Origin of the sequence: Enterobacter cloacae complex sp. P12RS, assembly GCF_014895875.1 — a bacterium.
Lineage (GTDB): Bacteria > Pseudomonadota > Gammaproteobacteria > Enterobacterales > Enterobacteriaceae > Enterobacter > Enterobacter bugandensis.
This window is the reverse complement of the sequence record NZ_JADBQO010000024.1, coordinates 1-57,671: the sequence shown is the minus strand read 5'-3', so window position 1 is coordinate 57,671 and position 57,671 is coordinate 1. Positions and strand designations below refer to the sequence as shown.

Sequence of the window (57,671 nt, the reverse complement as noted above, 5' to 3'; positions counted from 1 at the left end):
CAGCAGCGCTTTCTTCATGTTGCGGGTGCCGATAACCCACGCCGCGATGCGGTTGATGGAGGCGTCAAAGAAGTCGAGCCCGATGTGCACGCGGTCAAACAGATCGTGGCGGATGATTTCGCTGGCAATCGCCTGGGTTTCGTCGTCCAGCAGGACCACGTGGTCGCTGTCCCAGCGCACCGGACGGCTGACGTGCAGTAGCAGGCGCGGCACGTAGAGCATGGCGGCGGAAATTTTGTCGGAGATGACTTCCGTAGGGTGGAAGTGGCCAGCATCCAGGCACAGCGCGGTCTGGCGGCTGGTGGCGTAGCCCATGTAGAACTCGTTCGAGCCCACGGTGTAGCTTTCTGCGCCAATGCCGAACAGCTTGCTCTCCACCGCGTCGATATGGTGCGACGGGTCCAGCTTCTCGCTGATGGCTTCATCCAGCGCGGCCAGCAGGCGCTGGCGTGGCGCCAGACGGTCAACGGTGATGTCCTTCATGCCATCCGGGATCCAGATATTCATCACCGACGGCGTGCCAAGCTGTTCGCCGAAATACGCCGAGACGCGGCGGCTGGCCTTCACGTGGTCGATCCAGAACTGCCGGATTTCGTCGTTGGCGTGTGCAAGGGTAAACCCGTCCGCGCTCAGCGGGTGCGAGAAGCAGGACGGGTTAAAATCCAGTCCCAGCCGGTTGGCCTTTGCCCACTCCACCCAATTCTTAAAGTGTTCCGGTTTGATTTCGTTACGCGCGACCGGCGCGTCGGATTCGAGATAAATCGCGTGCAGGTTAAGGCGTTTTGGCCCCGGGATCAGGCTCAGCGCCAGCTCCAGATCCGCACGCAGTTCGGTGGCGTTACGCGCTTTGCCCGGGTAGTTACCCGTTGCCTGAATGCCACCCGTCAGGGAACCGCCCGGATTCTCGAAACCGGCGACGTCATCACCCTGCCAGCAGTGCATGGAGACGGGCAGACGGTCGAGCTGGCGCAGCGCCTCTTCGACATCCACGCCGACGGCGGCGAAACGCTGTTTAGCCAGGTCCCAGGCTTGTTCAAGTTGAGTGGTCATGCGCAAAGCTCCTTAGTCAGTCGTTTTTGCTGAAACTGCGCCCGGTAGCGGGCAATGTCATGGCAGGGATTGGGGGTGAAGGTGGTCAGGCTGTTATTCGCCGTCACCACCGAACGGAAATCGTCGACGTTTGATAGTTCGTCCAGCGTCATCAACTGAATGCCAATGTTGCCGAGCGTGGAAGCCTCTACGGGGCCTGCCACCACGGTAATGCCGCAGGCATCGGCGCAGAGCTGATTCAGCAGCTGGTTCTGGCAGCCGCCGCCCACGATGTGTAGCTGGCTGAACGGTTTACCGCGAAGGCTCGCCAGCTCGCTCAGGATGTCGGCATAGAGCAGGGCGAGGCTGTCAAAAATACAGCGCGCCAGCTCGGCGGGGCGGGAAGGTACCGGCTGCCCCGCGTCAAAACAGGCGGCCTGGATTTCGGCGCTCATGTGCACCGGGTTAATAAAGCGGTCGTCGTTCGGGTTAATCAGGAAGGTGCAGGCCTTCAGCTTTTCGGTTTCCGCGATAAGCGCGGGCAGGTCGGTGACGTTCTGCTCTTTCAGCACCCGCTGGAGCAGCCACAGGCCCATGATGTTCTTCAGCACGCGGTAGCGTCCTTCGGCACCGCCTTCGTTGGTGATATTGGCGGCCAGCGCGGCGTCGCTGGTGTTAGGCGTTTTGCTCTCAAAACCCATCAGCGACCAGGTGCCGGAGGAGAGATAGGCCGCGTCTTTGCTGGCGAGCGGCGAGGCAATGACCGCGCTTGCGGTGTCGTGACTGGCGACGGCGACAACGGGAATTTCATTCCCCTGCGGGCAAATCCACTGGCCGATGACATTGCCTGGATGGGTTGGCGCGCCGAACCAGGACGGCGAGGCGCCCGTCCATGCCAGCAGGTGTTCATCCCAGTTATCGGTGTTGATATTGACCAGCTGCGTGGTGGTGGCGTTGGTGTATTCCCAGTTCATGTTGCCGGTCAGACGATAGCTTAAGTAGTCCGGGATCAGCAGCGCATGCGCCACCTTTTCAACCAGCTCTGGCTGTTGCTCCACCAGCGCGCGCAGCTGGTACAGCGTGTTAAACGGCAGAAACTGAATGCCGCTGCGACCATAGATATTCTCTTTGCCAAGCTGCGCGATGGCGTGCGCCATCAGCCCATCGGTGCGGCTGTCGCGGTAGGAGACGGGCAGGCCAACGCGTTCGCCGTGACTGTCCAGCAGCACGTAATCCACGCCCCAGGTATCAATGCCGATACTGTCGATGCGGATACCGTCTTCGCAGACGTTGTGAAGTCCGGTGCGGATCTCCGCTTCCAGCGCATCGATATCCCAGGTCACAAAACTGTCCTGTTTTTGCAGACAATTGGCGAAACGGTGCATTTCGCGAAGCGTAAGGGTGTGCTGGTCACAGTCCCAGGTGGCGAGCATTACACGGCCGCTGGATGCGCCTAAATCGACAGCCACACAATGGCGAAAAGTCATGGTCGGGTCCTTTCTTAAGTCATTAGCGATGAGTGTAAGAAAGGGAAGAAATAGCCACCTTCTCGCCACTGACAGCCCAAATCTCGCGCTGGCAAGAAAGCAAAGGTGAACGTGAGGGAGTTCACAGTTTCCAGTAATGGCGGGGTTTGCTGGCAGTGTGACGGTGACCGCATTTCCCGATCTTTCCGCCTGTTTCTTGAAAAATCGGCAGCTTTTGCGCGGTTTACTGTCAAAAATTTAAGGTGAGTGTGGAAGGCCTTAATTACTATTTTGAGAACTTTTCTCATTGGTGGGGGCCGTTATGACCGTACTGCACAGCGTCGATTTTTTTCCTTCGGGGGCTTCTCCCGTCGCGATTGAGCCACGGCTTCCTCAGGCTGCGTTCCCGGAGCATCATCATGATTTTCATGAGATTGTGATTGTTGAGCACGGAACGGGCATCCACGTATTCAACGGTCAGCCGTATACCATCAGCGGCGGTACGGTGTGCTTCGTGCGCGACCACGACAGACACCTGTATGAACATACCGACAACCTGTGTCTGACCAACGTGCTCTATCGTTCCCCGGACGCGTTCCAGTTTCTCTCCGGGTTGAATCAGCTGTTGCCGCAGGAGAAGGACGGCCACTACCCGTCGCACTGGCGGGTGAATCAATCCACGTTACAGCAGGTGCGTCAGCTGGTGAGCCAGATGGAGCAGAGCGAGGACGGGCAGGAGACGCACGCGATTGCCACCCGCGAGCTGCTGTTTATGCAGCTGCTGGTGCTGCTGCGCCGCAGCAGCCTGGTGGAAGGGATGGAAAATAATGACGCACGGCTGAACCAGCTTATGGCCTGGCTGGAAGATCATTTCGCTGAAGATGTCTGCTGGGAAACGCTGGCGGACGACTTTTCGCTCTCGTTGCGCACGCTGCATCGTCAGCTCAAGCAGCATACCGGGCTCACGCCGCAGCGTTACCTTAACCGTCTGCGCCTGATCAAAGCGCGTCACCTTTTACGGCATACCGACGAAAGCGTTACGGAAATTGCTTATCGCTGCGGTTTCGGCGACAGTAACCACTTTTCGACGCTATTTCGCCGGGAATTTAGCTGGTCGCCGCGCGATATTCGTCAGGGGAAAGACGCGTTGCTTCAGTAACGCGAGGGCAGTCACCGTTTTCAGGCCGCAAAAAAGCTAATAATGCCCGGTTATTCGCCGTAGAGGTTGTGGTGTGGCCGCTCAGTTGATTCTTCGCAAAGATGATTTTTTTGCCTCCGCGAGTCAGGCCGTCGCGGTGGCCGACCGTTACCCGCAAAATGTCTTTGCCGAGCACACCCATGAGTTCTGCGAGCTGGTGCTGGTGTGGCGCGGCAACGGCCTGCACGTCCTCAACGACCGGCCCTACCGCATCACGCGCGGGGATCTGTTTTACATTCGCGCCGAAGACAAACACGCCTACGCCTCGGTTAACGATCTGGTGTTGCAGAACGTCATCTACTGCCCTGACAGGCTTAAACTGAATGTCGACTGGGCGAGCAACATTCCGGGCATTCTGAATGCCGGAGGCGAACCGCACTGGCGCTTAAGCAGCAGCGGCATGGCTCAGGTGCGCCAGACGATTTCCCAGCTGGAGCAGGAGAGCCAGAAGAGCGACCCGGTGGCAAACCAGATGTCGGAGCTGCTTTTTGCCCAGCTGGTGATGACCCTGAAGCGTCATCGTTACGCCACGGATAATCCCTCCGCCACCACGCAGGAAGCGCTGCTGGATAAGCTGATTGCCCGGCTTGCGGGCAGCCTGAATAAAAGCTTTGTGCTGGAAAAATTCTGCGAGCAGGAGCAGTGCAGCGAGCGCGCGCTGCGCCAGCAGTTCCGCACCCAGACGGGAATGACGATAAACCATTATCTGCGCCAGCTGCGCATCTGCCACGCCCAGTATCTGTTACAGCATACGGAGCTGATGGTCAGTGAAGTGGCGATGCGCTGCGGCTTTGAGGACAGTAACTACTTTTCGGTGGTGTTTAACCGTGAGGTGGGGATGACGCCGGTTCAGTGGCGTCATCGCAGTCGAAAAGCAGCGTAATCAGTTCGCCATGCCGAGGCCGACGATATTGGCCGCAATGATAATCACCACGCAGCCCAGGCTCAGTACGCCAACCGGACGACGTCCGGCGTTGTTCCACTCCTTCAGCACCAGCCCAACCAGCCCACCGCACAGCACGTAGAAGCTCATGTGCAGCATCCAGCTTATGTAGTCGTACTGCGGCGGAATGCTGGCGTGGCCCCAGGCGTAAAAGAAGAACTGCAGATACCACATCAGGCCGCCGAGCGCGGAGAGCAGAACGTTGGTGAAGATAAGCGGTTTTGCCAGCGAGAAATCGTCTTTTACCGACAGGTTCTTCACTTTTGCCAGACGAATGAAGCAGAAACCGAGGTTTACCAGCGCGCCGCCGCCCATGATCACCACATAGCTTGGCAGGGCAACATACAGCGGGTCAACGCCCAGCGCCGCAGCGGCGTCGTGCATCGGTTTGGCGGCGTTCATGGCGAACGACATGCCCGCCGAGAAGACCCCGCACATCACCGCCAGCAGTAGCCCTTTCTTCAGGTTGAACTCTTCGGCCCTGATGCCCATCTTGCGTTCTTTTAGCTGGCCTGCGCGGGTGACGATCCCCACGCCGATCACCGCCACCAGCACGCCCAGCAGCGTCATCCGGCCGCCCTGGGTGTTGATCAGCACGTCGAAATGGCCGTTAAGGATTGGCGTCATCAGCGTGCCCACTATCAGCGTAATGCCAATCGCGATGCCGATACCCATCGACATCCCGAGGTAGCGCATGGTCAGGCCGTAGTTGATGTTGCCGATGCCCCACATCGCGCCGAACAGGAATACCGGCAGCAGGGTGGAGGCGTTGAAGGAGGAGAAGTAGCCCCAGAAATCGGGCAGCAGCATGGCGCTGATTGTCCACGGCAAAATTAGCCAGGACACGGTACCGCCAACGGACCACATGGTTTCCCACGACCAGCCTTTCACCTTTTTGAACGGGGCATAGAAACAGGCTGCACTGGCTGCGCCTATTAAATGCCAGAAGATACCCATCGTAATCGCATGATTCATTTTTACGTCCTCATCGTTTTTATAGCCGGAGGCTTCCCCCCGACTTGATGAGTGTAAAAATTAGGCTGTTCAGGAACCTTCAGAAGGTTGCCGCACTTTTGTTTTGAATGGCAATCAGCACGTTAAGCGCGTGAGCAGACTCACAATTCTTTTATTTCTCAAAAACCGAATAACCTTATAAAAACTACGGCATTGATAATCATTTTCAATATCATTTAATTAACTATAATGAACCAACTGCTTACGCGGCATTAACAGCTGTGCCGCCCGACAATAATGGAGAGGATTATGAGTTATACACTGCCATCCCTGCCGTATGCCTACGACGCACTGGAACCGCATTTCGACAAGCAGACGATGGAAATCCATCACACTAAACACCACCAGACCTACGTGAACAACGCGAATGCAGCGCTGGAAAGCCTGCCAGAGTTCGCTAATCTGCCTGTTGAAGAGTTGATCACCAAGCTGGACCAGCTGCCAGCAGACAAAAAAACCGTACTGCGTAACAACGCGGGCGGTCACGCTAACCACAGCCTGTTCTGGAAAGGCCTGAAAACCGGTACCACCCTGCAGGGCGACCTGAAAGCGGCTATCGAGCGTGACTTCGGTTCCGTAGACAACTTCAAAGCGGAATTCGAAAAAGCCGCTGCAACCCGCTTCGGCTCTGGCTGGGCGTGGCTGGTTCTGAAAGGTGACAAGCTGGCAGTGGTTTCTACTGCTAACCAGGACTCCCCGCTGATGGGTGAAGCGATCTCTGGCGCATCCGGTTTCCCAATCCTGGGTCTGGACGTGTGGGAACACGCTTACTACCTGAAGTTCCAGAACCGTCGCCCTGACTACATCAAAGCGTTCTGGGATGTCGTGAACTGGGACGAAGCAGCAGCGCGTTTCGCCGCTAAAAAATAAGGTTGCATTGACGCCTGTGAGAAGCGAGTCTGATGACTCGCTTTTTTTGTATCTGCGTAATGGAGGCAGCGATGCATTACCCGGTGAACGTGTTTACAGGCAAGGTAAGGGAGTACGACGGCAGCCGCCCGAGCGCCATCGCCAAAGTGCAGGTTGACGGTGAGCTGTCGCTGACCGAGTTCGGGCTTGTGGGCGACCAGCAGGCCGAAAAGAAAATCCACGGCGGGCCCGATCGCGCGCTGTGCCACTATCCGCGCGAGCACTATCAGCACTGGAAAACCGAATTTCCTGAGCAGGCGGACCTCTTCGTCGCGCCCGCGTTTGGCGAAAATCTCTCAACGGAAGGGCTGACGGAAAAGAACGTCTTTATTGGCGATATTTACCGCTGGGGCGATGCCCTGATTCAGGTCACCCAGCCGCGCTCGCCGTGCTTTAAGCTCAACTACCATTTCGGTATTCAGGATATGTCGGCCCAGCTGCAAAACGCGGGTAAAACCGGCTGGCTGTACCGCGTGGTGCTTGCAGGACAAGTATCTGCGGATGCCCCGCTTGAGCTCGCGTCGCGCCTGAGTGAGGTGTCGGTGTACGACGCCTGCGCGATTGCCTGGCATATGCCTTTTGACGATGAACAGTATCATCGCCTGCTGTCGGCGGCGGGGTTGTCTACCAGTTGGACGAGAACGATGCAGAAGCGGCGTATAAGCGGGAAGATCGAGAGTAGTTCGCGGAGATTGTGGGGGAAATAGGTTCCGTAGAAAGTAGGCCGGGTAAGGCGAAGCCGCCACCCGGCACATACCGTTACGAACGCTTATACAGCGGTAGCCACAGCGTTAACCGCAGCCCGCCCAGCGGGCTGTCGTCGGCTTTCACCCAGCCGCGGTGCTGCTGCATGGCGGTTTCTACAATCGCCAGCCCCAGCCCCGTGCCGCCAGACTCGCGGTCGCGCGCTTCGTCGGTGCGGTAGAACGGACGGAAAATCTGCTCGCGATCTTCCGGGCTGACGCCAGGACCGTCGTCATCAACAATGACGGTGATCCCGTCTTTATCCACCGAAAACGCCACTTCAATCTTCGTGTGCGAGTAGCGCAGGGCGTTACGCACGATATTCTCCAGCGCGCTTTCCAGCGCGTTGGGGTTACCGTACAGCGGCCACGGGCCCGGCGGGAAGTTGACGGTGAACGATTTACCCATCTGCTCCGCTTCGAACGCCGCGTTGTCCAGCACCTCGTGCCACAGGTGATTGGCTTTCACCGTTTCGCTCACCAGCGCGTTTTTCTGCTGGTTGCGCGACATCACCAGCAGATCGTTAATCATGCTGTCCAGACGGTGCGCTTCCGTTTCAATACGCTCCAGCTCTTTGCTTTCCCCGCTGCGGCGACGCAGCAGGGCGGTGCCCAGCTGTAAGCGCGTGAGCGGCGTACGCAGCTCGTGTGAGATGTCCGACAGCAGGCGTTGCTGGGCCGTCATCATCCGATCAAGCGCGCTGACCATCTGGTTAAAACTGGTGCCGGCGGCCAGGAACTCCTGCGGCCCGGATTCCAGCTCCGGATGCTGTCTGAGATTGCCTTGTGCCACTTCGTCCGCCGCGTTTTTCAGCTTACGCGCCGGTTTCGCCAGGCTCCACGCCAGCCATAACAGCAGCGGGGAACTGACCAGCATCGTGACGATCAGCAGCAGAAGCGGACGGTCAAACAGCAGGTTGATGAAGTCGGACTGGGAACTGCTCGCAGGGCGAATCAGGTAGAGCTGGTAGTTATCTTCCCCATCCCGTACCGAGAAAGGGCCGACCATCTCTACCCGACCATATTTCTTTTTCTGTGGGTGATCGGCGTTATCCGCCTGGCCAATAAAGTTGCGGATGATCTGCATTTCATTGCGATCGGCGCCAATCACGCGGCCTTCGCTGGTAACCAGCAAAAGACGTTGTCCTGGCGGCGCCCACTTGTCGATAGCGCGAAACAGCCTGCGCCACCACATTAAATCGTTCGGCGGATCGTTTGCCAGCTCCGCTTCCACGTGCTGCTCGATCATCACGCCCTGACGTTGCTCGCTGTCGAGCAGCTCCGTCATCTGGCGTGAGTCGAGTTTTGGCAACATCAAAACGAGCATTAAAACCAGTGCCAGCGTCAGCCAGAAGATGGCGAAGATGCGGGCGGTTAAGCTACCTATCATGAAGCAGAAACCATCAGATAACCGCGACCACGCAGGGTTTTAAACCATGGGTGACCGTCTTTACGCTCCGGCAGCTTGCGGCGCAGGTTAGAGATGTGCATGTCGATGGCGCGGTCAAACGGCGTGAGGCGTTTGCCCAGCACTTCCTGGCTTAAATGTTCACGCGATACCACCTGGCCAAGATGTTGCGCCAGTAGATACAGCAGGGTGAACTCGGTGCCAGTAAGCTCCAGCGTCTGGCCGTCGAAGCTTGCTTCCTGACGTCCCGGGTTCAGGCTCAGGGAGTCCACTTCCAGCGTTGGCGAGCTGTTGTCGGTATTCTGCTGCTGCTCGCTCCAGTGGGAACGGCGCAGGATCGCGCGAATACGGGCCACCAGTTCACGGTCGTTGAACGGCTTCGGTAAATAGTCATCCGCACCCAGCTCAAGGCCGAGAACGCGGTCAAGCTCGCTGCCGCGGGCGGTCAGCATGATAACGGGGGTCTGGTGTGTCTGGCGAAGCTCTTTCAGCGTATCAATACCGTTTTTCTTTGGCATCATTACGTCGAGCAAAAGTAGATCGATGCTGTCGTCAAGGAGACTCAGCGCCTGCTCGCCATCATGGGCAACCAGGACGTTGAAACCTTCCATGTCGAGCAACTCCTTTAAAAGGGATGTGAGCTCTCGGTCATCGTCAACTAACAGGATTTTATTCATTGTTTAAATACCTCCGAGGCAGAAATTACGACATCAAGGCTATCTAATCCATGACTTTACGTTGTTTTACACCCCCTGACGCATGTTTGCAGCCTGAATCGTAGACTGTCTCTCGTTGAATCGCGACACGAAAGATTTTGGGAGCAAGTGATGCGCAAAGTTACCGCTGCCGTCATGGCCTCAACGCTGGCGTTCAGTGCGTTTAGCCAGGCTGCTGTAGCTATCATCGGCGATAACGGTTCCTCGCAAGAGGGCGCAACGCAGCACAGCAGCCAAAGCCATATGTTTGACGGCATAAGTTTAACCGAACATCAGCGTCAACAGATGCGAGATCTGATGCAGAGGGCACGACACGACCAGCCCCCTGTTAATGTTAGCGAAATGGAGACAATGCATCGCCTTGTCACCGCAGAAAATTTTGACGAAAGCGCTGTTCGCGCTCAGGCCGAAAAAATGGCACAGGAACAGGTTGCCCGCCAGGTAGAAATGGCGAAGGTCCGCAACCAGATGTTCCACCTGCTAACGCCCGAGCAGCAAGCGGTTTTGAATGCCAAACATCAGCAGCGTATGGACCAGCTGCGTGAGGTTGCACGGATGCAGCGAAGCTCAGAAGCGACGTTTTTCAGTAGCAATAGCAGTACCCGTAGTAACCAGTAAACCCTGTTTTCCTTGCCATAGACACCATCCCTGTCTTCCCCCACATGATGTGGGGGTTTTTTTTGCCCCGCATTCTGATTTGTTAACCGTTTATTCATCCTTTGCCTCCCCATGCTTCCGTTATACTAGCGGCATGACATGACAGGAGCGTTTATGAATCAATCCTATGGAAGGCTGGTAAGCCGGGCCGCCATTGCGGCGACCGTCATGGCCTCTGGCCTGCTGCTGATCAAAATTTTTGCCTGGTGGTATACCGGCTCGGTCAGTATTCTGGCGGCGCTGGTGGATTCACTGGTCGATATCGCCGCCTCGCTGACCAACCTCCTGGTGGTACGTTACTCGCTGCAGCCGGCGGATGAAGAGCACACGTTTGGGCACGGCAAGGCGGAATCGCTCGCGGCGCTGGCGCAAAGTATGTTCATTTCTGGCTCTGCACTATTCCTGTTTTTGACCGGTATTCAGCATTTGGTTTCACCTTCACCGATGAACAATCCCGGTGTCGGCGTGGTCGTCACGGTCATTGCACTTATAAGCACACTTGTTCTGGTAACGTTCCAGCGCTGGGTCGTTCGCAAAACGCAAAGTCAGGCCGTACGGGCGGATATGCTTCATTATCAATCTGATGTTATGATGAATGGGGCTATTCTTATTGCGCTCGGTCTGGCCTGGTATGGCTGGCATCGAGCCGATGCGTTGTTTGCGTTAGGGATTGGTATCTATATTTTATATAGCGCCCTGCGGATGGGGTATGACGCGGTACAATCACTGCTCGATCGCGCTCTTCCGGACTCAGAACGTAACGAAATTTTTTCTATCGTGACCTCCTGGCCCGGCGTCAGCGGTGCACACGATCTTCGAACGCGGCAGTCAGGGCCGACCCGCTTTATTCAGATTCATATTGAAATGGAAGACAACCTGCCACTGGTACAGGCTCACGTTATTGCTGAGCAGGTCGAGCAGGCGATTTTGCAGCGTTTTCCTGGTTCAGACGTCATCATTCACCAGGATCCCTGCTCGGTTGTACCCGGACATGTTGGGCTTTCGTAATTCGTTGTAAAAAAGTGAGCCAGGCCAGCATTTTGTGTATAAATTACCGCCATTTGGTCTGACCTGAATCAATTCAGCCAGAAGGGATTGATATACTATTTGCAGTATTCGTTGGTCGATAAGTTTCTTCCGGCAACAGATTTCAATTTTGCATTCCTAAGTTCAGAGGTAGTCATGATTAAGAAAATCGGTGTGTTGACAAGCGGCGGTGATGCGCCGGGCATGAACGCGGCAATTCGTGGGGTTGTCCGTGCAGCGCTGACGGAAGGTCTGGAAGTTTTTGGTATCTATGATGGTTACCTGGGTCTGTATGAAGACCGTATGGTTCAGCTCGACCGCTACAGTGTGTCTGACATGATCAACCGTGGCGGTACCTTCCTTGGGTCTGCGCGCTTCCCGGAATTCCGTGACGAACACATCCGTGAAGTGGCTATCGAGAACATGAAAAAGCGTGGTCTGGACGCGCTGGTCGTTATCGGCGGTGACGGCTCGTACATGGGTGCAAAACGTCTGACCGAAATGGGCTTCCCGTGCATCGGCCTGCCGGGCACCATCGACAACGACATCAAAGGCACTGACTACACCATCGGTTACTTCACCGCGCTGGGCACCGTTGTGGAAGCCATTGACCGCCTGCGTGACACCTCTTCTTCTCACCAGCGTATCTCTATCGTTGAAGTGATGGGCCGTTACTGCGGTGACCTGACCCTGGCAGCGGCTATCGCCGGTGGTTGTGAGTTTGTGGTGGTTCCTGAAGTGGAATTCAGCCGCGAAGATCTGGTTGCTGAAATCAAAGCCGGTATCGCGAAAGGTAAGAAACACGCGATTGTGGCTATCACCGAGCACATCTGTGACGTTGACGAGCTGGCGAAGTACATCGAAACCGAAACCAAACGCGAAACCCGCGCGACCGTTCTGGGCCACATCCAGCGCGGCGGTTCCCCTGGCCCGTACGACCGTATTCTGGCGTCCCGTATGGGCGCGTACGCTATCGAGCTGCTGCTGCAGGGCCACGGTGGCCGCTGCGTCGGTATTCAGAACGAACAGCTGGTGCATCATGACATCATCGACGCGATTGAAAACATGAAGCGTCCGTTCAAAGGTGACTGGCTGGACTGCGCGAAAAAACTGTACTGATCCTTCAAGCCCTCTTCTTTCTGAAGAGGGCTTTTATTCCTCCACGTTATAGCCAATCTTTTTTTATTCTTTAATCATCGATTCGCTTTCTGGCACGCTGCATTCATCAAAACACTACACAAGAGAGCTGGGCGATGAATAAATGGGGCGTGGGGTTAACATTATTGCTGGCATCGACCAGCGTGCTGGCAAAGGACATTCAACTTCTCAACGTGTCGTACGACCCGACGCGTGAGCTGTACGATCAATACAACAAAGCCTTCGCGGCGCACTGGAAGCAGGAAACCGGCGATAACGTGGTGGTTCGCCAGTCGCACGGTGGCTCTGGTAAGCAGGCGACATCTGTGATTAACGGTATTGAAGCCGACGTAGTTACCCTGGCGCTGGCCTATGATGTCGACGCTATCGCCGAGCGTGGCCGTATCGACAAAAACTGGATCAAACGCCTGCCGGACAACTCCGCGCCATACACCTCGACCATCGTCTTCCTGGTGCGTAAAGGCAACCCAAAACAGATTAAGGACTGGAACGACCTGATCAAACCGGGCGTTTCTGTGATTACCCCGAACCCGAAAAGCTCCGGCGGGGCACGCTGGAACTACCTGGCGGCCTGGGGCTACGCGCTGCACCACAACAACGGTGACCAGGCTAAAGCACAGGAGTTCGTCAAATCCCTGTACAAAAACGTTGAAGTGCTGGACTCCGGCGCGCGCGGTGCCACTAACACCTTCGTCGAGCGCGGAATTGGCGACGTGCTTATTGCCTGGGAAAACGAAGCCCTGCTGGCGACCCACGAACTGGGTAAAGACAAGTTTGAGATCGTGACTCCGAGCGAATCCATCCTCGCCGAGCCGACCGTTTCCGTGGTCGATAAGGTCGTTGATAAGAAAGGCACCAAAGCGGTGGCGGAAGCCTACCTGAAATATCTCTACTCGCCGGAAGGCCAGGAAATCGCGGCGAAGAACTTCTATCGTCCACGTGATGCGGCTGTCGCGAGGAAATACGACAGCGAATTCCCGAAACTGAAGCTCTTCACCATTGATGATGTGTTCGGCGGCTGGACGAAAGCGCAGAAAGAGCACTTCTCTAATGGCGGCACCTTCGACCAGATTAGCCAGCGTTAACGGTTAGCAAACGACACGGCGACCCGGTGTGAGAAATCCACCGGGTTTTTTATTTGGTCATCATTTTGCGTTACTCTTTTGCCTCTATTGAAAACAGGGAACGCGTTGTGAAAAAAATTATCTTACTGATCCTGATTGTCATCGCCCTTGCCGCAGGCGGCGTGTACTGGATAAAAGCGGGTAATCCGAATGCGTTGCGCCATATCGTCCTCGACCAGTGTCTGCCTAATCAGCTGCAGCACCGTAACCCGGCACCCTGCGCGCAGGTGAAGCCTGATGCGGGCTATGTGGTATTTAAGGACCGCAACGGGCCGCTGCAGTATCTGCTGATGCCAACGTATCGCATCAACGGCACCGAAAGCCCGCTCCTGACCGAGCCTCATACGCCAAACTTCTTCTGGCTGGCGTGGCAGTCGCGCAGCTTTATGACCCTGAAGCGTGGCTCTGAAGTGCCGGACAGCGCTATTTCGCTGACGATTAACTCACCGACCGGACGCACGCAAAACCATTTCCATATCCATATCTCCTGCCTGCGCCCGGACGTGCGCGAGAAGCTCAACGCGGCGCAGGGAGACATCAGCACCCAGTGGCTACCGTTCCCGGGTGGGCTGGAAGGCCATGAGTACCTCGCACGCCGGGTGACGGAGAATGAACTGGTCCAGCGCAGTCCGTTTATGATGCTGGCGGAAGAGCTGCCGGAAGCGCGCGACCATATGGGACGCTTCGCGCTGGCGATGGCGCAGCAGTCGGATGGTTCGTTTGTTTTGCTGGCGACCGAGCGTAACCTGCTCATGCTTAACCGCGCGTCGGCAGAGGAATTGCAGGATCATCAATGCGCTATCCTGAAGTAACCCCACCATAAATCGCGTTTACTCAGGCTGCCTGTCACCGTAGACTTGCTGAAAAAATCTACAGGAGACAGGTATGTCGCTCTGGTTAACGCATCCTCTGCTGCTGCCCTCGCTGATCGTCGGCGTCACCATCGTGCTGTGGGCGACGTCGCTGTTGCCGGAATTTATCACCGCGCTGCTGTTTTTCACGGCGGCGATGACCGCCAGAATCGCCCCGCCGGAGGTGATTTTTGGCGGTTTTGCCTCGTCGGCTTTCTGGCTGGTCTTCAGCGGCTTTGTGCTCGGCGTGGCGATCCGTAAAACCGGCCTGGCGGACAGGGCCGCCCGGGCGCTGTCGGCAAAGCTCACTGACTCCTGGATGCTGATGGTGGCGAGCGTGGTATTGCTCAGCTACGCGCTGGCGTTTGTTATGCCGTCAAACATGGGGCGTATTGCGCTGCTGATGCCCATTGTCGCGGCGATGGCGAAACGCGCCGGTATCGCCGACGGATCCCGCGCCTGGTTCGGCCTTGCGCTGGCAGTCGGCTTCGGTACCTTCCAGCTCTCGGCCACCATTCTGCCCGCCAACGTGCCTAACCTGGTCATGAGCGGCGCGGCGGAAGGCTCGTACGGCATTCACCTGAACTATGTCCCGTATCTGCTGCTGCACACGCCGGTGCTCGGTATTCTCAAAGGCCTGATTCTGATTGGCCTCATCTGCTGGCTGTTCCCCGGCAGCCCGAAACCGGCGAAGGATTTCACGCTGTCTGAACCGATGGGGCGTGACGAAAAACGACTCGCCTGGCTGCTGGTGGTGGTGCTGATGATGTGGGTGACGGAGAGCTGGCACGGCGTGGGGCCGGCGTGGACGGGGCTGGCGGCCTCGATTATCGTTATGCTGCCGCGCATTGGTTTTATCACCGGCGAGGAGTTCTCGGCGGGGGTAAATATGCGCACCTGCATTTACGTTGCGGGTATTCTCGGGCTGGCGATCGTCGTGACGCAAACGGGTATCGGAGCGGCCGTAGGCGAGGCGCTGCTGCGCATAATGCCGCTGGATGCGGACAAACCATTCACCAGCTTCCTGGCGCTAACCGGAATTACTACAGCACTCAATTTCATTATGACTGCCAACGGCGTTCCGGCGCTTTACACCACGCTGGCGCAGAGCTTCTCGGACGCGACCGGTTTCCCGCTGCTGTCGGTAATCATGATTCAGGTACTGGGCTATTCCACGCCGCTACTGCCGTATCAGGCGTCGCCGATTGTGGTGGCGATGGGGCTAGGAAAGGTGCCTGCAAGGGCGGGGATGGTGCTCTGCCTGGCGCTGGCGATTGCGACGTATCTGGTGCTGCTGCCGCTGGATTATCTGTGGTTTAGCGTGTTAGGGCGTTTGTAGCGGCGGGTAAGCGCAAGCGCCACCCGCCACAAAGGCCATTACGCCTGTTTAGCCGCTTCTGCCGCTTTAACGATCACCGCGAAAGCGTCCGCTTTCAGGGATGCACCGCCAACCAGCGCGCCATCGATATCTGGCTGGGTGAACAGCTCAGCAGCGTTGGAGGCGTTTACGGAGCCGCCGTACTGGATGATCACTTGCTCAGCCACTTTCGCGTCGGCTTTAGCAATGTGGTCACGGATGAATTTGTGAACTGCCTGAGCCTGCGCAGGGGTAGCAGATTTGCCGGTACCGATCGCCCAGACTGGCTCGTAAGCGATAACCGCGCCTTCGAACGCTGCCGCGCCCTGCGTTTTCAGCACGGCGTCGATCTGACGTGCACACACTTCTTCGGTTTTGCCCGCTTCGTTTTCCGCTTCGGTTTCACCGATGCACAGAACCGGGATCAGACCCTGCTCTTTCAGCACGGCAAATTTCTTCGCGATGAACTCGTCAGATTCTTTGTGGTAGGTGCGACGCTCGGAGTGGCCGATGATGATGTATTTCGCGCCGATATCTTTCAGCATTTCAGCGGAAGTTTCACCGGTGAACGCGCCAGACAGGTTAACGTCAACGTTCTGCGCGCCCAGCACGATGTGGCTGCCGTCAGCGGCACGTTTAGCCAGATCCAGGTACATATCCGGCGGAGCGATAGCAACCGCGCAGCCGGTCACGCCAGCCAGCTCTTTACGCAGGTTTGCAACCAGTTCGTTTACCATGTGGCGGCTGCCGTTCAGTTTCCAGTTACCCATCACTAAAGGATGTCGCATTTCAATTCTCCACGCTAAATAAGCGAATTAAGGAATATGGCCGCCCTGTCGGGCAGCATGGTCTGTGAATCAGTATAGAGATTTTCCCTCGAAAGGCTTTGCTTTTTGTCATTAATTGGCCCCGCCAAGGGTGTCAGATAGCGCCAGCTTAATCGGTTCAACGGCGAAGGTCAGTCCTTTTTCGCCGTTATCCGCCACTACATAGCGAATCGCGCCTTCGGTTGTGGCGTAGTACCGCTTGTTTTTACCGGCGGTCAGCAGCTTTTGCAGCTTTTGCTGGCTCTGCTTTTTCGTCAGCGCAGGCGTAAACGCCTGCAGCACCGCGCTCATGTAATCAAGCGCCTTCGATTTAGCCGCTTTCTGCTCTGGCCCCTGAATCGGCAGCCAGGTGATTTGCATGCTTTTGATTTTTAACGTACCGCGCTCCAGCGCCGTGGAAGCATACAAATTCTCGTTAATCTTGCTCGCTGCACGGGTCAGTGTAGGGGTATCGCGCGAGCTATCAATGGCGCGAAACTCATCCAGCGGCAGCCCTGGGTTGGCCTGATTGAAAGCTTCGCGAAACTGGCTGATGGACTGATCGAAAGACGGTGCGCCCGCCAGCAAATACGGCGCAGTGGTGGGGGCCGCGGTGTTGGCGGCATGCAGCGGAAAACCCGCGCCGAGCATCGCTAAACACAGGAAAAGAGAATGTGCCGAATTTTTCATCAACATTGCACCTGGCCGTAAGTGCTCATGATTAAAACGATATCTGGTCGGCTTGTCAAAAGGTCACAACTCCAGGGTAAAATGCGGGCTAAACGATAATAAGGAACCTTACATGACCATACAGCAGTGGCTGTTTTCATTCAAAGGGCGTATTGGACGCCGTGATTTCTGGGTCTGGATGGTGACGTGGGTCGTCGCCATGCTGCTTCTTTTTTTCGTTGCTTATAACGCCTGGCTGAGCACGCAAACGGCGGCATTTGCACTGGTCTGCCTGCTATGGCCGACGGCGGCCGTCGTGGTGAAACGCCTGCACGATCGCGGCCGCTCCGGCGCGTGGGCATTTTTGATCATACTGGCGTGGATGCTGGTGGCAGGGAACTGGGCGATGCTGCCTTCCATCCTGCCGTGGGTCGTGGGCAGGCTGCTGCCGTCGGTCATCTTCGTGATGATGATTGTCGATCTGGGCGCGTTTATCGGCACCCAGAGCGAAAATAAATACGGTAAAGATACCGTCGAGGTGAAATACCGCTGATCACCAGTAGTGTTCGGCGGTCATATGGCCCGGCCGGCGGCGAAGATGTTTCGTCATCTGCCGGGTATCCTTCAGAAGCTGCTGCGTGTCCCGGACCATCTGCGGGTTACCGCACAGCATGACGTGGCTGGTTTCGGCCGTCATCGGTAAACCCACCGCGTCTTCCAGTGCGCCGCTCTCAATTAACGCCGGTACGCGACCGGTAAGCGCTCCTGCTACGGTTTCGCGGCTGACTACCGTCTGAATCTTTAACTTTCCGCCGTACTGCTGTTCCAGCGCCTGCATCTGCGGGAGATAGCTTAAATCTGCGGCATAGCGCGCGGCGTGCACCAGCACGATGTTTTTGAAGCGCTCCAGATCCTTACCGTACTGCAAGATAGAGAGATACGGACCGATGGCCGTGCCGGTTGCCAGCATCCAGAGCGTGTCACAGTCAGGGATCTCTTCGAGCACAAAGAAGCCTGCCGCTTCGCTCACAATCTGCACATCGTCGCCGGGCTTAAGGGCGGCAAGGCGCGGGCTGAGCTTACCGTCAGGAACGGTGACGAGATAGAACTCGAGATCCGGGTTATCCGGCGCGTTAACGTAAGAGTAGGCGCGCTGCACGCGCTCGCCGTCGACATCCAGACCCAGCTTGGCAAATTGCCCGGCCTTAAACGGGTGAACGGGAGCATGCAGGGTGAGACTAAATAGCGCATCGGTCCAGAATTCTATCTTTGTGACTTTACCTGTTACCCAGTCCGCCATGATCTTCTCCTGTGCTGTTTCTCTGTTCTATCTTCCGTACTTGTGGGAAACATTTCCAGCCCCTTCGGGCCGGAAAGCTCTATCGATCAAACGGTTTTACAGAATGTGCGTCTGCACGTCCGGGTCTTTACGGTCGAGATAGTGAATGGACTGAATGCGTCGGATGGTGCGCGATTTACCGCGGATCAGCAGCGTTTCGGTGGTTGCCATGTTGCCCTTGCGGGTGATGCCGTCCAGCAGATCGCCTTTGGTGATGCCGGTTGCAGAGAAGACGACGTTATCGCTGCGCGCCATGTCGTTCAGCGCCAGTACTTTATTGGCTTCGATGCCCATCGCTGCGCAGCGCGCCAGCTCGTCCTCACCGATACGACGGTTTTCGTCGCTGTCGCCTTTCACCTCATGGCGCGGCAGAAGGCGCGCCTGCATATCGCCGTCCAGCGCGCGGATCACCGCCGCAGAGACCACGCCTTCCGGCGCGCCGCCGATGCCGTAAAGCACGTCGACTTCGCTGTCCGGCATGCAGGTCAGAATAGAGGCGGCAACGTCGCCATCCGGAATGGCAAACACGCGCACGCCGAGTGCCTGCAGATAAGAGATGGTGGCGTCGTGGCGCGGTTTCGCCAGAATAGTCACGGTGAGTTCGTTGAGCGGTTTAGCCAGCGCCGCCGCGATATTGCGCAGGTTGGCGTCCAGCGGCAGGCTGAGATCGATTGCACCTTTCGCTCCAGGGCCGACAATCAGCTTTTCCATGTACATGTCCGGCGCGTTGAGGAAGCAGCCTTTATCGCCCACGGCCAGCACCGCCAGGGCGTTGGCCTGGCCCATCGCCGTCATGCGCGTGCCTTCGATCGGGTCCACCGCGATATCCACCGCATCGCCTTTGCCGGTCCCGACCTTTTCACCAATGTAGAGCATCGGCGCTTCGTCGATTTCGCCTTCACCGATGACGATAGTGCCGTCGATGTTGACCTGGTTAAGCACAATGCGCATGGCGTGGACGGCCGCGCCGTCTGCGGTATTTTTGTCGCCACGACCCAGCCATTTATAGCCTGCAAGGGCGGCTGCTTCGGTGACGCGGGAAAACTCGATAGCAAGTTCACGTTTCATGAGGGACTCGTACAATCAAAAGGAATTGCACGAAGTTTATCACAGAGTGGGGAGGGGGGAGGGGACCGGTGCGGTTGGAACCCCTCACCCTAACCCTCTCCCCAGGGGAGAGGGAATATAGGCTTACTCTTCGTGCTCTTCCCACGCAAGGGCACGTTTCACCGCTTTCTTCCAGCCGCTGTAGCGGTAGTTGCGCTCGGTGGTTTCGATGCCAGGGCGGAATTCGCGTTCGATGACCGCTTTCTCCTGCAGCTCGTCCAGGTTCTGCCAGAAGCCTACCGCGAGACCCGCAAGATACGCCGCGCCCAGTGCCGTCACTTCACGTACTTCAGGGCGCTCAACGCGGGTGCCCAGAATGTCGGACTGGAACTGCATCAGGAAGTTGTTGGCCACCGCGCCACCGTCCACGCGCAGGGCGTGCAGACGAATGCCGGAGTCTGCCTGCATCGCTTCCAGCACGTCACGCGTCTGGTAGGCGATGGATTCCAGGGTCGCACGAATGATGTGGTTTGAGTTCACACCGCGCGTCAGGCCGAAAATTGCGCCGCGGGCATACGGGTCCCAGTACGGTGCGCCCAGACCGGTGAACGCTGGCACCACGTACACGCCGTTGGTGTCTTTCACTTTGGTCGCGAAGTACTCGGAGTCAAACGCATCGCTGATCAGCTTCATCTCGTCGCGCAGCCACTGAATAGATGCGCCCGCCATAAACACCGCACCTTCCAGGGCATAGTTGACCTCGCCGCGCGGGCCGCAGGCGATGGTGGTCAGCAGGCCGTTTTCTGATTTCACCGCTTTCTCGCCGGTGTTCATCAGCATAAAGCAGCCGGTGCCGTAGGTGTTCTTCGCCATCCCTTCCTTGACGCACAGCTGGCCGAACAGCGCCGCCTGCTGGTCACCGGCGATACCGGCGATAGGAATACGGGTGCCGCCTTTACCGCCGATGTTGGTCTGGCCGTAGACTTCAGACGACTTACGCACTTCCGGCAGCATCGCGCGCGGAATATCCAGCGCGTCCAGCATCTTGTCATCCCACTCCAGGGTGTTGATGTTGAACAGCATGGTGCGCGAGGCGTTAGTGTAGTCAGTAACGTGGACACGTCCCTGAGTCATCTTCCAGATAAGCCAGGTATCGACGGTACCGAACAGCAGCTCGCCGCGTTTTGCACGCTCGCGTGAACCTTCCACGTGGTCGAGGATCCACTTCACTTTGGTGCCGGAGAAGTACGGGTCAACCACCAGACCGGTGGCGCTACGCACGTACTCTTCCATCCCGTCACGTTTAAGCTGTTCGCAGATCTCTGACGTACGGCGGCACTGCCAGACGATGGCGTTGTAAATCGGCTTACCGGTTTCGCGTTCCCACACCACGGTGGTTTCACGCTGGTTGGTGATACCAATCGCGGCGATTTCGTCGGAACTGATGTCGGCTTTCGCCAGCACTTCTACCAGCGTGGAGCTTTGTGACGCCCAGATCTCCATCGGGTCGTGTTCTACCCAGCCTGGACGAGGATAGATTTGCTCAAATTCGCGCTGTGACACGCTGACGATATTCGCGTCATGATCCATTACGACAGCGCGGGAGCTGGTAGTGCCCTGGTCGAGCGCAACGATATATTTTTTTTCGGTCATGGTATGTGTCCCGTAGTCAGATTACAGCGAAGCTTTTTGTTGTGCGGTAGAAGTCGTTTCCTTCTCCTCTTCCACACAGGTGTCGCACGGTAAGTGGCGACCAATTAATTTGCGATAGCCAAATGCACCCAGTGCCGCCCCTACGACTGGTCCGAACAGCGGTACCAGGAAGTAAGGAATATCTTTGCCGCCGGTGAAAGCCACGTCGCCCCATCCTGCAAAGAAGGCGAAGGTTTTTGGACCCAGGTCACGCGCCGGGTTCATCGCAAACCCTGTTAACGGCCCCATGGACGCACCGATGACGGCGATCAGCAGGCCAATCAGCAATGGCGCCAGCGGGCCACGCGGAATGCCGTTACCATCATCGCCCAAAGCCATAATGACGCCCATCAGAATAGCGGTAATCACCATTTCAACTGCGAACGCCTGCACAAAATTGATATGCGGGTTAGGGTAGGTTGAGAAGATGCCTGCCAGATCCAGACTTTCGACGCTGCCGCGCACCATATGATGCGTCTGTTCGAAGTCGATGAAAAGATTGTAATAAAGCCCGTAAACTAACGCCGCTGCGCAAAACGCGCCGGCAAATTGAGAAATAATGAAGGGAACAACTTTGCGTCCGTCGAAGCACGCGAACAGCCACAGTGCGATAGTCACCGCCGGGTTAAGATGTGCGCCAGAGACCCCTGCAGTCAGGTAGATGGCCATCGCCACGCCCAGACCCCAGATGATACTGATTTCCCACTGACCAAAACTGGCACCCGCCACTTTCAGTGCAGCGACACAGCCCACTCCGAAGAATATCAACAACCCGGTACCAAGGAACTCGGCAATGCACTGGCCTTTTAAGGTTGATGTCTGACTCATAATCGGAATCCTGAAGAAATTGATGTTTATTGTTAGCGTGGCCGCCCGTGACAGCCACGATGCCCTGTAGACATAGTGTTAATTTATCGTTAACGAGCAAAAACGAGAAATATCGAAATTAAAATGTGTGGTCTGTGTCAATAAAATGAGCGTTTTCGCGCCATAAAGCGCGTTTTTGCATCAGTCGCGCACGGTGAGCTGAATCATTTTTTTAACGAATGGGTTAACAACTTAGAGGTATATGCCGCGAACGCACCAGGACGAGGCCGAAAAGTGTTGCAAACCGCGATCTGCGTGGCATGCCGCTGGACAGGGGCGACTGCGCTCCATACAATCGGAACATATGTTGTGCGCGTTTACGTTAAAGCGTCGCCTTGCAATTCAGGAGAGGTAGGATCATGTCTTTAGAAGTGTTTGAGAAACTGGAAGCGAAAGTACAGCAGGCGATTGACACCATCACGCTGCTGCAGATGGAAATTGAAGAGCTGAAAGAGAAGAACAACAGCCTGGCGCAGGAAGTTCAGAACGCTCAGCACGGCCGCGAAGAACTGGAGCGCGAAAACAACCAGCTGCGTGAACAGCAGAACGGCTGGCAGGATCGCCTGCAGGCGCTGCTGGGACGTATGGAAGAAGTCTGATTCCCACTGGGATGAACTGAACAGGCCGGGTAAGGCGACGCCGCCACCCGGCTTTTTTTATGGTTCTCGCTGACTGACATCCAACCATAAAAAAGGCCGCCCAAGGCGGCCTTAACGCTACTTGTCCTGCGCTGTCGTGGTAAACGCAACAAACCCGATCGGTTCATCACTTTTTACAACGAGTACGCTGGCGACAATGAACGCGATACATAAATAGCGTTTCATTATGCGGTCCCTGCGGCTAACCGCTCCACCGTTCACCACCGGTGATAAGTCGGTGGACACAAGCCTGGTTAAAGGCTGCTTTACGGTTGTGGTTACACCTTTCCCTGGACCGATGCCCATGTGCGAAATGGCGGAAAGGGACGCTGCATCATAATGAGCAATAGCAGCGTAGTTAAGGTTTTCATAGATAATTAGGAATTTATAAAGGGTCGATGAGGTTACCTGAGGTTTGAACCAGGGTAAGATAAAAATCCTGGTTAAAGGTTGCAAAACTTCCCAACGGACCGCGAATCCCGAGGGACAAAAAAACCGCCACATTGCTGTTGGCGGTTTTTTTATGGTTCACGCTTATGGTTTATTACTCGATATCCAGCGGATCTTCAGAAAGGATAATGCCGGTATTATCGGCGTAGAGATGATCGCCTGAGAAGAAGGTCACGCCGCCGAAGTTAACGCGCACGTCGCTTTCGCCGATGCCGTCACCCGCAGCGCCTACCGGAATGGCCGCGATGGCCTGAATTCCAATATCCAGGTCTTCGAGATCGTCTACCTGACGCACGGAACCGTACACCACAAGGCCTTCCCACTCGTTCTGGACGGCAATGCCAGCCAGTTCAGCATCAATCAGTGCGCGACGCACGGACCCGCCGCCGTCGACCACCAGAACGCGGCCACGGCCGTTCTGTTCGAGCAGATCGTACAGCAACCCGTTGTCCTCGAAACATTTCACCGTGACGATTTGCCCGCCAAACGATGACCGCCCACCAAAGTTGGAGAACAGCGGTTCAACGACGTTGACATCTTCCTGGTAGATGTCACAAAGCTCGGAGGTATCGTATTTCATAGGTTTAACGCTCAGTTGCTGCGAATGTGTTCAGTATATCGTGCGAAATGCGTTGTTGGCAAAATCATCAATTGTTAATTGATATTTGTCAGCTAACTGAGCGTCTGGCTTAACACAATCCCGATGACGAACAACAGGTTAGTCAGCAGCGCGCCTTTTACCGTTCGCTCCAGCATTGGCGGCATGGCTGCCGGGCTGAGTTCACGCATCACAAAGCGGGCCTGCTTAACCAGCAGCGGCGCGGCAAGCACAAACAGCCAGCCCCACAGACTGTGCAGGGAAATCAGGTTAAATAGCGCCAGGCAAACCAGCGCGCCAATAAGCAGGCAGGCATGATAGCGGCGCGCATTCACCGGCCCCAGACGCACCGCCAGCGTGTTCTTGCCGTTCTCACGATCGCTGTCGATATCGCGCAGATTATTGATATTGAGTACCGCCGTCGCCAGCAGGCCGCAGGCGGTCGCCGGGAGGAACAGGGCAGGGATCACCGTATGCGCCTGTAAGTACCAGCTCCCCATTACGCTCAGCCAGCCGAAGAACACCAGCACAGAGATATCCCCAAGGCCAATATAGCCGTAAGGGCGCGTGCCGACGGTGTAGGTGATGGCCGCGATAATGGCGAGCAGACCCAGCACCAGGAAGCCAATGAAGTCGCTGGTGGTTTTCGAGGCGACCGTCACCAGCGCCAGGCCAGATAAGCAAATCAGCACCACGGTGATAATCAGCGCACGCTTCATCTGTGCCTGGGTGATCACCCCTTTTTGCATCCCGCGCAGCGGCCCGATACGGTCAGGCTTGTCGCTGCCTTTTACCGCATCGCCATAATCGTTCGCGAGGTTAGAGAGGATTTGCAGCAGCCCGGCGGTAATGAGTGCCAGACCTGCCACCAGCGGGTCGAAATGCCCTTGCCACCAGGCAAGCGCGGTGCCGACAATAATGGCGGCAAAAGCCAGAGGAAGCGTTTTAGGGCGCAGACTTTCGAGCCACGCCTGAGTACGGCTGATATCAGTCATAGTAATTTAGCCAATAAAAATGGGGGCCTTAGCCCCCATTAACAGTGATGAGAATGCAGTAACCGCGATTATAGGATAAAACGGCTCAGATCTTCATCTGCCACTAACGCATCCAGATGTTTGCTCACATAGTCTGCGTCGATGGTAATGGTTTGACCGTTGAGGTCGCTCGCGTCATATGAGATGTCTTCTACCAGGCGTTCCAGCACGGTGTGCAGACGACGCGCACCGATGTTCTCGGTGGTTTCGTTGACCTGCCATGCGGCCTGGGCGATACGCTTGATACCGTCTTCGGTGAACTCGAGGTTCACGCCTTCGGTCGCCATCAGCGCCTTGTACTGCACGGTAGCAGAGGCGTTTGGCTCCGTCAGGATGCGCTCGAAATCTTCGGTGGTCAGCGCCTGCAGCTCAACGCGGATCGGCAGACGACCCTGCAGTTCGGGGATCAGATCCGACGGGCTGGCTACCTGGAATGCACCGGAAGCGATAAACAGAATGTGGTCCGTTTTCACCATGCCGTGCTTGGTAGAGACGGTGCAGCCTTCAACCAGCGGCAGCAGATCGCGCTGTACGCCTTCGCGGGACACGTCCGGACCGGAGCTGTTGCCGCCGCGCTTACAAATTTTGTCGATTTCGTCGATAAACACGATACCGTGCTGCTCAACCGCGTCGATAGCGTCCTGCTTCAGCTCTTCCGGATTCACCAGCTTCGCCGCTTCTTCTTCAATCAGCAGCTTCATCGCGTCTTTGATTTTCAGCTTACGCGCTTTCTGCTTTTGGCCGCCCAGGTTCTGGAACATGGACTGCAGCTGGCTGGTCATTTCTTCCATGCCCGGAGGCGCCATGATTTCCACGCCCATCGGCGCTGCCGCGAGGTCGATCTCAATCTCTTTGTCGTCCAGCTGGCCTTCACGCAGTTTTTTGCGGAACGCCTGACGCGCGGCTGAAGGTTCAGCCTGCTGTTCAGCCTGGCCCCAGTTGTTTTTCGCCGGTGGGATCAGCACGTCGAGAATACGCTCTTCGGCCATCTCTTCCGCGCGGTAGCGGTTTTTCTCAATCGCCTGGACGCGCACCATCTTAATCGCAGAATCGGTCAGGTCGCGGATGATAGAGTCCACTTCTTTACCCACATAGCCCACTTCGGTGAACTTGGTGGCTTCAACTTTGATGAACGGCGCGTTCGCCAGCTTCGCCAGACGACGGGCGATTTCGGTTTTACCGACGCCGGTCGGGCCGATCATCAGAATGTTTTTCGGGGTGACTTCGTGACGCAGCTCTTCGTCAAGCTGCATACGACGCCAGCGGTTACGCAGCGCGATAGCCACGGAGCGCTTGGCGTTATCCTGGCCGATAATGTGTTTGTTCAGTTCGCTGACAATTTCGCGTGGGGTCATTTCAGACATGGGAGATCCTTACGCTTTGGAGGTCAATTCTTCGATGGTGTGGTTGTGGTTGGTATAGATGCAGATATCACCTGCAATATCCAACGCCTTCACCGCGATATCACGCGCGTTCATGTCGGTATTTTCCAACAGCGCGCGGGCTGCAGCCTGGGCATAAGGGCCGCCAGAGCCGATGGCAATCAGGTCGTTTTCCGGCTGAATCACGTCACCGTTACCGGTGATGATAAGCGAAGCGGTTTCATCCGCGACCGCCAGCAGCGCTTCGAGCTTGCGCAGCATACGGTCGGTACGCCAGTCCTTTGCCAGCTCAACGGCAGCTTTCACCAGATGACCCTGGTGCATTTCCAGCTTGCGTTCAAACAGTTCAAACAGCGTGAAGGCATCCGCCGTGCCGCCTGCAAAACCGGCGATCACTTTGTCGTTGTAGAGACGACGGACTTTCTTCACGTTGCCTTTCATGACGGTATTACCCAGCGTGGCCTGGCCATCACCGGCAATTACCACCTGGCCGTTACGGCGTACACTTACTATTGTTGTCACGAGCAGACCCCCTGGTTACAGATTCGGGAAACAGAAGCCCTGAGCCTGTGCTCAGGGCTGAATTAAATGATAGATGGGGGGGATTTTGGGGGTTTCAACCCCCGGAGGCGAGTCGAATGCAGTTTGTGTGCCCAGCCACTTTCAAACGGGAAATGGTGCCGTCTGCGTTTTCTTTGCCTTTAACCGGGCCGATCACCACGCGGTTCCAGCCGTTATTGGTGGTAATGCGTGAATCAAATCCTTCGAACGCCAGCTGAGCACGTACCGTTTCCGCCTGCTCGGCACCTTTAAACGAACCGCACTGCACCATCCAGCGGCGCTCGTCTTTTTTCTCTGCCGTCTGCTTCGGCGCTTCGGTCTCTTTGGTTACCGGCGCGGCCTGCTGCGTTTTCGGCTGCTGCGCGGTGGTATGCGCTGGCGTCTGGAGCAGATCCTGATACGGCTGCGCCGCTTGCTTTGGCGGCTGCGCTTTTGGCTGTTGAACAGGCTGCGACTGCACCGTACGCGTCTGCTGCTGCGGTTGCTGGTATGGCTGGGCCTTCGGCTGCTGTACCGGCTGAGTTTGCGTCCACTGCTGCTGTTGCTGCTGTTGAATTTGTGCCTGGCGCTGACGCTGCAGCTGCAACGTTTGCTGACGCTGCGCTGGCGTTTGTTCATTCCACGGCACTTCATTCAGCTGCGTCGGCTGCTGGCGCATATCGGCCTGCATCTGTGCCAGCAGCTGGCGCTGCTCGTCCGTCAGCTGATCGGCATTCTTCACTTCGCCACCGGCTGAGGGCTCAGTAGGCGCACGCACGCCGGGCTGACGACTTTCCAGCTCTTTAATATAGCGCCAGCGCTCTTCAGGTTTCGGCGGCAGACCATTTCCCACCACTTTGTTGCCCTGAAGGGCCTCGGACTCTTCTTTTTTATGGTGCGTGATGAAGTACAGGCCGCCAATAAAGGCCACCAGCACGGCCGCAGCAATAGCGACCATTGCTGGCGAGACCGCAGGCAGATTACGCTGCTTGCTTTTTGAACTGCTCTTTTTGCGTCGCGAAGGTGCCGGCTGGCCGCGACGTACATAATCTCGTTGTGCCACTATCGTTTCGCTGTATTTATTCGTTCGTCAGCCCGCCATGTTACTTAAGCGGCGGGGCTTTGACCAGATAAGGGTGTCCGAAAGGCGTTTACTTTAAGTCAATGCCTGGGTAGAGCCGCGAATAATCAGCTCGCAGTCCAGCAAACGCGAGCCGCTGCTAACCGTTTGACCCTGCAACTGATCCAGCAGAAGCAGCATCGCTTCGCGGCCAATCTGATAGCGCGGTTGTGAAACGGTGGAGAGCGGTGGATCGCAAAACTCTGAAAGTGAAATGTTATCGAATCCGATAATCGACAAATCTTTCGGCACGCGTAAGCCACGGCGCTTGGCGTGTGAAAGCGCACCCAGCGCCATCACGTCGCTGTGGCAGAACACCGCCGTTGGCGGTTCCGGCAGCGCCAGCAGTTTCTCCAGCGCCTGTCCACCCGCTTCAAAGGTAAAATCACCGCGCGCAATATAGTGCGGATCGACAATCGCACCGGTACGGCGCAGCGCCTGAACATAGCCCTGCAGGCGGTAGTGGCACAGCGGCATCTCTTCCGGCCCGGCAATGCAGCCAATCCGCTTATGCCCCAGCTCCTGGAGATAGTTTACGGCGTTGAACGCGGCGGTGAGGTTATCAATGTGGACCGTCGGTAGCTCAAGCTCAGGCGCAAATTCGTTGGCCATTACCATCGGCGGTAAATTGCGCTGTTCTTCGATGCTGGCATCAAACGGCAGGCGCGAGCCAAGCAGCAGCATGCCGTCAATCTGCTTGGTGATAATGAGGTCGATAAAGGTTTTTTCCTGCTGGTTCTGGTGAGCGCAGTCGCCAATCAGCACCAGATAGCCCTGCTCCGCCGCCGTCACTTCGATACCGCGAATGATTTCGCTGAAGAAGGGATCGCAGATATCCGGCACTATTACCAGGATGGTCCGCGATTCATTGCGCTTGACGTTCCGCCCCATCGCCTGCGGGAAATACCCCACTTCCAGCGCCGCCTGTTCAACCTTGTTACGGGTCGCCTGGGAGACTTTATCCGGGTTCATTAATGCGCGGGACACGGTTGCCGTTGAGACTTGTGCTTTCTCGGCAACGTCTTTCATGGTCGCCGTGGCAACCTCTTTCCTGGACTTCAACGTCTTCTCCTCGCCTGAACACCGAACTGCGGACATCACCATTTTTACAGATAGTTAATGGAATCGGTTACAGAATTTTCATAAAAAGTGTGAGGCGCGTTAAATTTTTCGATCCGTCTTCAGCCTTCGATGGGATCGACGTCCAGTACCCACTTCACTTTACGCGCTTCCGGCAGGGTATTGATGAGCGCCAGCGTGCCGCTGACGATGTGCTGCAGGCGAATACGCGAGGGGTGCTGAAGTAAAATCTGCCAGCGGAAACGTCCACCGCGTTTTGGCGCCAGCGCCGGCACCGGGCCCAGGATCCACAGCTGGTTATCCACCAGCGGGCTGGCCTGCAGGAGATTCCTCAGCTGTTGCAGGAAAAGCGGCGCCTGCTGGTTGTTATGATCCTCCGCGCGGATGATGACGTGGCTGGTCCACGGCGGCAGCTGCATGGTCTGGCGTTCGGCCAGCGCCTGCTCGGCAAAGGCGTCATAACCTTTGTGCAGCAGAGTCTGTAGCAGCGGGTGCTCAGGGTGATGCGTTTGCAGTACCACCTCGCCCTGTTTCCCCGCGCGACCGGCACGCCCTGCCACCTGAGTATAAAGCTGGGCGAAGCGCTCGGCGGAGCGGAAATCTGCCGAGAACAGCGCGCCGTCGACGTCCAGCAGGGCGACCAGCGTCACGTCCGGGAAGTGGTGCCCTTTCGCCAGCATCTGGGTGCCAATCAGGATGCGCGCGCCGCCGCGATGCACTTCCGCCAGCTGCTGCTCCAGCGCCCCCTTGCGGCTGGTGGTGTCCCGGTCGATTCGGGAAATAGGCACGTCCGGGAAGAAAGGGCCAAGCGCCTGTTCCAGCTGTTCCGTTCCCAGCCCCACCGGCACGATATGCGTGGAACCACATGACGGGCACTGGCGAGGCACGGGACGCTGGCTGTCGCAGTGGTGGCAGCGCAAATGTCGCTGGGCCTGATGGAAGGTGTAGTAGTGGTCGCAGCGCGGGCACTCGGCAATCCAGCCGCAGTCGTGGCACAGCAGGGCGGGGGCAAATCCGCGACGGTTGAGGAACAGAATGACCTGGTTCCCTGCCTGCAAATGCTGGCGCATGCGGGAAATCAAGGCGGGCGCTAAGCCTGCCTGCACCTGCTGGCCTTTGAGATCCAGTACGTGCTGAATGGCCGGGCGGGCATTCCCCGCGCGGCGCGTCAGGCGCAGCATGTGGTATTTACGCTGGCGCACGTTGTGCAGCGTTTCGAGCGCAGGCGTGGCGGATCCGAGAATAATAGGGATTTGCTCGCTGTGCGCACGGTAGACCGCCAGATCGCGGGCGTGATAGCGCCAGCCTTCCTGCTGTTTATAGGAGCTGTCGTGCTCTTCGTCGATGACGATGACACCGAGGTTTTTAAACGGCGTAAACAGCGACGAGCGGGTGCCGATCACAATCGCCGCTTCGCCGTTTTTCGCTTTCAGCCAGGCGCTGAGGCGTTCGCTGTCGTTCAGCCCGGAGTGCAGCACCTCAACGGGCGCGTTAAAGCGCTCGCGGAAGCGGGCGATGGTTTGCTGCGTCAGGCCGATTTCCGGCACCATCACCAGCGCCTGTTTGCCCTGCGCGAGCACGTTTTCCAGCACGCTCAGATAGACTTCGGTCTTGCCGGAGCCCGTCACGCCCGCCAGCAGCCAGGCGGAAAAGTGGTCCGAGGCGCTATGAATGGCGCCAACCGCGGTGGCCTGCTCGGTATTCAGGCGCAGGCGATCGCCCGAGACGGAGAAGCCGTCGCGCCAGTCGTGAAGGGCGGGCGCTTCGCTGGCCAGCTCGCTCAACCCTTTCTTTCTTAATGCCTGTAGCGCCGTTTCGCTGACCTCAAGCTCGTCGACCTGGTGCCGCCAGATTTTTCCCTGACGCAGCGCCGCCAGCGCCTGCTGCTGTTTCTGCGAACGCTTCAGGCTGTTGATGTCTACGGCCTGCCCCTGTTCGGTGGCAAACCAGTACCACATCGGGGCGTGGCTGGCGCTTTTGCCCTGGCGCAGCAGGATCGGCAGGGCGTGGAACAGAACGTCGCCAATCGGGTGATGATAATAATCTGCCGCCCACAGCAGCAGTCGCCAGGTGCTGGTGGAGTAAACAGGCTCGCTGTCCAGCACCTCAACCACCGATTTCAGTTCATGGAGGGGTAATTCGCTTTTATCGCTGACGGAGACGACGATCCCCACGCGCTGCTGTTTGCCAAACGGCACGGTCACGCGACAGCCCGCTTTGGCGCTCATGCTGTCGGGCAGCAGGTAGTCAAAGGTGCGGGGAAGCGGAACGGGCAGGGCAACGTGAGCGACGGGCATCGAATCTTCCTGACTTGAAAAGTGGCGCGTTAGTATACACATTAGTAAAAGCGGCGTGCGGATCAGTTTGCATACGTTGGTTAAATTCTGTATGATTCGCCGCCTTTGGTGTACTTTACGCCAAAGAACTTACATTCAACATCGCGTGGTGTCTGGCGTTAGGGCTGGAAGAGCGACGCGGCCTTAACTGAGGTTCTCCCATGAAAAAAGATATTCACCCGAAATACGAAATGATTACTGCAAACTGCTCTTGCGGTAACTCTATCCAGATCCGCTCTACCGTGGGTCACGATCTGAACCTGGACGTGTGCGGCAAATGCCACCCGTTCTACACTGGTAAGCAGCGTGATGTTGCAACCGGTGGCCGTGTTGACCGCTTCAACAAGCGTTTCAGCATCCCGGGCGCTAAATAAGTTTCCCGAAAAAAAGGCACCGCAAGGTGCCTTTTTTGTATCCGCTTCTCAGTATTCCCACGTCTCCGGGTCAATACCCAGTTCACGCATGATCACCTTCGCCTCTTCCGGGATTTCGTCGCTACGCTCTTTGCGCAGATCGTCATCGTTCGGCAACGGTTGGCCGGTAAACGCATGCAGGAACGCTTCGCACAGCAGTTCGCTGTTGGTCGCGTGACGCAGGTTGTTCACCTGACGACGCGTGCGTTCATCGGTGAGGATCTTCAACACCTTCAGAGGAATGGAAACCGTAATTTTCTTTACTTGCTCACTCTTCTTACCGTGCTCAGCGTATGGGCTGATATATTCGCCGCTCCATTCAGCCATGAGATACCTTTAATCCTCTCAGTCATTAATCTAAAGGTGCAAACCGGTCACTGCCCGTTTTGAACCGTAATCTTGCGTAGTTTACCGTAGAGACGATACCGTGGCACGGATATTGCCGCTGCAGCGTGCACTAAAGCATATAATTTTAACGGCTATTTGCGCATTGCTCAATCTATACGCAAAGAAGTTTAGATGTCCAGATGTATTGACGTCCATACTTTCAATGTTTACTCTGGTGGCTGACTTTTCACCTCATTCGCCAGGAAGCCCTCACCATGACGCGTAAACAGGCCACGATCGCAGTGCGTAGCGGATTAAATGATGACGAGCAGTACGGCTGCGTTGTCCCGCCCATTCATCTTTCCAGCACCTACAATTTCACCGGATTTAATGAACCGCGCGCGCATGACTACTCGCGTCGCGGCAACCCTACGCGTGATGTAACCCAGCGCGCGCTGGCGGAACTGGAAGGCGGCGCGGGTGCGGTATTAACCAATACCGGTATGTCTGCCATTCACCTGGTGACCACGGTGTTCCTGAAGCCTGGCGATCTGCTGGTTGCGCCGCACGACTGTTACGGCGGCAGCTATCGTCTGTTTGACAGCCTGGCAAAGCGCGGCTGCTACCGCGTGCTGTTTGTCGATCAAAACGACGAACAGGCGCTGAAACAGGCGCTGGCAGAGAAGCCGAAGCTGGTTCTGGTGGAAAGTCCAAGCAACCCATTGTTGCGCGTTGTCGACATTGCGAAAATTTGTCAGCTCGCAAGGGATGCGGGAGCGATAAGTGTAGTGGATAATACCTTCCTCAGTCCGGCCCTTCAGAACCCGTTAGCACTGGGTGCGGATCTGGTATTGCATTCATGCACTAAATATCTGAACGGCCATTCTGACGTGGTGGCGGGCGTGGTGATTGCAAAAGATCCCGACGTTGTCACGGAACTGGCATGGTGGGCTAATAACATCGGCGTCACCGCGGGCGCGTTCGACAGCTACCTGCTGTTGCGCGGCATCCGCACGCTGTCGCCGCGCATGGACGTGGCGCAGCGTAATGCCCAGGCGATTGTCGATTTCCTGAAAACCCAGCCGCTGGTGAAGAAGCTTTATCACCCGTCGCTGCCGGAAAACCAGGGGCATGAGATTGCCGCGCGCCAGCAGAAGGGATTTGGCGCGATGTTAAGTTTTGAACTGGACGGTGACGAGCAAACGCTGCGTCGCTTCCTGAGCGGGCTGTCATTGTTTACGCTGGCGGAATCCTTAGGTGGGGTTGAAAGCTTGATCTCCCACGCCGCGACCATGACGCACGCAGGTATGGCACCGGAAGCACGTGCCGCCGCCGGGATTTCCGAGACGCTGCTGCGTATCTCGACCGGTATTGAAGATTCTGAAGATTTAATTGCCGATCTGGAAAATGGCTTCCGGGTCGCAGCCAAGGGGTAATCATGAGTGTGATAGCGCAGGCAGGGGCGAAGGGTCGTCAGCTGCACAAGTTTGGTGGTAGTAGTCTTGCTGATGTGAAATGTTATCTGCGCGTCGCAGGGATCATGACCGAATATTCACAGCCGGGTGACATGATGGTTGTCTCGGCGGCGGGCAGCACCACCAACCAGTTGATTAGCTGGCTGAAACTGAGCCAGACCGATCGCCTTTCTGCGCATCAGGTGCAACAGTCCTTACGTCGTTACCAGAGCGAGCTGATTGCCGGCCTGCTGCCTGCGGACGTGGCGGACGGGCTGATCAGCGCCTTCACGCATGACCTTGAGCGTCTGGCTGCTCTGCTGGACAGCGGGATTACCGACGCGGTGTATGCCGAAGTGGTGGGCCACGGTGAAGTGTGGTCCGCGCGCCTGATGGCCGCCGTACTGCAACACCTGGGCGTAGACGCGGCCTGGCTCGACGCGCGTGATTTCCTGCGTGCGGAACGCGCCGCGCAGCCGCAGGTGGACGAAGGGTTGTCCTATCCGCTGCTGCAACAGCTGCTGGTGCAGCATCCGGGCAAACGTATTGTCGTCACCGGCTTTATCAGCCGCAGCAACGCCGGTGAAACCGTGCTGCTGGGCCGTAACGGCTCGGACTACTCGGCAACGCAGATCGGTGCCCTGGCGGGCGTGTCCCGCGTCACCATCTGGAGCGACGTGGCCGGTGTCTACAGCGCGGACCCGCGTAAAGTGAAAGATGCCTGCCTGCTTCCGCTGCTGCGTCTCGACGAAGCGAGCGAGCTGGCGCGTCTGGCGGCCCCGGTGCTGCACGCGCGCACGCTGCAGCCGGTTTCCGGCAGCGATATTGACCTGCAGCTGCGCTGTAGCTATACGCCGGATAAGGGGTCTACCCGCATTGAGCGCGTGCTGGCGTCCGGCACGGGCGCGCGCATTGTCACCAGCCACGACGACATCTGCCTGATTGAGTTCCAGGTCCCTGCGGGTCAGGACTTCAGGCTGGCGCATAAAGATATCGACACGATCCTGAAACGCGCCCAGGTGCGTCCGCTGGCCGTTGGCGTGCATAACGATCGTCAACTGCTGCAGTTCTGCTATACCGCCGAAGTGGCGGACAGCGCGCTGAAAATTCTCGACGAAGCGGGCCTGCCGGGCGAGCTTCGCCTGCGTCAGGGGCTGGCGCTGGTGGCGATGGTCGGCGCGGGCGTCACCCGTAACCCGCTGCACTGCCACCGCTTCTGGCAGCAGCTGAAGGGCCAGCCGGTAGAGTTCACCTGGCAGTCGGAAGAGGGGATCAGCCTGGTCGCCGTGCTGCGTAAAGGCCCAACCGAAAGCCTGATTCAGGGTCTGCACACCTCGCTGTTCCGCGCGGAAAAACGCATCGGCCTGGTGCTGTTTGGCAAGGGTAACATCGGTTCCCGCTGGCTGGAGCTGTTCGCCCGCGAACAGGTCACGCTTTCGGCGCGTACCGGGTTTGAATTTATTCTTGCGGGCGTGGTGGATAGCCGCCGCAGCCTGCTGAACTACGAAGGGCTGGACGCCAGCCGGGCGCTTGCCTTCTTTAACGATGAAGCGGTTGAGCAGGATGAAGAGTCGCTGTTCCTGTGGATGCGCGCGCACCCGTATGACGATCTGGTGGTGCTGGACGTCACCGCCAGCGAACAGCTTGCCGATCAGTATCTGGATTTCGCCAGCCACGGTTTCCACGTCATCAGCGCCAACAAGCTGGCGGGGGCGAGCAGCACCGATAAATACCGTCAGATCCACGACGCGTTTGAAAAAACGGGCCGCCACTGGCTCTATAATGCCACCGTTGGCGCGGGCCTGCCGGTTAACCATACCGTGCGTGACCTGATTGAAAGCGGCGACAGCATTCTGGCGCTGAGCGGGATCTTCTCCGGCACGCTCTCCTGGCTGTTCCTGCAGTTTGACGGCACCGTACCGTTCACCGACCTGGTGGATCAGGCGTGGCAGCAGGGCTTAACCGAGCCCGATCCGCGCGTTGACCTCTCCGGTAAAGACGTGATGCGCAAGCTGGTGATCCTGGCGCGTGAAGCCGGTTATGACATCGAGCCGGATTCCGTACGCGTCGAGTCGCTGGTGCCTGCGGGCTGCGAAGAAGGTTCTGTTGACCACTTCTTCGAAAACGGCGACGAGCTGAATGACCAGATGGTGCAGCGTCTGGAAGCGGCAAACGAGATGGGGCTGGTGCTGCGCTACGTGGCGCGTTTCGAGGCGAACGGTAAGGCGCGTGTGGGTGTCGAGGCGGTGCGTCCTGACCATCCGCTGGCGGCCCTGCTGCCGTGCGATAACGTCTTCGCCATTGAAAGCCGCTGGTACCGCGATAACCCGCTTGTGATCCGCGGCCCGGGCGCGGGGCGCGATGTCACCGCTGGGGCTATCCAGTCCGATATTAACCGTCTGGCTAAGCTGCTGTAAAAAGTGAATTTCCCTCTCCCTGTGGGAGAGGGTTAGGGTGAGGGCATCAGACCGCGCTCACCCTTATCATGAACTCCCTTCATCTTCCCTGAGCAAACCTCACCGTTATTGTGATTATTTCTGTTGACGTCACGCCGCTTTTCCGTCATTTTTACATCTGGACGTCTAAACGTATAGAAGTTCACAACACAACAGACAATGACACGCGAGAGATAGAGGTAAGGTATGAGCTTTTTTCACGCCAACCAGCGGGAAGCACTGAATCAGAGCCTGGCCGAAGTAAACGGCCAGATTAACGTCTCTTTTGAATTTTTCCCGCCGCGCACCAGTGAAATGGAGCAAACCTTGTGGAGCTCTATCGATCGCCTGAGCAGCCTGAAGCCGAAGTTTGTCTCCGTGACCTACGGCGCCAACTCCGGCGAGCGTGACCGCACGCACAGCATTATTAAAGGCATCAAAGATCGTACCGGTCTGGAAGCAGCGCCGCATCTGACCTGTATTGACGCCACCCGCGATGAGTTGCGCGCCATTGCCCAGGACTACTGGAACAACGGGATTCGCCATATCGTTGCCCTGCGTGGCGATCTGCCGCCGGGAAGCGGCAAGCCGGACATGTACGCTACCGATCTGGTCGCGCTGCTGAAAGACGTTGCTGATTTTGATATCTCCGTGGCCGCCTACCCTGAAGTCCACCCGGAAGCGAAAAGCGCCCAGGCGGATTTGCTTAACCTGAAGCGTAAGGTGGAGGCCGGTGCCAACCGCGCCATCACCCAGTTCTTCTTTGACGTGGAAAGCTATCTGCGCTTCCGCGACCGCTGCGTCTCGGCAGGTATCGACGTCGAAATTATCCCGGGCATTCTGCCAGTCTCTAACTTCAAACAGGCGAAGAAGTTCGCCGATATGACCAACGTTCGCATTCCGCTGTGGATGTCCAAAATGTACGAAGGGCTGGACGATGACGCGGAAACCCGCAAGCTGGTGGGGGCCAATATCGCGATGGACATGGTGAAGATCTTAAGCCGCGAAGGGGTGAAAGACTTCCACTTCTACACGCTTAACCGCGCGGAGATGAGCTACGCCATTTGTCATACGCTGGGCGTTCGTCCGGCGTAATCAGCAAAAAGCCTTCATAAAGTGAGGGCTTTTTAATCATATAAAAAGTTAAAAGGTATTAACTATCGAATCTGTGGATTAATTCAACTATATCTTATTGCTAGTGGTGTATATCGTAACGGTATCACTGTAAAGGGAGCATAGCGATGAGCACGTCAGACGAGACCAATAACGCGGCATCCGCCGGCAAATGTCCGTTCCATCAGGGCGGCGTCGATCACAGCGCGGGCGCAGGTACCGGCAGCAAAGAGTGGTGGCCTAAACAACTCCGCATCGATCTTCTAAACCAACATTCCAACCGTTCGAACCCTCTGGGTGAAGACTTCGACTACCGCCAAGAATTCAGCAAGCTCGACTATTCCGCCCTCAAGGGCGATCTCAAAGCCCTGTTAACCGATTCTCAACCGTGGTGGCCTGCCGACTGGGGCAGCTACGCGGGTCTGTTTATTCGCATGGCCTGGCACGGTGCCGGTACTTACCGCTCCGTTGACGGACGCGGCGGTGCCGGACGCGGCCAACAGCGCTTTGCGCCGCTGAACTCCTGGCCTGATAACGTCAGCCTGGATAAAGCGCGCCGCCTGCTGTGGCCAATCAAGCAAAAATACGGACAAAAAATCTCCTGGGCCGACCTGTTTATTCTCGCGGGTAACGTGGCGCTGGAGAACTCCGGCTTCCGCACCTTTGGTTTTGGCGCCGGTCGTGAAGACGTCTGGGAACCGGATCTGGACGTGAACTGGGGTGATGAAAAAGCCTGGCTGACCCACCGTGACCCGGAAGCACTGGCGAAGCGCCCGCTGGCGGCCACCGAAATGGGGCTGATTTACGTGAACCCGGAAGGGCCAAACGCCAGCGGTGAACCGCTGTCTGCTGCGGCGGCGATCCGCGCCACCTTTGGCAACATGGGTATGAACGACGAAGAGACCGTCGCGCTGATTGCCGGCGGCCATACGCTCGGTAAAACCCACGGCGCGGGTGAAGCCACGCACGTAGGTACCGATCCGGAAGCCTCGCCGATTGAAGCGCAGGGCTTAGGCTGGGCCAGCACGCACGGCACCGGTATTGGCGCTGACGCCATCACCTCCGGGCTGGAAGTCATCTGGTCGCAAACTCCGACCCAGTGGAGCAACTACTTCTTCGAGAACCTGTTCAAATACGAATGGGTGCAGACCCGCAGCCCGGCAGGCGCGATTCAGTTTGAAGCCGTGGATGCGCCGGAAATCATGCCAGACCCGTTTGACCCGTCGAAAAAACGTAAGCCAACCATGCTGGTCACCGACCTGACGCTGCGTTTCGACCCGGAATTCGAGAAAATTTCCCGTCGCTTCCTGAACGATCCGCAGGCCTTTAACGAAGCCTTCGCGCGCGCGTGGTTCAAACTGACCCACCGTGATATGGGGCCAAAAGCGCGATACATCGGCCCGGAAGTGCCGAAAGAAGATCTGATTTGGCAGGATCCGCTGCCTCAGCCGGTGTTCCATCCGACGCAGGAAGACATTGAAAGCCTGAAAGCGGAAATCGCGGCCTCTGGCCTCTCCGTGAGCGAGCTGGTTTCAGTGGCATGGGCGTCTGCATCGACCTTCCGCGGCGGCGACAAGCGCGGCGGTGCCAACGGCGCGCGTCTGGCGCTGGCTCCTCAGCGCGACTGGGATGTGAACGCCGCGGCGGTACGTGCGTTACCGGCTCTGGAAGCTATTCAGCGCACCACCAATAAAGCCTCGCTGGCGGATATCATCGTGCTGGCGGGCGTTGTGGGCGTTGAGCAGGCGGCGAAAGCCGCGGGCGTTTACGTCAACGTGCCGTTCACGCCGGGCCGTGTGGATGCACGTCAGGATCAGACGGATATCGAGATGTTTAACCTGCTCGAACCGATTGCCGACGGCTTCCGCAACTACCGTGCGCAGGTGGATGTGTCCACGACGGAATCATTGCTGATTGATAAGGCCCAACAGCTGACCCTGACCGCACCTGAGCTGACGGTGCTGATCGGCGGCCTGCGCGTACTGGGCACGAACTTTGATGGCAGTAAGAACGGAGTATTCACCAACCGCGAGGGCGTGCTGAGCAACGACTTCTTCGTGAACCTGCTGGATATGAATACCCAGTGGAAAGCGACCGACGATTCAAACGAGCTGTTTGCCGGTAGCGATCGTGCCAGCGGTGAAGTGAAATACACCGCGACCCGCGCCGACCTGGTCTTCGGTTCGAACGCCGTCCTGCGCGCACTGGCCGAGGTTTACGCCAGCAGCGATGCGCACGAGAAGTTTGTCCGTGACTTCGTTGCCGCATGGGCGAAGGTGATGGATTTGGATCGGTTTGACGTGAAGTAGCCATTGTGCCGGGTGGCGGCTACGCCTTACCCGGCCTACGGGCAAAAAAATCCCCGCTGATGCGGGGATTTTTATTGATGCTATTTACGCCCACTCCTGCAAAAACCGCTGCCCGTACTGGTCTGCGACCAGCAGCGCCGCATAGACCTGATCCGGCGTGACGCCGCCAGGCATGTTGTGGATCGTTTCTCCTTCCGCACAAGAGGCTTCGGCAATCAGACGCATTTTGGCCGGAATATCCTCTTTGATGTTTAGCTGCGCCAGGGTGATCGGCAGCCCTACGCTGTGGCAAAGCGCCGCGACGGTCTCAATTTCTTCTACCGGCGCGTTTTCCAGCACCAGCTGCGTCAGCGTACCAAACGCCACTTTTTCCCCATGATAGAAGTGATGCGCGTCAGGCACCGCCGTCATGCCGTTATGAATAGCGTGTGCAGCCGCCAGCCCGCCACTTTCAAAGCCGACGCCGCTGAGATAGGTGTTGGCTTCGATAATGCGTTCCAGCGCAGGCGTTACCACATGCTGTTCCGCCGCCAGCATCGCTTTTTCACCCTCTTCAACCAGCGTGTTGTAGCACAGCTCGGCGAGCGCTAATGCCGCCTGTGTGCATTTACCCCCGGCCATGGTGGTCGCGCCGCTGCGCGAGCAGGCGCGTGCTTCAAACCAGGTCGCCAGCGCGTCGCCAATCCCGGCGGCCAGCAGACGTGCAGGCGCACCTGCTACCACTTTCGTATCCACAATGACCATGTTCGGGTTGTGCGGCAGCATCAGGTAGCGATCGAACTCGCCGCTGTCGGTGTAAATAACGGAAAGGGCGCTGCACGGCGCGTCGGTGGAAGCGATAGTCGGCGCAATGGCGACCGGTACGTCCATAAAGTGAGCCAGCGCTTTCGCGGTATCAAGCGTTTTACCGCCACCAATCCCCAGTACTGCCAGGCAGTCGGCGCTGTCGGCCAACTTTTTCAGGCGATCGATTTCATTTTGCGAACATTCGCCGCCAAACGGCGCGATTTCGGCATGCAGTTCGGCTTTTTTAAAACTCTGGCGCAGGGTGTCTTCGGCAAAACCCAGCACAAACTTATCGCCGACGATCAGCCAGCGGTTTGCCAGGGGTTTCAGATAGTCGCCGAGACGGGTCAGCACATCCGCGCCCTGGATATATTTCCCCGGCGATTGAATGATACGGTCCATAACAGTTCTCCCTTAGAGATTGAGGTTACCAAACGCGTTTTTCCAGTCCTGCTCGAACTTTTCTATGGCCGACTCTACCGCTGGGGTACCGAGCATTTGTTGCGCTACGTCTAAGGGGAGCGTGATTGCCTCGCATCCGGCCAGCAGGCAGTCCAGCGCCTGACGCGGTGTTTTAAAGCTGGCAGCCAGCATCATGCTTTCCGGCGCATGCAGTTCCAGCAGGGACTGCAGCTCCTGTACCATGCCAATACCGTCGCCGCCCTGTGCGTCGACGCGGTTGACGTATGGCGCAACGTATTTCGCGCCTGCCAGCGCGGCCAGTAAACCCTGAGCGGCGCTGTAAACGGCGGTGCCCAGCGTGGTAATACCCTCTCTTTTCAGCCCTTTAATGGCGATAAGCCCCTGCGCGGTGACCGGAATTTTCACCACAATACCCGGGATGGCGTTACTCAGACGTTTGGCCTCCGCCACCATGCCTTCGGCGTCGCGGCTCATGGTTTGAGCAAACAGCGTACCCTCCGGCCCGACGGCTTTTTGCAGCCGCGGCAGCACGTCCCAGATGGATTCACGGCTGGCGGCAATGATGCTTGGGTTGGTGGTGACGCCCGCGATGGGGAAGATGCGTGCAAGGCGTTCCACTTCCGCCACGTTCGCGGTATCCAGATACAGTTCCATTATTATTCCTTAAGTCAGAAAGGTTGAATAAAGGATAAGGCCCGGCTGAGTGCGGCGGATACAGGTCAATTTTGCCAAATACTGGACAAATGTAATGTCCTTAGCGAAGTGCGATAGCGATCACAATGCTATTTTTTGGCGATAAGCTGGCTGTGATACTGGCGACGATATTCGGAAGGGGAACGCTCGGTGTGCTTGCGAAAGAGGCGACAAAAGTAGTTGCTGTCAGGAAATCCGCAGCGTGCGGCAATATCTTTAATTTTGAGATCGTAGCCTTTCAGCAGCTGGCGCGCATGTTCCAGCCGCGTTTGTGTCAGATACTCGTTGAATCCCACGTGGCCGATCTTCTGAAAGAGATGGGAAAGGTAATTCGGCGAGATGTAGAACGCCTGTGCCACGGATTCGCGCGTTAACGAAGAGGCGTAATTTTCTTCGATATAGCTACGAACGGCTTCGAATAGCGCCCGGCTACGGTTAGCGGTGTGGATGTCACTGCCAAGCAGATCCCGGCAGTGGCTGAGCAAGCTTAATACCACCAGCATGGCTGTGTCTTGCTCGTCTGGCTGCATCTGTAATTCGGTGAGCGCTTGCAGAAGAAACGCACCCGTTCGCGGGCCACGCCGGGGAACCTGTAACTGCTGCAAAAGCGCGTTGTCACGCTGTAAATCGAGAGTCAGCTGCTGCTTACCGAAATGTATGCTCAGGACGTTAGGCGGTGGAAGCGTGATGTGTCCAAAGGATGAAAATATCGCCTCACAGGGGGGAACAAGGGTAATGACGAGGCAGGGAGATGTTCGGGGATGCTGTTCAGCCAGCGCTGAGAAATGAATCTGGCCCAGCGGTAACGTACGGTTCACCAGGTCAGCCAAAATTCGGGTGATATCGGAATACATGAGAAGACTACCGAAACCTGCCGGGCGGCGCTAAAAACGCCTGCCCGGCATAAAGCATTACCCAGTGTTACGCATACCCGCCGCAACGCCCGCAATCGTCACCATCAGCGCCTGTTCAACGCGAGGATCCGGCTCTTTACCTTCCTCTTCCGCCAGACGGGAACGGTGCAGCAGTTCAGCCTGTAAAACGTTCAGCGGGTCGGTGTAGATGTTACGCAGCTGGATTGACTCGGCAATCCACGGCAGGTCCGCCATCAGGTGCGAGTCGTTGGCGATGTCCAGCACCACTTTAATGTCGCCTTCCAGCAGTTCGCGCAGTTCTTTACCCAACGCCCACAGCTCTGGTTTCACCAGCCGCTGGTCGTAGTATTCCGCCAGCCACAGGTCGGCCTTCGAGAAGACCATCTCCAGCATGCCCAGACGGGTAGAGAAGAAGGGCCAGTCGCGGCACATGGTTTCCAGTTCGTTCTGTTTGCCGTCTTCCACCACTTTTTGCAGCGCGGCACCGGCACCCAGCCAGGCGGGCAGCATCAGGCGGTTCTGCGTCCAGGCGAAGATCCATGGAATGGCGCGCAGTGATTCAACGCCACCGGTCGGGCGACGCTTTGCAGGACGCGAGCCCAGCGGCAGTTTACCCAGCTCCTGTTCAGGCGTGGCCGAGCGGAAGTAAGGTACAAAATCTTTGTTTTCACGCACGTAGCCGCGGTACAGATCGCAGGAGATGTCTGACAGCTCGTCCATGATGCGGCACCAGGATTCTTTTGGCTCCGGCGGTGGCAGCAGGTTCGCTTCCAGGATCGCGCTGGTATAGAGCGACAGGCTGCTGATGGTCACTTCCGGCAGGCCGTACTTAAAGCGGATCATCTCGCCCTGCTCGGTCACGCGCAGGCCGCCTTTCAGGCTTCCCGGCGGCTGTGACAGCAGTGCTGCGTGAGCAGGTGCGCCACCGCGGCCAATGGAGCCGCCGCGACCGTGGAACAGGGTCAGCTCAATACCGGCTTTCTCGCAGGTTTTGATCAGCGCATCCTGAGCCTGATACTGCGCCCAGGACGCCGCCATCACGCCCGCATCTTTCGCGGAGTCGGAATAGCCAATCATTACCATCTGCTTGCCCTGAATAAAGCCGCGATACCAGTCGATGTTAAGCAGTTGGGTCATGACGTCGTTGGCGTTGTTCAGGTCGTCGAGGGTCTCAAACAGCGGGGCGACTGGCAGGGCGTAGTCGATGCCCGCTTCTTTCAGCAGAAGATGAACGCCCAGCACGTCGGACGGGGTTTTCGCCATAGAGATCACGTAGGCGGCCACCGATCCTTTCGGCGCATCGACGATCGCTTTACAGGTGTTGAGCACCTCGCGGGTGTCGTTGCTTGGCTCCCAGTTGCGCGGCAGCAGAGGGCGCTTGGAGTTCAGCTCGCGGATCAGGAACGCCTGCTTGTCGGCTTCGGACCAGCTTTCATAGTCGCCGATGCCGAGATAGCGGGTCAGCTCGCCCAGCGCTTCGGTATGACGGGTACTTTCCTGACGCACGTCGATACGCACCAGCGGTACGCCGAAACACTTCACGCGGCGCAGGGTATCGAGCAGTTCGCCGTTGGCGATGATGCCCATCCCGCAGGCCTGGAGTGATTTATAGCAGGCGTACAGCGGCTCCCAGAGCTGTTCGTTCTGGCTCAGCAGACCTTCCGGCTTCGGCAGGCGCTGGCCTTTAAGGCGCGCTTCCAGCCACGCCTGGGTGGCCATCAGCTGACCGCGCAGCTTTTTCATCAGGAAGCGGTACGGCTCGCTGGCACCTTCTTCACCGGCCAGCGCGCGCAGTTCCGGCGTCGCTTCAACCATCGACAGCTCGGAGATCAGCACCTGAATATCCTTCAGGAACAGGTCGGTCGCTTTCCAGCGGCTCAGCAGCAGAACGTGACGGGTGATTTCCGCGGTCACGTTCGGGTTGCCGTCGCGGTCACCGCCCATCCAGGAGGTGAAACGAACCGGAACGAAATCGACCGGCAGGCGGTAGCCGAGGTTCTCTTCCAGCTGTTCGTTCAGCTCGCGCAGGTAGTTTGGTACCCCTTCCCACAGGCTGTTTTCCACCACCGCAAAGCCCCATTTGGCTTCGTCGACCGGGCTTGGGCGATGCTTACGAATTTCATCGGTATGCCAGGACTGGGCAATCAGCTGGCGCAGACGGCGCATCAGCTGGTTGCGCTCGTAGTCGGCAATGTCTTTGTTATCCAGCTGCTTCAGGCAGCTGTTTACTTCCACCATCTTGTGGATCAGCGTACGACGGGTGATTTCGGTTGGGTGTGCGGTCAGCACCAGCTCCAGCGAAAGGGACTCCACCGCTTTTTTGATGGTGGCTTCGTTGAGGTCTGGCTGGTCTTTCAGTTTACGAAGGGTGCGGGCAATGACTTCCGGGTTGCTGGCCGCTTCGCCGTTTGGCGAAATGCTGTGGTATTGCTCAGCGGTGTTTGCCAGGTTCAGGAACTGGCTGAAGGCGCGGGCAACGGGCAGCAGCTCATCGTTAGAGAGGTTCTGCAAAGTGGTGAGCAGCTCCTGACGACTGGCCTCGTTACCGGCACGGGAAGATTTAGACAGCTTGCGGATGGTTTCAACGCGGTCGAGGATGTTCTCCCCTAATGCGTCTTTGATGGTATCTCCAAGCACTTTGCCGAGCATGCTGACATTACTACGCAACGCGGAATATTGTTCGTTCATAAAAACCCAGTCACCCCATCATTTTTGTTTATGCCCAGGCGAAAATCTTCTGGACATTATTTTGTCATCTCCCTTTATAAAGCCACGTAAAACCCCCGTCGTCAATTGCTGCGAAAACGGTTCAGCAAACGAATAAATGCGGGCAATTTACGAAATTTAATTCGCATTGCGTCAGATAAGAGATGCTTATGGAAATGTGACGGTGATCATGCGATTTGTTGCCCTCACCCGAACCCTCTCCCACGGGGAGAGGGTACTTTTCGGTGCGGTTTTAATGCCAGCAGAAGTGATGCACAACCTGGGTAATCAGCTCGCGGGTGGGCTTGATGAAGCGGGTTTCCAGATATTCATCCGGCTGGTGGGCCTGGTTAATGGAGCCAGGGCCGAGGACCAGCGTCGGGCAAAGCGTTTGAATAAACGGCGCTTCGGTGCAGTAGTTCACCACGTCGGTTTTCTCGCCGAGCAGTTTTTCCACCACCTGAACCAGCTGATGGTCTGGCGGGCATTCGTAGCCCGGGATTGGCGGATGCAGTTCGGAGACTGTCAGGCGTCCCGGCCAGCGCTCGCTCACCGGGGCCAGCGCTTCGTTCAGCAGGCCATCCAGATCGCTCAGCGTCATGCCCGGCAGCGGACGGATATCCATATGCAGTTCGCAACAGGCGCAGATGCGGTTGGACGCATCGCCGCCGTGCAGGCTACCGAGGTTCAGCGTCGGATACGGCACGGTGAATGCCTCGTAGTGATACCGCTCTTTCAAATCGTCGCGCAGGGTCATAATGCGGCCGATGGCGTCGTGCATCAGCTCAATGGCGTTCACGCCGCGCGCCGGATCGCTGGAGTGGCCGGACTGGCCCAGCACGCGCACCGCGGTAGAAATATGGCCTTTGTGCGCACGAATCGGCTGCAGAGAGGTCGGTTCACCGATGATCGCGCAGTCCGGACGAATCGACGTGTTTTCAGAGAAATAACGTGCGCCCGCCATGCTGGTCTCTTCATCGGCGGTTGCCAGAATGTAGAGCGGTTTTTTCAGCTTCGTCACGTCCACGTCACGCAGCGCGTCGAGGATAAAGGCGAAGAAGCCTTTCATGTCGGCGGTGCCCAGACCGTAGAGCTTGTTGTCATGCTCGGTCAGGGTGAACGGATCGCGCGTCCAGCGGCCATCGTCAAACGGTACGGTGTCGGTATGGCCGGCCAGCAGCAGGCCGCCCGCGCCGGTTCCGGTGCTGGCGAGCAGGTTAAATTTGTGGCGGGTTCCGGGGACGGGCTGAACCTCAACGTTAAACCCAAGATCGCTAAACCAACCCGCCAGCAGATTGATTAAAGACTCATTGCTCTGATCCAGCGCTTCTTCGGTCGCACTGATGGACGGTGTGGCAATCAGGGCGCGGTAGATCTCGATAAATGGCGGTAAGTTCATTTTCATTGTTGACACACCTTAGGTCGTGATAGTATCAATATTCATGCAATAAATGTGAATAAAAATACATTAACGTTGAGCATAAAGGAACCCGATGTTGAATACGCTGATTGTAGGCGCTAGCGGTTATGCGGGCGCAGAGCTTGTAAGCTACGTAAATCGCCACCCTCATATGACCATAACCGCTTTGACCGTGTCAGCGCAAAGCAATGATGCAGGAAAGTTAATTTCCGATTTGCATCCGCAGCTTAAGGGCATGGTCGATCTGCCGCTGCAGCCGATGTCTGACATCAGCGAGTTTACCGACGGCGTCGACGTGGTGTTTTTAGCCACCGCGCACGAGGTCAGCCACGACCTGGCGCCGCAGTTCCTGGCGGCCGGCTGCGTGGTGTTTGACCTCTCCGGCGCGTTCCGCGTTAACGACGGCGCGTTCTACGAAAAATATTACGGCTTCACTCATCAGCATCCGGATCTGCTTGAAAAAGCGGTGTACGGCCTGGCGGAGTGGAGTGCGGATAAACTGAAAGAAGCGGACCTGATTGCCGTTCCGGGCTGCTACCCGACGGCGGCACAGCTCTCCCTGAAGCCGCTGATCGACGCCGGTCTGCTGGATCTAAGCCAGTGGCCGGTGATCAACGCCACCAGCGGCGTGAGCGGTGCGGGGCGCAAGGCCGCTATCTCCAACAGCTTCTGCGAAGTGAGCCTTCAGCCGTATGGCGTGTTTAATCACCGTCATCACCCTGAAATCACGACGCATCTGGGCGCGGACGTCATTTTTACCCCGCACCTGGGCAGCTTCCCGCGCGGGATCCTCGAAACCATCACCTGCCGCCTGAAGTCGGGCGTGACGAAAGAGCAGGTGAGCGAGGCCTTCACGCAGGCGTATGCGGATAAACCGCTGGTGCGTCTGTACGACAAAGGCGTGCCGGCGCTCAAAAACGTGGTTGGCCTGCCGTTCTGCGATATCGGCTTTGCCGTACAGGGCGAGCATCTGATTGTGGTCGCCGCAGAAGATAACTTACTCAAAGGCGCTGCCGCACAGGCAATGCAGTGTGCAAATATTCGTTTCGGCTTCCCGGAAACGCAGGCTCTTATTTAAGGTGTGATGATGAACCCATTAATTATCAAACTCGGTGGTGTACTGCTGGACAGCGAAGAAGCGCTGGAGCGCCTGTTTACCGCGCTGGTGAACTATCGCGAATCGCACCAGCGTCCGCTGGTGATTGTGCACGGCGGCGGCTGCGTGGTGGATGAGCTGATGAAAGGGCTGAATCTGCCGGTGAAAAAGAAAAATGGCCTGCGCGTCACGCCTGCTGACCAGATTGACATCATTACCGGCGCGCTGGCGGGCACGGCGAACAAAACGCTGCTGGCATGGGCGAAGAAACACCATATTGCGTCCGTTGGCCTCTACCTGGGCGACGGTGACAGCGTAAAAGTGACCCAGCTCGACGAAGAGCTCGGCCATGTTGGACTGGCGCAGCCAGGTTCGCCTAAGCTGATTAACACCCTGCTGGAAGGCGGTTTCCTGCCGGTGGTGAGCTCTATCGGCGTGACCGAAGAGGGCGAGCTGATGAACGTTAACGCGGACCAGGCGGCAACCGCGCTGGCGGCCACGCTGGGCGCAGACCTGATCCTGCTCTCCGACGTGAGCGGTATTCTCGACGGTAAAGGCCAGCGCATAGCGGAAATGACCGCCGCCAAAGCCGAGCAGCTGATCGCTCAGGGCATTATTACCGACGGCATGATCGTCAAAGTGAACGCTGCGCTGGATGCGGCGCGCACGCTGGGCCGCCCGGTGGATATCGCCTCCTGGCGTCACGCGGAGCAGCTCCCGGCGCTGTTTAACGGCACGCCGATTGGCACGCGTATTCTGGCGTAAGTTTTTTATTGAATGACCGTAGGCCGGGGTAAGCGAAGCGCACCCGGCGGAACTAACGAATAAAGGAACGATGTTATGGCACTTTGGGGTGGGCGTTTTACACAGGCAGCGGATCAACGGTTCAAACAGTTCAACGACTCTTTGCGCTTCGACTACCGCCTGGCCGAACAGGATATTGTCGGCTCTGTGGCCTGGTCCAAAGCGCTGGTGACCGTTGGCGTACTGACCGCAGACGAACAGCAGCAGCTGGAAGAGGCGCTGAACAACCTGCTGGAAGAGGTGCGTCTGGATCCGCAGCAAATCCTGCAGAGCGATGCCGAAGATATTCACAGCTGGGTGGAAGGCAAGCTGATCGACAAGGTCGGCCAGCTGGGTAAAAAGCTGCACACCGGCCGTAGCCGTAACGACCAGGTCGCCACCGACCTGAAGCTGTGGTGTAAAGAGACCGTTGGCGAACTGCTGGCGGCCAACCGTCAGCTTCAAAGTGCGCTGGTAGAGACCGCGCAGAACAATCAGGACGCGGTGATGCCGGGTTATACCCACCTGCAGCGCGCGCAGCCGGTGACCTTTGCGCACTGGTGTCTGGCCTACGTTGAGATGCTGGCGCGTGACGAAAGCCGTCTGCAGGATACCCTGAAGCGTCTGGACGTCAGCCCGCTGGGCAGCGGCGCGCTGGCCGGTACGGCGTATGAAATCGACCGCGAGCAGCTGGCAGGATGGCTGGGCTTTGCCTCCGCCACCCGCAACAGCCTGGACAGCGTCTCTGACCGTGACCACGTGCTGGAGCTGCTCTCCAATGCCTCTATCGGGATGGTGCATCTTTCGCGCTTTGCCGAAGACCTGATCTTCTTTAACTCCGGTGAAGCGGGCTTCGTTGAGCTGTCCGACCGCGTGACCTCAGGCTCATCCCTGATGCCGCAGAAGAAAAACCCGGACGCGCTGGAGCTGATCCGCGGCAAGTGCGGTCGCGTGCAGGGCGCGCTGACCGGCATGATGATGACCCTGAAAGGGCTGCCGCTGGCGTATAACAAAGATATGCAGGAAGACAAGGAAGGGCTGTTCGACGCGCTCGACACCTGGCTGGACTGTCTGCACATGGGCGCGCTGGTGCTGGACGGCATTCAGGTGAAACGTCCGCGCTGCCAGGAAGCGGCGCAGCAGGGCTATGCCAACTCTACCGAACTGGCGGACTACCTTGTCGCGAAGGGCGTACCGTTCCGTGAAGCGCACCATATTGTGGGCGAAGCGGTAGTGGAAGCGATTCGTCAGGGTAAAGCCCTTGAAGAGCTGGCGCTTGCCGACCTGCAAAAATTCAGCGCGGCGATCGGGGAGGATGTGTACCCGATTCTGGCGCTGCAGTCCTGCCTGGATAAACGTGCGGCGAAAGGCGGCGTGTCGCCGAAGCAGGTGGCGCAGGCAATTGCGGATGCGAAAAACCGCCTGATTTGAACCGTGCGGGCTGGTGCCCTCACCCCGGCCCTCTCCCACAGGGAGAGGGAGAAAAACGGAGCCTGGCTTAGCGCCAGGCTTTTTTACGCAAAAAAAAAGCGGACCACGGGGTCCGCAAAAGTTCACGTTGGCTTTAGTTGTTCGAGTTTTGAGAGAAACTCGCTGACGGTGCGGGGACGTCAAGGGTCAAACACGGCCGCCTCGTCTATGTGGCGTATTATTCAACAGAATGCTTGATAGGGATAATCGTTCATTGCTATGCTATCTATCGCCATGAACTATCGTGGCGACGGAGGATGAATAATGAATATTCGTGATCTTGAATACCTGGTAGCGTTAGCCGAGCATCGTCACTTTCGCCGCGCGGCAGATTCCTGCCACGTCAGCCAGCCGACGCTGAGCGGGCAGATCCGCAAGCTGGAAGACGAGCTGGGCGTGATGCTGCTGGAGCGCACCAGCCGTAAGGTGCTGTTCACCCAGGCCGGTCTTCTGCTGGTGGATCAGGCGCGCACCGTGCTGCGCGAGGTCAAAGTGCTCAAGGAAATGGCAAGCCAGCAGGGAGAGGCCATGTCCGGCCCGCTGCATATTGGCCTGATCCCAACCGTTGGCCCGTACCTGTTACCGCACATCATTCCGATGCTGCACCAGACGTTCCCGAAACTCGAAATGTATCTGCACGAAGCGCAAACCCATCAGCTGCTGGCGCAGCTGGACAGCGGCAAGCTCGACTGCGCCATTCTGGCGCTGGTAAAAGAGAGCGAAGCGTTTATTGAAGTACCGCTGTTCGATGAGCCGATGATGCTGGCGATCTATGAAGATCACCCGTGGGCGAACCGCGATCGCGTTCCGATGGCCGATCTGGCCGGGGAAAAGCTGCTGATGCTGGAAGACGGTCACTGCCTGCGCGATCAGGCGATGGGTTTCTGCTTCGAAGCGGGCGCTGACGAAGATACCCACTTCCGCGCAACCAGTCTGGAAACGCTGCGTAATATGGTGGCGGCGGGAAGCGGTATTACGTTGCTGCCTGCGCTGGCCGTGCCGCGCGAGCGTAAGCGTGATGGCGTGGTGTACCTGCCGTGCATTAAGCCGGAGCCGCGTCGCACCATTGGCCTGGTGTATCGCCCAGGGTCACCGCTGCGCAGCCGCTATGAGCAACTGGCAGAGGCCATCCGCGGTGCGATGGATGGCCATTTCGACAGCGCGTTAAAACAGGCGGTTTAAGCCGTTCAGCGCGGCTACCCGATAGGCTTCTGCCATGGTCGGGTAGTTAAAGGTGGTGTTAACGAAGTACTCAATGGTGTTACCACCGCCTTTCTGCTCCATGATTGCCTGACCGATATGAATGATTTCCGCCGCGCGTTCACCAAAGCAGTGAATCCCGAGGATCTCTTTCGTCTCGCGATGGAACAGAATTTTCAGCGTACCTACGCTCATCCCCACGATCTGCGCCCGCGCCAGATGTTTAAACTGGGCACGACCTACCTCGTAAGGCACCTTCATTGACGTCAGCTGCTGCTCGGTTTTCCCGACAGAACTGATTTCCGGAATGGTGTAGATCCCCGTCGGGATATCCTCGATCAGATGCGCCGTCGCTTCGCCTTTCACCAGCGCCTGAGCGGCAATGCGGCCCTGATCGTAAGCGGCGGAGGCCAGGCTCGGGTAGCCAATTACGTCGCCAACCGCGTATACGTGCGGTAGCGCGGTCTGATACATGCTGTTGACCTTCAGCTGACCGCGGCTGTCTGTTTCAAGCCCGATATTTTCCAGCCGCAGTGAATCGGTATTGCCGGTACGGCCGTTGGCGTACAGCAGGCAGTCGGCTTTCAGCTTCTTACCGGACTTCAGGTGCATGATCACACCGTCATCGCAGCCTTCTATTTTCTCGTACTCTTCGTTGTGGCGAATCACCACGCCGCTGTTCCAGAAGTGGTAGGAGAGAGAGTCTGACATTTCCTGATCGAGGAACGCCAGCAGGCGGTCGCGGGTGTTAATCAGGTCAACTTTGACATCCATTCCGCGGAAGATCGACGCGTATTCGCAGCCGATGACCCCTGCGCCATAGATAATGACGTGGCGGGGTTCATGGTGCAGGCTCAGAATGGAGTCGCTGTCGTAGACGCGTGGGTGTGAGAAGTCGACGTCGGCCGGATGGTAAGGGCGTGAACCGCAGGCAATCACAAATTTTTCAGCGGTGATCGTCTCAATCGAACCGTCGTGGCATTCGAGTGCCAGGGTGTGTTCATCCACAAAATGCGCGTTGCCCTGCAGGATTTCACAATGGTTACGCTCATAAAAGCCCTGACGCATGCGCGTCTGCTGGTTAATGACGGTATCCGCGTGATTCAGGATGTCGGCAAAGGAGGAACGAAGAAGTCGGGAGTGGTCGCTGTAAAGAGGGTTCTGGTTAAATTCGATAATGCGGCTAACGGCGTGGCGGAGGGCTTTCGAAGGGATGGTGCCCCAGTGGGTGCAACCGCCGCCGACATTATGGTAGCGCTCGATGACCGCTACTCTGGCTCCCTGTTTCACCAGACCCATAGCAGCACCTTCGCCGCCGGGGCCGGAACCAATAACTATTGCGTCGTAATCGTAGGAATGTGGCATGGCAAGGCTTACCTGTTCTTATACATAAAAGCAACAGAATCATAACATCATTGCCAGGGTAACCCAATTATCGTTGTGCTTTTTTCCGGCAGTGGAGCACAAACCGCACGTAAACAATCATTCACAAAGCTGAGCAAACAGATTAATTTTATTCTCTGGTATAGTGCCATCAGGCCTTTGGAAGGATTCAACTATCGTGATGGGCGTAAGAGCACAACAAAAAGAGAAAACCCGGCGTTCGCTGGTGGAAGCCGCATTCAGTCAACTGAGTGCTGAGCGGAGTTTTGCCAGTTTGAGCCTGCGCGAAGTCGCACGCGAGGCCGGGATTGCGCCAACGTCCTTCTATCGTCACTTCCGTGATGTGGATGAACTGGGCCTGACCATGGTCGACGAGAGCGGTTTGATGCTGCGCCAGCTGATGCGCCAGGCGCGTCAGCGTATCGCAAAAGGGGGCAGCGTGATCCGCACCTCCGTGTCGACGTTTATGGAATTTATCGGCAATAACCCCAACGCGTTTCGTCTGCTTCTGCGCGAGCGTTCGGGCACATCGGCAGCGTTTCGTGCCGCCGTCGCGCGGGAAATTCAGCACTTCATCGCGGAACTTGCCGACTATCTTGAACTCGAAAACCATATGCCGCGTGCCTTTACTGAAGCACAGGCCGAGGCAATGGTGACGATTGTGTTCAGCGCGGGTGCCGAAGCGCTGGACGTCAGCATTGAACAACGCAAGCAGCTTGAAGAGCGACTGGTATTGCAGCTCAGGATGATCTCCAAAGGCGCGTACTACTGGTATCGCCGTGAACAAGAGAAACTGGCACATCAAACCGAAGAGTGAAGGTGAGTAATGAAACAGTCAGGTCAGGATAAAGGGACGCTGTTGCTGGCATTGATCGCTGGCTTATCCATTAATGGCACGTTTGCCGCTATTTTTAGCTCCATCGTGCCATTTTCGATTTTCCCGCTTATTGCGCTGGTGCTGACGGTCTACTGCCTGCATCAGCGTTACCTGAACCGTACGATGCCGGTCGGGTTACCGGGGCTGGCCGCTGCCTGTTTTATTCTGGGCGTATTGCTGTATAGCACCGTGGTGCGCGCGGAGTATCCGGATATCGGCTCTAACTTCTTCCCTGCGGTACTGTCCGTGGCGCTGGTGTTCTGGATTGGCTCGCGCATGCGTAGCCGCAAGAGCCAACTGCCAGAGTAATGAGGTCTGAGTAGGGCAGGTAAGCGAAGCGCCACCTGCCAAAAACGCCGGCGAGTTACTTCGCCGTGAGCAGTACACCGCACTCCATATGGTGCGTATACGGGAACTGATCGAACAGCGCCAGACGTTCAACCTTGTGCGTCTGGCTTAATGTTTCCAGATTCTTGCACAGCGTCTCCGGGTTACAGGAGATGTACAAAATACGCGGGTACGCCTGCACCATCTTCTCGGTTTCGCTGTCCAGGCCGCTACGCGGCGGGTCGACAAAAATCGTCTCACACTGATAGCTCTTCAAATCGATCCCTTCCAGGCGGTTAAACTGGCGTACACCGTTCATGGCCTGGGTGAACTCTTCTGCCGCCATGCGAATGATCTGGACGTTATCGATATGGTTAGCGGCGATGTTGTACTGCGCGGCCGCTACCGACGGCTTGGCGATTTCCGTTGCCAGCACGCGTTCGAAGTTACGCGCCAGCGCCAGCGAGAAGTTGCCGTTACCGCAGTACAGCTCAAGCAGATCGCCCTTAGATCCTTCCGTCGCCTTCAGCGCCCACTCCAGCATCTGCACGTTCATCGCGGCATTCGGCTGGGTGAAGCTGTTCTCCACCTGACGGTAAACCATCTCTTTACCCGCCACCGGCAGACGCTCGTCGACGTAATCCTGATCCAGCATGATTTTGGTTTTGGTCGCGCGGCCAATCAAGTGCACGTTGATGTTCTGCGCACGCAGCGCATCGCGCAGGGCTTCGGCCTGCTCGCGCCATTCGTCGGTCAGCGCTTTGTGGTACAGCAGAGAGACAATCGCCTGATTGCTTTGCGTGGTCAGATAGTCAATCTGGAACAGCTTGTGGCGCAGCACCGGATTGTTGCGCACGCCTTCAATGATCAGCGTCATCAGCTGGTTGATAAGCTCGCTCGCTGCCGGGAAGCTGTCCACGCGAATGCGTGATTTGGTCTGCTGATCGAAAATGATGTGGTACAGGTCGTCGCCGTCATGCCAGATGCGGAACTCGGCGCGCATGCGGTAGTGGCTGACAGGGGAGCGGAACACCTCGGGAACGGGCGCGTTGAAAGGCGTCATCATACTTTGCAGGCGGACAACTTTCTCGGCCAGCTGCGCGTCGTACTGTTCTGTCGGGAGGTGTTCTGGGGTCATGATGCGTCCTGAGTGATAAAGAATTACGCGGGGATTGTAGGGATTGTTCAGGGGATGTCCAGATTTAATGGCCAATAGCTGTCTGGACATCTATACGTGTCTAATTGTAGCATTCTGTTTCCGGTCTCCTGAGAGTGAAAAGGGAATCCAGTGAAAATCTGGAGCTGACGCGCAGCGGTAAAGACTGGCGGGATGAGAGCTGTAGACACTGTGAAAATGGGAAGTCTTCATCCGTATAACGCCACCTAGCCCGAAGACCTGCCGGGATCACGTCGCATTTGGTTTCATCATCGCGTGCTATAGATGAGGCCTGCGGCATCCTTCTTATATTGTGGATGCTTTAACAATGATTAAAAAAGTATCGCTGTTGACGGCGCTGTCCGTCACGGCATTTTCGGGCTGGGCGCAGGATAGCGCTGACTCGTTGGTGGTGACGGCAAATCGTTTTGAACAACCTGAAAAAACTATTCTGGCAGCAACGTCGGTGGTTACGCGTGCCGATATTGACCGCTGGCAGTCAACCTCGGTGCTGGACGTTATGCGTCGCTTGCCCGGCGTGGACACGGCGCAAAGTGGCGGGATGGGGCAACTCTCTTCTCTCTTTATCCGTGGCACCAACTCCAGCCACGTCCTGATTCTCGTTGACGGCATCCGCCTTAACCAGGCGGGCGTCACGGGGTCGTCCGATCTCAGCCAGTTCCCGATCTCCCTGGTGCAGCGTATCGAATATGTGCGTGGACCGCGTTCGGCGGTATACGGCTCGGATGCGATTGGCGGTGTAGTCAACATTATTACCACTCGCACGAAGGACGGTACGACGCTGAATGCCGGCGTAGGGTCGCACGGTTACCAGAATTATGGCGGCAGTACCCAGCAAACGCTGGGCGACAGCACGCGCGTCACGCTGGCGGGGGATTACACCTATACCAAAGGTTTCGATGTGGTTGCGGACGGCAACAATGGTGGCCTTGCCCAGACCGATCGCGACGGCTTTATGAATAAAACGCTCTACGGTGCGGTGGATCACGCATTCTCAGACCAGTGGAGCGGATTTGTTCGCGGCTTTGGCTACAGCAACCGTACGGCCTATGACGGTTACTACAGCTCATTTACCCCTGACGTGCTGGTCGATACCCGACAGCTCTATAGCCAGACCTGGGACGCAGGATTACGCTTTAACGAGGACATCTTCCATTCACAGCTGCTCACCAGCTATAGCCACAGCAAAGACTATAACTACGACCCTAATTTGGGCCGTTACGATTCGACGGCCACGCTGGATGAAATCAAACAGTACAACGTCCAGTGGCTCAACTCCGTTGATGTGGGGCACGGGAACATTGGTGCGGGCGTTGACTGGCAGAAGCAGAGCACCGAGCCGGGTACAAACTACGTGACCAACGGCTACAACCTGCGTAACACCGGCGTCTACCTGACCGGGCTGCAGCAGCTGGGCGATTTCACTCTGGAAGGGGCGGTTCGCAGCGATGACAACTCTCAGTTTGGTCGCCATGGCACCTGGCAAAGCAGTGCAGCGTGGGAGTTCGTGGACGGTTACCGCTTCATTGCTTCTTATGGTACGGCCTATAAGGCCCCGAATCTGGGTCAACTCTATGGCTTCTATGGCAATGACCATCTTGATCCAGAAGAGAGCAAGCAGTGGGAAGGGGCGTTTGAAGGCCTGACGGCAGGCGTGAGCTGGCGCGTGTCTGGCTATCGTAATGACGTTGATAATCTCATCGACTTTAATAATAACCTTCAGGAATATTACAACGTCGGTAAAGCACGCATTAAGGGTGTGGAAGCGACGGCGTCGTTTGATACAGGTCCGTTGACGCATACCGTTGGCTACGACTATGTGGATGCCCGCAATGCGGCGACCAACGAACTTCTGGACCGTCGTGCTAAGCAGCAGGTGAAATATCAGCTCGATACGCAGATCTATGATTTCGACTGGAGCCTGACGTATCACTATCTCGGCACGCGTTACGACACTGATTTTGGTTCTTATCCGTCAGAAAAAGTGAAAATGGGCGGTGTGAGCCTGTGGGATGTCGCAGTTTCATATCCGGTCACCTCACACCTCACAGTTCGTGGTAAAATAGCCAACCTGTTCGATAAAGATTACGAGACAGTTTATGGCTACCAAACTGCAGGACGGGAATACACCTTGTCTGGCAGCTACACCTTCTAATCCGCGCCCTACCGTGCTGGTGTTTGATTCCGGCGTCGGTGGGCTTTCGGTCTACGATGAGATTCGGCATCTCCTGCCGGATCTCCATTACATCTACGCCTTCGATAACGTCGCTTTTCCGTATGGGGAAAAGAGTGAGGACTTTATCGTTGAGCGTGTGGTTGAAATCGTCACCGCGGTACAAAAGCGCTATCCCCTTGCGCTGGCGGTCATTGCCTGTAATACGGCGAGCACCGTTTCTCTTCCCGCCCTGCGTGAAAAATTCCAGTTCCCGGTTGTGGGCGTTGTTCCTGCCATAAAGCCTGCCGCGCGCCTGACGGCGAACGGTATCGTGGGCTTGCTGGCCACGCGTGGCACGGTGAAGCGTCCTTATACCCGCGAGCTGATCGACCGTTTTGCTAACGAATGCCAGATTGCAATGCTTGGCTCCGCAGAGCTGGTGGAGATGGCGGAAGCGAAACTGCACGGCGAGACGGTATCGCTCGAAGAGCTGCGTCGTATTCTTCGTCCGTGGCTGCGGATGCCCGAACCTCCGGATACGGTTGTGCTGGGCTGCACCCACTTCCCTCTCTTGCAGGAAGAGCTATTAGAAGTGCTTCCGGAGGGGACGCGGCTGGTGGATTCTGGTGCGGCGATCGCCCGTCGTACGGCCTGGCTGCTGGAGCATGAAGCGCCGGATGCGAAATCTACCGATGCAAATATCGCATTTTGCATGGCTATCACGAAAGAGACTGAGCAACTTTTACCCGTTTTACGCCGTTATGGCTTTGAAACGCTCGAAAAACTGGCGCTGTAGCACGGTTTTGAGCAAAAAAGAGACGGTTGAAAGTTTTTTTTAAAAGAGGGGTTGTCAACGTCTGAGAACTCCCTATAATGCGCCTCCACTGACACGGAACAACGGCTTACAGGCCGCCGGGTTAGCGGGGTTCAGAGATGAACGCCAACAGAGAAAAGTGAAAATAACGGGTTGACTCTGAAAGAGGAAAGCGTAATATACGCCACCTCGCAACGGTGAGCGAAAGCCGCGTTGCAACTGCTCTTTAACAATTTAT

Annotated in this window: 51 protein-coding genes and 1 riboswitch (1 of these 52 running past the window's edge); of the genes, 25 read left to right on the top strand and 26 right to left on the bottom strand. The window is 57.1% G+C overall.

Going from position 1 to position 57,671, the window contains the following annotated elements:
- Both rhaA and rhaB read right to left on the bottom strand, forming a co-directional pair.
- Positions 1-1,050 carry the 5' portion of an L-rhamnose isomerase gene (gene rhaA, locus IM284_RS14930; RefSeq protein WP_047366793.1) on the bottom strand. The gene continues 210 nt to the left of window position 1, outside the view, so 1,050 of the gene's 1,260 nt are visible here — the first part of the coding sequence; its start codon is at positions 1,048-1,050; its stop codon lies beyond the left edge, outside the window.
- The gene (gene rhaB / locus IM284_RS14925) at positions 1,047-2,516 is read right to left on the bottom strand and encodes a rhamnulokinase (RefSeq protein WP_047366794.1); all 1,470 of its coding nucleotides are present in this window, start codon (positions 2,514-2,516) and stop codon (positions 1,047-1,049) included. Before rhaB ends, rhaA begins: the two co-directional genes overlap by 4 nt.
- Positions 2,517-2,817: 301 nt before the next feature.
- Between rhaB and rhaS the strand changes: the two genes are divergently transcribed.
- Both rhaS and rhaR read left to right on the top strand, forming a co-directional pair.
- The gene (rhaS, locus tag IM284_RS14920) at positions 2,818-3,654 is read left to right on the top strand and encodes an HTH-type transcriptional activator RhaS (protein WP_041911785.1); all 837 of its coding nucleotides are present in this window, start codon (positions 2,818-2,820) and stop codon (positions 3,652-3,654) included.
- 73 nt (positions 3,655-3,727) lie between these two features.
- A complete protein-coding gene (gene rhaR / locus IM284_RS14915) occupies positions 3,728-4,576 on the top strand; it encodes an HTH-type transcriptional activator RhaR (protein WP_028014857.1) in 849 nt (282 codons plus the stop codon).
- Here the strand turns inward: rhaR and rhaT are convergent, their stop codons facing one another.
- A complete protein-coding gene (rhaT, locus tag IM284_RS14910) occupies positions 4,577-5,611 on the bottom strand; it encodes an L-rhamnose/proton symporter RhaT (protein ID WP_041911787.1) in 1,035 nt (344 codons plus the stop codon).
- Positions 5,612-5,899: 288 nt separating this feature from the next.
- On the opposite strand from rhaT, the gene sodA reads away from it, so the two are divergent.
- Both sodA and yiiM read left to right on the top strand, forming a co-directional pair.
- Positions 5,900-6,520 (top strand): superoxide dismutase [Mn], encoded by a 621-nt coding sequence (gene sodA / locus IM284_RS14905; RefSeq protein WP_003861999.1) that lies wholly within the window; start codon positions 5,900-5,902, stop codon positions 6,518-6,520.
- 71 nt (positions 6,521-6,591) lie between these two features.
- On the top strand, positions 6,592-7,266 hold the full coding sequence (gene yiiM, locus IM284_RS14900; protein ID WP_047366795.1) for a 6-hydroxyaminopurine reductase: 675 nt from the start codon (positions 6,592-6,594) through the stop codon (positions 7,264-7,266).
- 52 nt (positions 7,267-7,318) lie between these two features.
- Here yiiM and cpxA read toward each other — a convergent pair whose 3' ends face one another.
- On the bottom strand, positions 7,319-8,692 hold the full coding sequence (gene cpxA, locus IM284_RS14895; protein ID WP_003862003.1) for an envelope stress sensor histidine kinase CpxA: 1,374 nt from the start codon (positions 8,690-8,692) through the stop codon (positions 7,319-7,321).
- On the bottom strand, positions 8,689-9,387 hold the full coding sequence (gene cpxR / locus IM284_RS14890) for an envelope stress response regulator transcription factor CpxR (protein ID WP_006179159.1): 699 nt from the start codon (positions 9,385-9,387) through the stop codon (positions 8,689-8,691). Before cpxR ends, cpxA begins: the two co-directional genes overlap by 4 nt.
- 150 nt (positions 9,388-9,537) lie before the next feature.
- Here cpxR and cpxP point away from each other — a divergent pair, with 150 nt between their 5' ends.
- The 6 genes from cpxP to IM284_RS14860 all read left to right on the top strand — a co-directional run bounded on the left by cpxP (position 9,538) and on the right by IM284_RS14860 (position 15,581).
- Positions 9,538-10,044 carry a cell-envelope stress modulator CpxP gene (gene cpxP / locus IM284_RS14885; RefSeq protein ID WP_028014854.1) on the top strand — a complete coding sequence of 169 codons (507 nt, stop codon included), beginning with the start codon at positions 9,538-9,540 and terminating at the stop codon, positions 10,042-10,044.
- A gap of 153 nt (positions 10,045-10,197) precedes the next feature.
- Positions 10,198-11,091 (top strand): CDF family cation-efflux transporter FieF, encoded by an 894-nt coding sequence (gene fieF, locus IM284_RS14880; RefSeq protein WP_028014853.1) that lies wholly within the window; start codon positions 10,198-10,200, stop codon positions 11,089-11,091.
- Between the two features lie 174 nt (positions 11,092-11,265).
- The gene (gene pfkA, locus IM284_RS14875; RefSeq protein ID WP_028014852.1) at positions 11,266-12,228 is read left to right on the top strand and encodes a 6-phosphofructokinase; all 963 of its coding nucleotides are present in this window, start codon (positions 11,266-11,268) and stop codon (positions 12,226-12,228) included.
- Between the two features lie 134 nt (positions 12,229-12,362).
- Positions 12,363-13,352, top strand: coding sequence for a sulfate ABC transporter substrate-binding protein (locus IM284_RS14870; RefSeq protein WP_047366797.1), 990 nt, complete (start codon positions 12,363-12,365; stop codon positions 13,350-13,352).
- 107 nt (positions 13,353-13,459) lie between these two features.
- Positions 13,460-14,203 (top strand): CDP-diacylglycerol diphosphatase, encoded by a 744-nt coding sequence (locus tag IM284_RS14865; RefSeq protein WP_028014850.1) that lies wholly within the window; start codon positions 13,460-13,462, stop codon positions 14,201-14,203.
- 73 nt (positions 14,204-14,276) lie between these two features.
- Complete coding sequence (locus IM284_RS14860; RefSeq protein ID WP_028014849.1) at positions 14,277-15,581, top strand: SLC13 family permease; 1,305 nt, start codon at positions 14,277-14,279, stop codon at positions 15,579-15,581.
- Between the two features lie 38 nt (positions 15,582-15,619).
- Here the strand turns inward: IM284_RS14860 and tpiA are convergent, their stop codons facing one another.
- The gene (tpiA, locus tag IM284_RS14855; RefSeq protein WP_006808674.1) at positions 15,620-16,387 is read right to left on the bottom strand and encodes a triose-phosphate isomerase; all 768 of its coding nucleotides are present in this window, start codon (positions 16,385-16,387) and stop codon (positions 15,620-15,622) included.
- Positions 16,388-16,498: 111 nt separating this feature from the next.
- Entirely contained in the window at positions 16,499-17,095 is a 597-nt protein-coding gene (locus IM284_RS14850) for a DUF1454 family protein (RefSeq protein WP_028014848.1), read from the bottom strand.
- Positions 17,096-17,207: 112 nt separating this feature from the next.
- Here IM284_RS14850 and IM284_RS14845 point away from each other — a divergent pair, with 112 nt between their 5' ends.
- On the top strand, positions 17,208-17,627 hold the full coding sequence (locus tag IM284_RS14845) for a DUF805 domain-containing protein (protein ID WP_028014847.1): 420 nt from the start codon (positions 17,208-17,210) through the stop codon (positions 17,625-17,627).
- On the opposite strand, the gene fpr is transcribed toward IM284_RS14845, so the two are convergent.
- The 4 genes from fpr to IM284_RS14825 all read right to left on the bottom strand — a co-directional run bounded on the left by fpr (position 17,628) and on the right by IM284_RS14825 (position 21,980).
- Entirely contained in the window at positions 17,628-18,374 is a 747-nt protein-coding gene (gene fpr, locus IM284_RS14840; protein WP_047362494.1) for a ferredoxin--NADP(+) reductase, read from the bottom strand.
- Between the two features lie 96 nt (positions 18,375-18,470).
- Complete coding sequence (glpX, locus tag IM284_RS14835; RefSeq protein ID WP_028014845.1) at positions 18,471-19,481, bottom strand: class II fructose-bisphosphatase; 1,011 nt, start codon at positions 19,479-19,481, stop codon at positions 18,471-18,473.
- 123 nt (positions 19,482-19,604) lie between these two features.
- On the bottom strand, positions 19,605-21,113 hold the full coding sequence (glpK, locus tag IM284_RS14830; RefSeq protein ID WP_028014844.1) for a glycerol kinase GlpK: 1,509 nt from the start codon (positions 21,111-21,113) through the stop codon (positions 19,605-19,607).
- A 21-nt stretch (positions 21,114-21,134) separates the two neighbouring features.
- Positions 21,135-21,980: an MIP/aquaporin family protein gene (locus IM284_RS14825; protein WP_028014843.1), complete on the bottom strand. Its 846-nt coding sequence runs from the start codon at positions 21,978-21,980 to the stop codon at positions 21,135-21,137.
- A 398-nt stretch (positions 21,981-22,378) separates the two neighbouring features.
- On the opposite strand from IM284_RS14825, the gene zapB reads away from it, so the two are divergent.
- Positions 22,379-22,618 carry a septal ring assembly protein ZapB gene (gene zapB / locus IM284_RS14820; protein WP_028014842.1) on the top strand — a complete coding sequence of 80 codons (240 nt, stop codon included), beginning with the start codon at positions 22,379-22,381 and terminating at the stop codon, positions 22,616-22,618.
- Positions 22,619-23,201: 583 nt separating this feature from the next.
- Here the strand turns inward: zapB and rraA are convergent.
- The 7 genes from rraA to priA all read right to left on the bottom strand — a co-directional run bounded on the left by rraA (position 23,202) and on the right by priA (position 31,158).
- Positions 23,202-23,687: a ribonuclease E activity regulator RraA gene (rraA, locus tag IM284_RS14815; protein ID WP_023309687.1), complete on the bottom strand. Its 486-nt coding sequence runs from the start codon at positions 23,685-23,687 to the stop codon at positions 23,202-23,204.
- A gap of 92 nt (positions 23,688-23,779) precedes the next feature.
- On the bottom strand, positions 23,780-24,706 hold the full coding sequence (menA, locus tag IM284_RS14810; protein WP_100171285.1) for a 1,4-dihydroxy-2-naphthoate polyprenyltransferase: 927 nt from the start codon (positions 24,704-24,706) through the stop codon (positions 23,780-23,782).
- A 62-nt stretch (positions 24,707-24,768) separates the two neighbouring features.
- Positions 24,769-26,103: an HslU--HslV peptidase ATPase subunit gene (gene hslU, locus IM284_RS14805; RefSeq protein WP_028014840.1), complete on the bottom strand. Its 1,335-nt coding sequence runs from the start codon at positions 26,101-26,103 to the stop codon at positions 24,769-24,771.
- A 9-nt stretch (positions 26,104-26,112) separates the two neighbouring features.
- Positions 26,113-26,643 (bottom strand): ATP-dependent protease subunit HslV, encoded by a 531-nt coding sequence (gene hslV / locus IM284_RS14800; protein ID WP_014072345.1) that lies wholly within the window; start codon positions 26,641-26,643, stop codon positions 26,113-26,115.
- A gap of 94 nt (positions 26,644-26,737) precedes the next feature.
- The gene (ftsN, locus tag IM284_RS14795; RefSeq protein WP_028014839.1) at positions 26,738-27,724 is read right to left on the bottom strand and encodes a cell division protein FtsN; all 987 of its coding nucleotides are present in this window, start codon (positions 27,722-27,724) and stop codon (positions 26,738-26,740) included.
- 93 nt (positions 27,725-27,817) lie between these two features.
- Positions 27,818-28,843, bottom strand: a complete 1,026-nt coding sequence (gene cytR / locus IM284_RS14790) for a DNA-binding transcriptional regulator CytR (RefSeq protein WP_041911797.1) — start codon at positions 28,841-28,843, stop codon at positions 27,818-27,820.
- A 119-nt stretch (positions 28,844-28,962) separates the two neighbouring features.
- Positions 28,963-31,158 carry a primosomal protein N' gene (gene priA / locus IM284_RS14785; RefSeq protein ID WP_047366799.1) on the bottom strand — a complete coding sequence of 732 codons (2,196 nt, stop codon included), beginning with the start codon at positions 31,156-31,158 and terminating at the stop codon, positions 28,963-28,965.
- A gap of 200 nt (positions 31,159-31,358) precedes the next feature.
- On the opposite strand from priA, the gene rpmE reads away from it, so the two are divergent.
- A complete protein-coding gene (rpmE, locus tag IM284_RS14780; protein ID WP_003862040.1) occupies positions 31,359-31,571 on the top strand; it encodes a 50S ribosomal protein L31 in 213 nt (70 codons plus the stop codon).
- Positions 31,572-31,619: 48 nt separating this feature from the next.
- On the opposite strand, the gene metJ is transcribed toward rpmE, so the two are convergent.
- Positions 31,620-31,937 carry a met regulon transcriptional regulator MetJ gene (gene metJ / locus IM284_RS14775; RefSeq protein ID WP_003862042.1) on the bottom strand — a complete coding sequence of 106 codons (318 nt, stop codon included), beginning with the start codon at positions 31,935-31,937 and terminating at the stop codon, positions 31,620-31,622.
- Positions 31,938-32,212: 275 nt separating this feature from the next.
- On the opposite strand from metJ, the gene metB reads away from it, so the two are divergent.
- The 4 genes from metB (at position 32,213) to katG (ending at position 39,248) form a co-directional block, all read left to right on the top strand.
- Positions 32,213-33,373, top strand: coding sequence for a cystathionine gamma-synthase (gene metB / locus IM284_RS14770; protein ID WP_021242813.1), 1,161 nt, complete (start codon positions 32,213-32,215; stop codon positions 33,371-33,373).
- Positions 33,374-33,375: 2 nt separating this feature from the next.
- A complete protein-coding gene (locus IM284_RS14765) occupies positions 33,376-35,808 on the top strand; it encodes a bifunctional aspartate kinase/homoserine dehydrogenase II (protein WP_047366800.1) in 2,433 nt (810 codons plus the stop codon).
- A gap of 225 nt (positions 35,809-36,033) precedes the next feature.
- A complete protein-coding gene (gene metF, locus IM284_RS14760; protein ID WP_041911801.1) occupies positions 36,034-36,921 on the top strand; it encodes a methylenetetrahydrofolate reductase in 888 nt (295 codons plus the stop codon).
- Between the two features lie 146 nt (positions 36,922-37,067).
- On the top strand, positions 37,068-39,248 hold the full coding sequence (gene katG, locus IM284_RS14755; protein ID WP_047366801.1) for a catalase/peroxidase HPI: 2,181 nt from the start codon (positions 37,068-37,070) through the stop codon (positions 39,246-39,248).
- Between the two features lie 84 nt (positions 39,249-39,332).
- On the opposite strand, the gene IM284_RS14750 is transcribed toward katG, so the two are convergent.
- The 5 genes from IM284_RS14750 to argE all read right to left on the bottom strand — a co-directional run bounded on the left by IM284_RS14750 (position 39,333) and on the right by argE (position 46,136).
- Positions 39,333-40,436 carry a glycerol dehydrogenase gene (locus tag IM284_RS14750; protein WP_047366802.1) on the bottom strand — a complete coding sequence of 368 codons (1,104 nt, stop codon included), beginning with the start codon at positions 40,434-40,436 and terminating at the stop codon, positions 39,333-39,335.
- 12 nt (positions 40,437-40,448) lie between these two features.
- Positions 40,449-41,111, bottom strand: a complete 663-nt coding sequence (fsa, locus tag IM284_RS14745) for a fructose-6-phosphate aldolase (RefSeq protein ID WP_047366803.1) — start codon at positions 41,109-41,111, stop codon at positions 40,449-40,451.
- A gap of 128 nt (positions 41,112-41,239) precedes the next feature.
- Positions 41,240-42,004, bottom strand: coding sequence for an AraC family transcriptional regulator (locus IM284_RS14740; protein WP_047366804.1), 765 nt, complete (start codon positions 42,002-42,004; stop codon positions 41,240-41,242).
- 57 nt (positions 42,005-42,061) lie between these two features.
- Positions 42,062-44,713 (bottom strand): phosphoenolpyruvate carboxylase, encoded by a 2,652-nt coding sequence (ppc, locus tag IM284_RS14735; RefSeq protein ID WP_041911805.1) that lies wholly within the window; start codon positions 44,711-44,713, stop codon positions 42,062-42,064.
- Positions 44,714-44,984: 271 nt separating this feature from the next.
- A complete protein-coding gene (gene argE, locus IM284_RS14730) occupies positions 44,985-46,136 on the bottom strand; it encodes an acetylornithine deacetylase (protein WP_028014830.1) in 1,152 nt (383 codons plus the stop codon).
- A gap of 88 nt (positions 46,137-46,224) precedes the next feature.
- Between argE and argC the strand changes: the two genes are divergently transcribed.
- The 4 genes from argC to oxyR all read left to right on the top strand — a co-directional run bounded on the left by argC (position 46,225) and on the right by oxyR (position 50,682).
- Positions 46,225-47,229: an N-acetyl-gamma-glutamyl-phosphate reductase gene (argC, locus tag IM284_RS14725; protein ID WP_047366805.1), complete on the top strand. Its 1,005-nt coding sequence runs from the start codon at positions 46,225-46,227 to the stop codon at positions 47,227-47,229.
- A gap of 6 nt (positions 47,230-47,235) precedes the next feature.
- Complete coding sequence (gene argB, locus IM284_RS14720; protein WP_098946274.1) at positions 47,236-48,012, top strand: acetylglutamate kinase; 777 nt, start codon at positions 47,236-47,238, stop codon at positions 48,010-48,012.
- A 75-nt stretch (positions 48,013-48,087) separates the two neighbouring features.
- Entirely contained in the window at positions 48,088-49,461 is a 1,374-nt protein-coding gene (gene argH, locus IM284_RS14715; RefSeq protein ID WP_047366806.1) for an argininosuccinate lyase, read from the top strand.
- Positions 49,462-49,764: 303 nt separating this feature from the next.
- Positions 49,765-50,682 (top strand): DNA-binding transcriptional regulator OxyR, encoded by a 918-nt coding sequence (oxyR, locus tag IM284_RS14710; protein ID WP_025758848.1) that lies wholly within the window; start codon positions 49,765-49,767, stop codon positions 50,680-50,682.
- On the opposite strand, the gene sthA is transcribed toward oxyR, so the two are convergent.
- Positions 50,665-52,065 carry a Si-specific NAD(P)(+) transhydrogenase gene (sthA, locus tag IM284_RS14705; protein ID WP_045260262.1) on the bottom strand — a complete coding sequence of 467 codons (1,401 nt, stop codon included), beginning with the start codon at positions 52,063-52,065 and terminating at the stop codon, positions 50,665-50,667. The genes oxyR and sthA overlap by 18 nt on opposite strands.
- Positions 52,066-52,261: 196 nt before the next feature.
- Between sthA and fabR the strand changes: the two genes are divergently transcribed.
- Together fabR and IM284_RS14695 are read left to right on the top strand one after the other, a co-directional pair.
- On the top strand, positions 52,262-52,900 hold the full coding sequence (gene fabR, locus IM284_RS14700; protein WP_008501784.1) for an HTH-type transcriptional repressor FabR: 639 nt from the start codon (positions 52,262-52,264) through the stop codon (positions 52,898-52,900).
- Between the two features lie 9 nt (positions 52,901-52,909).
- Positions 52,910-53,269, top strand: a complete 360-nt coding sequence (locus IM284_RS14695; RefSeq protein WP_008501783.1) for a YijD family membrane protein — start codon at positions 52,910-52,912, stop codon at positions 53,267-53,269.
- Positions 53,270-53,324: 55 nt separating this feature from the next.
- On the opposite strand, the gene trmA is transcribed toward IM284_RS14695, so the two are convergent.
- Complete coding sequence (trmA, locus tag IM284_RS14690) at positions 53,325-54,425, bottom strand: tRNA (uridine(54)-C5)-methyltransferase TrmA (protein ID WP_045631472.1); 1,101 nt, start codon at positions 54,423-54,425, stop codon at positions 53,325-53,327.
- A gap of 104 nt (positions 54,426-54,529) precedes the next feature.
- Positions 54,530-54,706: riboswitch (cobalamin riboswitch) on the top strand.
- 65 nt (positions 54,707-54,771) lie between these two features.
- On the opposite strand from trmA, the gene btuB reads away from it, so the two are divergent.
- Entirely contained in the window at positions 54,772-56,619 is a 1,848-nt protein-coding gene (gene btuB / locus IM284_RS14685; protein WP_047366807.1) for a TonB-dependent vitamin B12 receptor BtuB, read from the top strand.
- Complete coding sequence (murI, locus tag IM284_RS14680; RefSeq protein WP_028014824.1) at positions 56,564-57,415, top strand: glutamate racemase; 852 nt, start codon at positions 56,564-56,566, stop codon at positions 57,413-57,415. The genes btuB and murI overlap by 56 nt, the downstream gene beginning before the upstream one ends.
- The last annotated feature ends 256 nt before the right edge of the window (positions 57,416-57,671 follow it).

Excerpts from the sequence above, each read along its gene's own strand:
- rhaB (WP_047366794.1), bottom strand. The coding sequence starts at position 2,516 with ATGACTTTTCGCCATTGTGTGGCTGTCGATTTAGGCGCATCCAGCGGC.
- rhaS (WP_041911785.1), top strand. The coding sequence starts at position 2,818 with ATGACCGTACTGCACAGCGTCGATTTTTTTCCTTCGGGGGCTTCTCCC.
- rhaT (WP_041911787.1), bottom strand. The coding sequence starts at position 5,611 with ATGAATCATGCGATTACGATGGGTATCTTCTGGCATTTAATAGGCGCA.
- sodA (WP_003861999.1), top strand. The coding sequence starts at position 5,900 with ATGAGTTATACACTGCCATCCCTGCCGTATGCCTACGACGCACTGGAA.
- yiiM (WP_047366795.1), top strand. The coding sequence starts at position 6,592 with ATGCATTACCCGGTGAACGTGTTTACAGGCAAGGTAAGGGAGTACGAC.
- cpxA (WP_003862003.1), bottom strand. The coding sequence starts at position 8,692 with ATGATAGGTAGCTTAACCGCCCGCATCTTCGCCATCTTCTGGCTGACG.
- cpxR (WP_006179159.1), bottom strand. The coding sequence starts at position 9,387 with ATGAATAAAATCCTGTTAGTTGACGATGACCGAGAGCTCACATCCCTT.
- cpxP (WP_028014854.1), top strand. The coding sequence starts at position 9,538 with ATGCGCAAAGTTACCGCTGCCGTCATGGCCTCAACGCTGGCGTTCAGT.
- fieF (WP_028014853.1), top strand. The coding sequence starts at position 10,198 with ATGAATCAATCCTATGGAAGGCTGGTAAGCCGGGCCGCCATTGCGGCG.
- pfkA (WP_028014852.1), top strand. The coding sequence starts at position 11,266 with ATGATTAAGAAAATCGGTGTGTTGACAAGCGGCGGTGATGCGCCGGGC.
- IM284_RS14870 (WP_047366797.1), top strand. The coding sequence starts at position 12,363 with ATGAATAAATGGGGCGTGGGGTTAACATTATTGCTGGCATCGACCAGC.
- IM284_RS14860 (WP_028014849.1), top strand. The coding sequence starts at position 14,277 with ATGTCGCTCTGGTTAACGCATCCTCTGCTGCTGCCCTCGCTGATCGTC.
- tpiA (WP_006808674.1), bottom strand. The coding sequence starts at position 16,387 with ATGCGACATCCTTTAGTGATGGGTAACTGGAAACTGAACGGCAGCCGC.
- IM284_RS14850 (WP_028014848.1), bottom strand. The coding sequence starts at position 17,095 with ATGAAAAATTCGGCACATTCTCTTTTCCTGTGTTTAGCGATGCTCGGC.
- IM284_RS14845 (WP_028014847.1), top strand. The coding sequence starts at position 17,208 with ATGACCATACAGCAGTGGCTGTTTTCATTCAAAGGGCGTATTGGACGC.
- fpr (WP_047362494.1), bottom strand. The coding sequence starts at position 18,374 with ATGGCGGACTGGGTAACAGGTAAAGTCACAAAGATAGAATTCTGGACC.
- glpX (WP_028014845.1), bottom strand. The coding sequence starts at position 19,481 with ATGAAACGTGAACTTGCTATCGAGTTTTCCCGCGTCACCGAAGCAGCC.
- glpK (WP_028014844.1), bottom strand. The coding sequence starts at position 21,113 with ATGACCGAAAAAAAATATATCGTTGCGCTCGACCAGGGCACTACCAGC.
- IM284_RS14825 (WP_028014843.1), bottom strand. The coding sequence starts at position 21,980 with ATGAGTCAGACATCAACCTTAAAAGGCCAGTGCATTGCCGAGTTCCTT.
- zapB (WP_028014842.1), top strand. The coding sequence starts at position 22,379 with ATGTCTTTAGAAGTGTTTGAGAAACTGGAAGCGAAAGTACAGCAGGCG.
- rraA (WP_023309687.1), bottom strand. The coding sequence starts at position 23,687 with ATGAAATACGATACCTCCGAGCTTTGTGACATCTACCAGGAAGATGTC.
- hslU (WP_028014840.1), bottom strand. The coding sequence starts at position 26,103 with ATGTCTGAAATGACCCCACGCGAAATTGTCAGCGAACTGAACAAACAC.
- priA (WP_047366799.1), bottom strand. The coding sequence starts at position 31,158 with ATGCCCGTCGCTCACGTTGCCCTGCCCGTTCCGCTTCCCCGCACCTTT.
- rpmE (WP_003862040.1), top strand. The coding sequence starts at position 31,359 with ATGAAAAAAGATATTCACCCGAAATACGAAATGATTACTGCAAACTGC.
- metJ (WP_003862042.1), bottom strand. The coding sequence starts at position 31,937 with ATGGCTGAATGGAGCGGCGAATATATCAGCCCATACGCTGAGCACGGT.
- metB (WP_021242813.1), top strand. The coding sequence starts at position 32,213 with ATGACGCGTAAACAGGCCACGATCGCAGTGCGTAGCGGATTAAATGAT.
- IM284_RS14765 (WP_047366800.1), top strand. The coding sequence starts at position 33,376 with ATGAGTGTGATAGCGCAGGCAGGGGCGAAGGGTCGTCAGCTGCACAAG.
- metF (WP_041911801.1), top strand. The coding sequence starts at position 36,034 with ATGAGCTTTTTTCACGCCAACCAGCGGGAAGCACTGAATCAGAGCCTG.
- katG (WP_047366801.1), top strand. The coding sequence starts at position 37,068 with ATGAGCACGTCAGACGAGACCAATAACGCGGCATCCGCCGGCAAATGT.
- IM284_RS14750 (WP_047366802.1), bottom strand. The coding sequence starts at position 40,436 with ATGGACCGTATCATTCAATCGCCGGGGAAATATATCCAGGGCGCGGAT.
- fsa (WP_047366803.1), bottom strand. The coding sequence starts at position 41,111 with ATGGAACTGTATCTGGATACCGCGAACGTGGCGGAAGTGGAACGCCTT.
- IM284_RS14740 (WP_047366804.1), bottom strand. The coding sequence starts at position 42,004 with ATGTATTCCGATATCACCCGAATTTTGGCTGACCTGGTGAACCGTACG.
- ppc (WP_041911805.1), bottom strand. The coding sequence starts at position 44,713 with ATGAACGAACAATATTCCGCGTTGCGTAGTAATGTCAGCATGCTCGGC.
- argE (WP_028014830.1), bottom strand. The coding sequence starts at position 46,136 with ATGAAAATGAACTTACCGCCATTTATCGAGATCTACCGCGCCCTGATT.
- argC (WP_047366805.1), top strand. The coding sequence starts at position 46,225 with ATGTTGAATACGCTGATTGTAGGCGCTAGCGGTTATGCGGGCGCAGAG.
- argB (WP_098946274.1), top strand. The coding sequence starts at position 47,236 with ATGATGAACCCATTAATTATCAAACTCGGTGGTGTACTGCTGGACAGC.
- argH (WP_047366806.1), top strand. The coding sequence starts at position 48,088 with ATGGCACTTTGGGGTGGGCGTTTTACACAGGCAGCGGATCAACGGTTC.
- oxyR (WP_025758848.1), top strand. The coding sequence starts at position 49,765 with ATGAATATTCGTGATCTTGAATACCTGGTAGCGTTAGCCGAGCATCGT.
- sthA (WP_045260262.1), bottom strand. The coding sequence starts at position 52,065 with ATGCCACATTCCTACGATTACGACGCAATAGTTATTGGTTCCGGCCCC.
- IM284_RS14695 (WP_008501783.1), top strand. The coding sequence starts at position 52,910 with ATGAAACAGTCAGGTCAGGATAAAGGGACGCTGTTGCTGGCATTGATC.
- trmA (WP_045631472.1), bottom strand. The coding sequence starts at position 54,425 with ATGACCCCAGAACACCTCCCGACAGAACAGTACGACGCGCAGCTGGCC.
- btuB (WP_047366807.1), top strand. The coding sequence starts at position 54,772 with ATGATTAAAAAAGTATCGCTGTTGACGGCGCTGTCCGTCACGGCATTT.
- murI (WP_028014824.1), top strand. The coding sequence starts at position 56,564 with ATGGCTACCAAACTGCAGGACGGGAATACACCTTGTCTGGCAGCTACA.